At 69.2% G+C, this 55,461-nt stretch carries 53 protein-coding genes (2 of these 53 running past the window's edge); 15 read left to right on the top strand and 38 right to left on the bottom strand.

Features of this window, described 5'->3' with window-relative positions; all coding sequences use genetic code 11:
• From dnaA to ACFPMG_RS26360, 7 genes are all read right to left on the bottom strand, one after another.
• Positions 1 to 796, bottom strand: the 5' portion of a protein-coding gene (dnaA, locus tag ACFPMG_RS26390; RefSeq protein ID WP_376998204.1) for a chromosomal replication initiator protein DnaA. It extends 761 nt beyond the left edge of the window; the window shows 796 of its 1,557 coding nt (coding positions 1-796); it begins with the start codon at positions 794 to 796; its stop codon lies beyond the left edge, outside the window.
• A 619-nt stretch (positions 797 to 1,415) separates the two neighbouring features.
• A complete protein-coding gene (rpsT, locus tag ACFPMG_RS26385; protein WP_094301467.1) occupies positions 1,416 to 1,676 on the bottom strand; it encodes a 30S ribosomal protein S20 in 261 nt (86 codons plus the stop codon).
• A gap of 173 nt (positions 1,677 to 1,849) precedes the next feature.
• On the bottom strand, positions 1,850 to 2,626 hold the full coding sequence (locus ACFPMG_RS26380) for an enoyl-CoA hydratase (protein ID WP_114860347.1): 777 nt from the start codon (positions 2,624 to 2,626) through the stop codon (positions 1,850 to 1,852).
• 79 nt (positions 2,627 to 2,705) lie between these two features.
• Positions 2,706 to 3,149, bottom strand: a complete 444-nt coding sequence (locus ACFPMG_RS26375; RefSeq protein WP_376998203.1) for a hypothetical protein — start codon at positions 3,147 to 3,149, stop codon at positions 2,706 to 2,708.
• Positions 3,150 to 3,164: 15 nt separating this feature from the next.
• The gene (mutM, locus tag ACFPMG_RS26370; RefSeq protein ID WP_376998254.1) at positions 3,165 to 4,007 is read right to left on the bottom strand and encodes a bifunctional DNA-formamidopyrimidine glycosylase/DNA-(apurinic or apyrimidinic site) lyase; all 843 of its coding nucleotides are present in this window, start codon (positions 4,005 to 4,007) and stop codon (positions 3,165 to 3,167) included.
• A 164-nt stretch (positions 4,008 to 4,171) separates the two neighbouring features.
• Positions 4,172 to 6,193, bottom strand: a complete 2,022-nt coding sequence (locus ACFPMG_RS26365) for a tetratricopeptide repeat protein (RefSeq protein ID WP_376998202.1) — start codon at positions 6,191 to 6,193, stop codon at positions 4,172 to 4,174.
• Positions 6,194 to 6,253: 60 nt separating this feature from the next.
• The gene (locus ACFPMG_RS26360) at positions 6,254 to 8,146 is read right to left on the bottom strand and encodes a tetratricopeptide repeat protein (protein ID WP_376998201.1); all 1,893 of its coding nucleotides are present in this window, start codon (positions 8,144 to 8,146) and stop codon (positions 6,254 to 6,256) included.
• A 148-nt stretch (positions 8,147 to 8,294) separates the two neighbouring features.
• On the opposite strand from ACFPMG_RS26360, the gene ACFPMG_RS26355 reads away from it, so the two are divergent.
• The 3 genes from ACFPMG_RS26355 (at position 8,295) to ACFPMG_RS26345 (ending at position 11,518) form a co-directional block, all read left to right on the top strand.
• On the top strand, positions 8,295 to 9,104 hold the full coding sequence (locus tag ACFPMG_RS26355; protein ID WP_376998200.1) for a class I SAM-dependent methyltransferase: 810 nt from the start codon (positions 8,295 to 8,297) through the stop codon (positions 9,102 to 9,104).
• 4 nt (positions 9,105 to 9,108) lie between these two features.
• A complete protein-coding gene (gene ubiB, locus ACFPMG_RS26350; RefSeq protein ID WP_376998199.1) occupies positions 9,109 to 10,650 on the top strand; it encodes a 2-polyprenylphenol 6-hydroxylase in 1,542 nt (513 codons plus the stop codon).
• A 121-nt stretch (positions 10,651 to 10,771) separates the two neighbouring features.
• Positions 10,772 to 11,518, top strand: coding sequence for a cytidylate kinase-like family protein (locus ACFPMG_RS26345; protein WP_376998198.1), 747 nt, complete (start codon positions 10,772 to 10,774; stop codon positions 11,516 to 11,518).
• Here the strand turns inward: ACFPMG_RS26345 and ACFPMG_RS26340 are convergent.
• Positions 11,473 to 13,281, bottom strand: a complete 1,809-nt coding sequence (locus ACFPMG_RS26340) for an extracellular solute-binding protein (RefSeq protein WP_376998197.1) — start codon at positions 13,279 to 13,281, stop codon at positions 11,473 to 11,475. The two genes, ACFPMG_RS26345 and ACFPMG_RS26340, sit on opposite strands and share 46 nt — an antisense overlap.
• Positions 13,282 to 13,429: 148 nt before the next feature.
• Here ACFPMG_RS26340 and ppa point away from each other — a divergent pair, with 148 nt between their 5' ends.
• The gene (gene ppa / locus ACFPMG_RS26335; RefSeq protein WP_035670072.1) at positions 13,430 to 13,987 is read left to right on the top strand and encodes an inorganic diphosphatase; all 558 of its coding nucleotides are present in this window, start codon (positions 13,430 to 13,432) and stop codon (positions 13,985 to 13,987) included.
• Positions 13,988 to 14,080: 93 nt separating this feature from the next.
• Here ppa and ACFPMG_RS26330 read toward each other — a convergent pair whose 3' ends face one another.
• Entirely contained in the window at positions 14,081 to 15,022 is a 942-nt protein-coding gene (locus ACFPMG_RS26330) for an L-lactate dehydrogenase (protein ID WP_038530350.1), read from the bottom strand.
• 299 nt (positions 15,023 to 15,321) lie between these two features.
• On the opposite strand from ACFPMG_RS26330, the gene ACFPMG_RS26325 reads away from it, so the two are divergent.
• Positions 15,322 to 18,006 (top strand): bifunctional acetate--CoA ligase family protein/GNAT family N-acetyltransferase, encoded by a 2,685-nt coding sequence (locus ACFPMG_RS26325; protein WP_376998196.1) that lies wholly within the window; start codon positions 15,322 to 15,324, stop codon positions 18,004 to 18,006.
• A 58-nt stretch (positions 18,007 to 18,064) separates the two neighbouring features.
• Positions 18,065 to 18,622, top strand: a complete 558-nt coding sequence (locus ACFPMG_RS26320; protein WP_376998195.1) for a Uma2 family endonuclease — start codon at positions 18,065 to 18,067, stop codon at positions 18,620 to 18,622.
• A 22-nt stretch (positions 18,623 to 18,644) separates the two neighbouring features.
• Here ACFPMG_RS26320 and ACFPMG_RS26315 read toward each other — a convergent pair whose 3' ends face one another.
• Positions 18,645 to 19,634 (bottom strand): 2-hydroxyacid dehydrogenase, encoded by a 990-nt coding sequence (locus ACFPMG_RS26315; protein ID WP_376998194.1) that lies wholly within the window; start codon positions 19,632 to 19,634, stop codon positions 18,645 to 18,647.
• A 231-nt stretch (positions 19,635 to 19,865) separates the two neighbouring features.
• On the opposite strand from ACFPMG_RS26315, the gene ACFPMG_RS26310 reads away from it, so the two are divergent.
• Entirely contained in the window at positions 19,866 to 20,420 is a 555-nt protein-coding gene (locus ACFPMG_RS26310; RefSeq protein WP_376998193.1) for an SH3 domain-containing protein, read from the top strand.
• A gap of 125 nt (positions 20,421 to 20,545) precedes the next feature.
• Here ACFPMG_RS26310 and ACFPMG_RS26305 read toward each other — a convergent pair whose 3' ends face one another.
• The 5 genes from ACFPMG_RS26305 to ACFPMG_RS26285 all read right to left on the bottom strand — a co-directional run bounded on the left by ACFPMG_RS26305 (position 20,546) and on the right by ACFPMG_RS26285 (position 24,683).
• Entirely contained in the window at positions 20,546 to 21,139 is a 594-nt protein-coding gene (locus ACFPMG_RS26305; RefSeq protein ID WP_376998192.1) for a DUF3501 family protein, read from the bottom strand.
• The gene (locus ACFPMG_RS26300; RefSeq protein WP_014238831.1) at positions 21,136 to 21,555 is read right to left on the bottom strand and encodes a rubrerythrin family protein; all 420 of its coding nucleotides are present in this window, start codon (positions 21,553 to 21,555) and stop codon (positions 21,136 to 21,138) included. The genes ACFPMG_RS26305 and ACFPMG_RS26300 overlap by 4 nt, the downstream gene beginning before the upstream one ends.
• Before the next feature lie 183 nt (positions 21,556 to 21,738).
• Positions 21,739 to 22,170, bottom strand: coding sequence for an iron response transcriptional regulator IrrA (gene irrA / locus ACFPMG_RS26295; RefSeq protein ID WP_376998191.1), 432 nt, complete (start codon positions 22,168 to 22,170; stop codon positions 21,739 to 21,741).
• A 137-nt stretch (positions 22,171 to 22,307) separates the two neighbouring features.
• Positions 22,308 to 23,705 carry an NAD(P)H-dependent flavin oxidoreductase gene (locus tag ACFPMG_RS26290; RefSeq protein ID WP_376998190.1) on the bottom strand — a complete coding sequence of 466 codons (1,398 nt, stop codon included), beginning with the start codon at positions 23,703 to 23,705 and terminating at the stop codon, positions 22,308 to 22,310.
• 228 nt (positions 23,706 to 23,933) lie between these two features.
• Positions 23,934 to 24,683: a glycerophosphoryl diester phosphodiesterase gene (locus tag ACFPMG_RS26285; RefSeq protein WP_376998189.1), complete on the bottom strand. Its 750-nt coding sequence runs from the start codon at positions 24,681 to 24,683 to the stop codon at positions 23,934 to 23,936.
• 65 nt (positions 24,684 to 24,748) lie between these two features.
• Between ACFPMG_RS26285 and ACFPMG_RS26280 the strand changes: the two genes are divergently transcribed.
• Positions 24,749 to 25,783 (top strand): lysine-2,3-aminomutase-like protein, encoded by a 1,035-nt coding sequence (locus ACFPMG_RS26280; protein ID WP_376998188.1) that lies wholly within the window; start codon positions 24,749 to 24,751, stop codon positions 25,781 to 25,783.
• Here the strand turns inward: ACFPMG_RS26280 and ACFPMG_RS26275 are convergent, their stop codons facing one another.
• Entirely contained in the window at positions 25,784 to 26,338 is a 555-nt protein-coding gene (locus ACFPMG_RS26275) for a TspO/MBR family protein (protein WP_109072603.1), read from the bottom strand.
• Positions 26,339 to 26,463: 125 nt separating this feature from the next.
• On the opposite strand from ACFPMG_RS26275, the gene ypfJ reads away from it, so the two are divergent.
• Positions 26,464 to 27,357, top strand: a complete 894-nt coding sequence (ypfJ, locus tag ACFPMG_RS26270; protein WP_376998187.1) for a KPN_02809 family neutral zinc metallopeptidase — start codon at positions 26,464 to 26,466, stop codon at positions 27,355 to 27,357.
• A 113-nt stretch (positions 27,358 to 27,470) separates the two neighbouring features.
• Here ypfJ and pnp read toward each other — a convergent pair whose 3' ends face one another.
• The 8 genes from pnp to rimP all read right to left on the bottom strand — a co-directional run bounded on the left by pnp (position 27,471) and on the right by rimP (position 37,387).
• Entirely contained in the window at positions 27,471 to 29,591 is a 2,121-nt protein-coding gene (pnp, locus tag ACFPMG_RS26265; RefSeq protein WP_376998186.1) for a polyribonucleotide nucleotidyltransferase, read from the bottom strand.
• Between the two features lie 296 nt (positions 29,592 to 29,887).
• Positions 29,888 to 30,157 (bottom strand): 30S ribosomal protein S15, encoded by a 270-nt coding sequence (rpsO, locus tag ACFPMG_RS26260; protein WP_035670129.1) that lies wholly within the window; start codon positions 30,155 to 30,157, stop codon positions 29,888 to 29,890.
• Positions 30,158 to 30,172: 15 nt separating this feature from the next.
• The gene (truB, locus tag ACFPMG_RS26255; protein ID WP_376998185.1) at positions 30,173 to 31,111 is read right to left on the bottom strand and encodes a tRNA pseudouridine(55) synthase TruB; all 939 of its coding nucleotides are present in this window, start codon (positions 31,109 to 31,111) and stop codon (positions 30,173 to 30,175) included.
• A complete protein-coding gene (rbfA, locus tag ACFPMG_RS26250; RefSeq protein ID WP_376998184.1) occupies positions 31,101 to 31,685 on the bottom strand; it encodes a 30S ribosome-binding factor RbfA in 585 nt (194 codons plus the stop codon). Before rbfA ends, truB begins: the two co-directional genes overlap by 11 nt.
• Before the next feature lie 129 nt (positions 31,686 to 31,814).
• Positions 31,815 to 34,547 (bottom strand): translation initiation factor IF-2, encoded by a 2,733-nt coding sequence (infB, locus tag ACFPMG_RS26245; protein WP_137115329.1) that lies wholly within the window; start codon positions 34,545 to 34,547, stop codon positions 31,815 to 31,817.
• 14 nt (positions 34,548 to 34,561) lie between these two features.
• Entirely contained in the window at positions 34,562 to 35,281 is a 720-nt protein-coding gene (locus ACFPMG_RS26240; protein WP_376998183.1) for an RNA-binding protein, read from the bottom strand.
• A 30-nt stretch (positions 35,282 to 35,311) separates the two neighbouring features.
• Complete coding sequence (gene nusA / locus ACFPMG_RS26235; protein WP_376998182.1) at positions 35,312 to 36,847, bottom strand: transcription termination factor NusA; 1,536 nt, start codon at positions 36,845 to 36,847, stop codon at positions 35,312 to 35,314.
• Positions 36,848 to 36,901: 54 nt separating this feature from the next.
• A complete protein-coding gene (gene rimP, locus ACFPMG_RS26230) occupies positions 36,902 to 37,387 on the bottom strand; it encodes a ribosome maturation factor RimP (RefSeq protein ID WP_014238849.1) in 486 nt (161 codons plus the stop codon).
• 304 nt (positions 37,388 to 37,691) lie between these two features.
• Between rimP and ACFPMG_RS26225 the strand changes: the two genes are divergently transcribed.
• Complete coding sequence (locus ACFPMG_RS26225; protein WP_376998181.1) at positions 37,692 to 38,006, top strand: antibiotic biosynthesis monooxygenase family protein; 315 nt, start codon at positions 37,692 to 37,694, stop codon at positions 38,004 to 38,006.
• Here ACFPMG_RS26225 and trmB read toward each other — a convergent pair.
• From trmB to ACFPMG_RS26170, 11 genes are all read right to left on the bottom strand, one after another.
• Complete coding sequence (gene trmB / locus ACFPMG_RS26220; protein ID WP_376998180.1) at positions 37,984 to 38,694, bottom strand: tRNA (guanine(46)-N(7))-methyltransferase TrmB; 711 nt, start codon at positions 38,692 to 38,694, stop codon at positions 37,984 to 37,986. The two genes, ACFPMG_RS26225 and trmB, sit on opposite strands and share 23 nt — an antisense overlap.
• Before the next feature lie 88 nt (positions 38,695 to 38,782).
• Entirely contained in the window at positions 38,783 to 39,952 is a 1,170-nt protein-coding gene (gene metK / locus ACFPMG_RS26215) for a methionine adenosyltransferase (RefSeq protein WP_376998179.1), read from the bottom strand.
• A gap of 255 nt (positions 39,953 to 40,207) precedes the next feature.
• Positions 40,208 to 40,696: a helix-turn-helix domain-containing protein gene (locus ACFPMG_RS26210; protein WP_137139632.1), complete on the bottom strand. Its 489-nt coding sequence runs from the start codon at positions 40,694 to 40,696 to the stop codon at positions 40,208 to 40,210.
• 113 nt (positions 40,697 to 40,809) lie between these two features.
• Complete coding sequence (lnt, locus tag ACFPMG_RS26205; protein WP_376998178.1) at positions 40,810 to 42,414, bottom strand: apolipoprotein N-acyltransferase; 1,605 nt, start codon at positions 42,412 to 42,414, stop codon at positions 40,810 to 40,812.
• A 205-nt stretch (positions 42,415 to 42,619) separates the two neighbouring features.
• Positions 42,620 to 43,537, bottom strand: coding sequence for a hemolysin family protein (locus ACFPMG_RS26200; RefSeq protein WP_376998177.1), 918 nt, complete (start codon positions 43,535 to 43,537; stop codon positions 42,620 to 42,622).
• Complete coding sequence (gene ybeY, locus ACFPMG_RS26195) at positions 43,534 to 44,064, bottom strand: rRNA maturation RNase YbeY (protein WP_114859390.1); 531 nt, start codon at positions 44,062 to 44,064, stop codon at positions 43,534 to 43,536. The genes ACFPMG_RS26200 and ybeY overlap by 4 nt, the downstream gene beginning before the upstream one ends.
• Positions 44,064 to 45,161 carry a PhoH family protein gene (locus ACFPMG_RS26190; RefSeq protein WP_376998253.1) on the bottom strand — a complete coding sequence of 366 codons (1,098 nt, stop codon included), beginning with the start codon at positions 45,159 to 45,161 and terminating at the stop codon, positions 44,064 to 44,066. Before ACFPMG_RS26190 ends, ybeY begins: the two co-directional genes overlap by 1 nt.
• Before the next feature lie 5 nt (positions 45,162 to 45,166).
• A complete protein-coding gene (gene miaB / locus ACFPMG_RS26185; RefSeq protein WP_376998176.1) occupies positions 45,167 to 46,555 on the bottom strand; it encodes a tRNA (N6-isopentenyl adenosine(37)-C2)-methylthiotransferase MiaB in 1,389 nt (462 codons plus the stop codon).
• A gap of 228 nt (positions 46,556 to 46,783) precedes the next feature.
• Entirely contained in the window at positions 46,784 to 47,617 is an 834-nt protein-coding gene (locus ACFPMG_RS26180; RefSeq protein WP_376998175.1) for a lysophospholipid acyltransferase family protein, read from the bottom strand.
• A 28-nt stretch (positions 47,618 to 47,645) separates the two neighbouring features.
• The gene (locus tag ACFPMG_RS26175) at positions 47,646 to 48,470 is read right to left on the bottom strand and encodes a GNAT family N-acetyltransferase (protein ID WP_376998174.1); all 825 of its coding nucleotides are present in this window, start codon (positions 48,468 to 48,470) and stop codon (positions 47,646 to 47,648) included.
• 310 nt (positions 48,471 to 48,780) lie between these two features.
• A complete protein-coding gene (locus ACFPMG_RS26170; protein ID WP_014238866.1) occupies positions 48,781 to 49,197 on the bottom strand; it encodes a Ros/MucR family transcriptional regulator in 417 nt (138 codons plus the stop codon).
• Positions 49,198 to 49,252: 55 nt separating this feature from the next.
• On the opposite strand from ACFPMG_RS26170, the gene ACFPMG_RS26165 reads away from it, so the two are divergent.
• On the top strand, positions 49,253 to 49,543 hold the full coding sequence (locus ACFPMG_RS26165; RefSeq protein WP_372712339.1) for a sulfurtransferase TusA family protein: 291 nt from the start codon (positions 49,253 to 49,255) through the stop codon (positions 49,541 to 49,543).
• A gap of 3 nt (positions 49,544 to 49,546) precedes the next feature.
• Here ACFPMG_RS26165 and ACFPMG_RS26160 read toward each other — a convergent pair whose 3' ends face one another.
• Both ACFPMG_RS26160 and tsaB read right to left on the bottom strand, forming a co-directional pair.
• On the bottom strand, positions 49,547 to 50,059 hold the full coding sequence (locus tag ACFPMG_RS26160; RefSeq protein WP_376998173.1) for a GNAT family N-acetyltransferase: 513 nt from the start codon (positions 50,057 to 50,059) through the stop codon (positions 49,547 to 49,549).
• A complete protein-coding gene (tsaB, locus tag ACFPMG_RS26155; RefSeq protein ID WP_376998171.1) occupies positions 50,056 to 50,748 on the bottom strand; it encodes a tRNA (adenosine(37)-N6)-threonylcarbamoyltransferase complex dimerization subunit type 1 TsaB in 693 nt (230 codons plus the stop codon). The genes ACFPMG_RS26160 and tsaB overlap by 4 nt, the downstream gene beginning before the upstream one ends.
• A 101-nt stretch (positions 50,749 to 50,849) precedes the next feature.
• Here tsaB and ddpX point away from each other — a divergent pair, with 101 nt between their 5' ends.
• Both ddpX and ACFPMG_RS26145 read left to right on the top strand, forming a co-directional pair.
• A complete protein-coding gene (gene ddpX, locus ACFPMG_RS26150) occupies positions 50,850 to 51,401 on the top strand; it encodes a D-alanyl-D-alanine dipeptidase (protein ID WP_145701506.1) in 552 nt (183 codons plus the stop codon).
• A gap of 231 nt (positions 51,402 to 51,632) precedes the next feature.
• Entirely contained in the window at positions 51,633 to 52,673 is a 1,041-nt protein-coding gene (locus ACFPMG_RS26145) for a polysaccharide deacetylase family protein (protein WP_376998169.1), read from the top strand.
• A gap of 59 nt (positions 52,674 to 52,732) precedes the next feature.
• Here ACFPMG_RS26145 and ACFPMG_RS26140 read toward each other — a convergent pair whose 3' ends face one another.
• Positions 52,733 to 53,284: a NifU family protein gene (locus ACFPMG_RS26140; protein ID WP_376998167.1), complete on the bottom strand. Its 552-nt coding sequence runs from the start codon at positions 53,282 to 53,284 to the stop codon at positions 52,733 to 52,735.
• Positions 53,285 to 53,392: 108 nt separating this feature from the next.
• On the opposite strand from ACFPMG_RS26140, the gene ACFPMG_RS26135 reads away from it, so the two are divergent.
• On the top strand, positions 53,393 to 54,637 hold the full coding sequence (locus ACFPMG_RS26135) for an adenylate/guanylate cyclase domain-containing protein (protein ID WP_376998166.1): 1,245 nt from the start codon (positions 53,393 to 53,395) through the stop codon (positions 54,635 to 54,637).
• A 30-nt stretch (positions 54,638 to 54,667) separates the two neighbouring features.
• Positions 54,668 to 55,461: the 5' portion of a fused MFS/spermidine synthase gene (locus tag ACFPMG_RS26130; RefSeq protein WP_376998165.1), read on the top strand. Its footprint extends 673 nt past the window's final position; only the first 794 of its 1,467 coding nucleotides appear in the window; its start codon is at positions 54,668 to 54,670; its stop codon lies off the right edge, out of view.

Genomic DNA, 55,461 nt, shown 5'->3' with positions numbered 1-55,461 from the left:
GCAGCGCCCGGATGAACTGGTACATGAACTTTTCCGCCGACAGGTAGATCACCTTGCGGTTCGGATCGTTCCGCCGGATCTGCCAGGCGATGGCGTGCATCAGGTGGGTCTTGCCGAGCCCGACCCCGCCGTAGAGGAACAGCGGGTTGAAGGTGACCGAGGTGGCGTCGGCGACGCGCCGGGCGGCGGCGTGGGCCAGCTCGTTCGGCTTGCCCACCACGAAATTCTCGAAGGTGAAGCGGGGGTCCAGCGGCGCGGAGATGTCGGTCCGGTCCTCCAGCACCGAGGCGACCGCCGTGGGCGACTCGTCCGACGCGAAGGAGGGCGGCCCCGCCGAATAGGACGAGCCGATGTAGGAATTGGCGCCGTAGGAGGCGGCCCCATAGGAAGCGGCCCCATAGGAAGCGGATTGGCCGAGCGCCGCGGCCCGCGGGGCGGGCGCCGGGGGAACCGGGCCGCCGACGGCGCCGTCGGCCGGATCGGAGTCGCGCGGCGCCTCGCCCGCATCCTCGTCCGCCGTCAGCATGGACGGGGCGTTGGCGGAGGCGACCACGACGTCGATGGACAGGACGTCCGGATTCTCGCCGGCCCACAGGTTGCGGATGCGGTCGGCGTAGTGGGTCAGCACCCAGTCGCGCATGAAGCGGGTGGGCACGACGATGCGCACCTCCCCGCCGCGGATTCCGGCGAAGGAAAGCGGCTGCAGCCAGCTGCGGTAGGCGATCTCGCCCACCTCGTCCTTGAGGCGGCCCCGGATGCGGGCCCACTGCTGATCCAACGACGCGCCGACCGACATGCTTTCCCTACCCCGCTCCTTTCCCCCCGGACGGCCCCGCGCCGCAGGGGGCACCGTCCCGCCCGACCGAACCCAGACCCTTTAACTTAGGCCCCGCGCCGTCAAAACGTTCCTCTCCTGAAGACTCCAACGGTGGATGCCTCCCAACTGGACGGCAGCACTATCCCTTCGGCGAAGTTGGACTCCGCCTTTGCCACGTCGAGTTTTAAGAAAAGCATCGCTCCAGGAGCAACGGGTCGAGTCGAGCTTCTTGAGCGTCCCGCAACCTTGCCCGCGGCTTTGAACGTCTCCGTCCCTCAGCGAATGGCGCGTGACGTCACAGACGACATCGGTGCGTCATTCCCAACGGAAGGAAAGTCTAATCAGCCGCCCTCGCCGTGGCAATAGGACAGAAAGCGAACGGTCCGGACTGCGGCAAAAATCACGCAGCGTATCCGAAACCCGCTCCTGTCTTTGCCAAAGACCAGGACCACCGGAGGCGACTCGCCGTCCAACAGCCGCGATCCCCTGCCCCACCGGAGTATTGCCGGAGGATTCGGAAAGAACGGAGACTGTACTTATCAAAAACGCAAAAAGCCGCGCCCAGACCTGGTGCGCGGCTTTATAACGCCGAGTAAACTCAGAGAGCCTTGATGCGGGCCGACAGGCGCGACAGCTTGCGCGACACGGTGTTCTTGTGGAGAACGCCCTTGGAGGCCCCACGCATCAGTTCCGGCTGCGCGGCCTTGAAAGCCTCAGCGGCTTCAGCCTTGTTGCCGGACGAGATCGCCGTCTCGACCTTCTTCACGAAGGTGCGGATACGGCTGACGCGGTTACGGTTGATCTCCGTACGACGCGCGGTTTGACGAATGCGCTTTTCAGCAGACTTATGATTGGCCATGAAAACCCTACTCCGGACGACACGCCTGTCCCAGTGCGAGGGGGCCTTATACGCTCCAGCCGAATGGGAGTCAAGGCGCCGTCCAACACTGTTTTTCGGCAAAGGAAAGATTACGAGATCTTGACGGATTTCTGCCCCTCCCCCGCTAGATACGGGGGAGGTGTCGGGGGATGTCAGCGATGCTTCCAATCGGGCTGACGCTTTTCGGCGAAGGCGGCCATGCCTTCCTTCTGGTCTTCGGTGGCGAAAGTCGAGTGGAAGATTCGGCGCTCGACCCGGATGCCCTCGGACATGGTCGTCTCGTAGGCGGCGTTGACGGCGTCCTTGGCCATCATGACGACCGGGCGCGAGAGCTTGGCGATCTTCTCGGCGACCTTCACCGCCTCGTCCACCAGCTCCGCCGCCGGCACGACGCGGCTGACGAGGCCGGCGCGCTCGGCCTCGGCGGCGTCCATCAGGCGGCCGGTCAGGCACATCTCCATGGCCTTGGACTTGCCGACGAAGCGGGTCAGGCGCTGCGTGCCGCCGGCGCCGGGGATGGTGCCGATGGTGATCTCCGGCTGGCCGAACTTGGCGGTGTCGGCGGCCAGGATGAAGTCGGCCATCATCGCCAGCTCGCAGCCGCCGCCCAGCGCGTAGCCGGCGACCGCGGCGATGGTCGGCTTGCGGCACTTGGCCAGCCGCTCCCACTTGGCGGTGATGAAGTTGGCCTTGTAGACGTCCATGTAGGAGAAGTTCTGCATCTCCTTGATGTCGGCGCCGGCGGCGAAGGCCTTCTCCGACCCCGTGACCACGATGGCGCCGACGGAGTCGTCGGCCTCCAGCGCGTCCAGCGCCTGGCCCAGTTCGGTCACCAGCAGGTCGGACAGTGCGTTCAGCGCCTTGGGCCGGTTCAGCGTGACGAGCCCGACCGGTCCGCGGGTTTCGACGAGAATGGTTTCGTACGGCATGATGCAGCAGGCTCCCGTGGTTTGCCCCCTCGCTCCGGGCGGGGGGCTTCTGGTTTGCTCTTGGTCTCTTCCGGAGGAATCAGCGCGGAATCAGCGAGAAGCGGACGACCGTGGCCGCCGCCTTCGGGGCGGCGCGGGCCGGCTCGACGAATTCCAGGCGCAGCTCCTCGCCCTCCCGCAGGAAACTGGCGCTCCCGCCCGCCCGTTGCGGGGCGCGGCTCCAGCCGAGCTGCGGCATGGTCTGGTTGTAGAAGGACAGGACCGCGTTGCGGTCCATGGCACCCGCCATGACGGACTGCGCGATGCGTCCGGCGGGCTTGTCGAAGACCAGCGGCGCCTCCTCGGCGGGGGCGAGGCCCGGCATGACCGGCACGTCCCCCATGCCTTCGACGTAACGGGCGGAGTCGGCCGCCCAGGCGGACGAGGTTGCGGGCAATGGAACCCCGGCCAGACCCGCAAGGGCGGGGCCGGCGAGGAGGAGGGCGGCGAGCGTCGCCCTCGCGGTGGCCGATGGAGCCGTCATAACCCTCCACCTATATCAACGCTGGCGTTGCGGACAATAGAAAGTCGAACGGCCCGCCTGGACGATCCGGCGGACGCCTCCGGTCTTCGCCACGTCGCAGCTGCAGCCCGGACAGGGCGCCCCCTCACGGTCGTAGACCGAGAACTGGTGCTGGAAGTAGCCGAGTTCCCCCGACGCCTGCCGGTAGTCGCGCAAGGACGACCCACCCGCGGCGATGGCCCGCTCCAGCACCGCGCGGATCTCCGTGGCCAGCCGCTCCGCCTTGGCGCCGGTCACCGTGGCGGCGATGCGCGTGGGGCTGAGGCGGGCGAGGAACAGCGCCTCCGACACGTAGATGTTGCCGAGCCCGGCGACCACGCTTTGGTCCAGCAGGGCGGCCTTGATGCTGGTCATCCGCCCGGCCAGCCTTGCGGCCAGCACCGGTCCCGAGAAGGCGTTGCCCAGCGGCTCCGGCCCGAGGACCCGCAGCAGCGGGTGCTCGGCGAGCGTCTCCGCCATGGCGAGGTCCATCAGGCCGAAGCGGCGGGCGTCGTTGAAGGTGACCACCGTCCCGGCGTCGGTCTCCAGCACGACATGGTCGTGGGCGCCCCAGGCGGCGGGCCGTTCCGGCGTGATGATCATGCGGCCCGACATGCCGAGATGGGCGATCAGCACCGTCCCGTCGTCGAGATGGACAAGGATGTATTTGGCGCGACGGCGCACCGACTCGACGCGGCGCCCGGTCAGCCGCTCACAGAAGCCGGCCGGAAAGGGAATGCGCAGGTTGGCGCGGCGCTGGAGCACCTGGACCAGGGTCCGCCCCTCCAGATGCGGGGCGAGGCCACGGCAGACGGTTTCGACTTCGGGAAGCTCGGGCATGATGGCAAGGAGGATGGTGGGAAGCGCCGGTTGACGCAAGGGGCACCTGCGGATGCCCGTCGGGACGCGGACGGGAACCACGCAGGCACGGAAGGATGCGCGCTCGGCTTTCTCCGTGTCCTTGTGATGAACGAACCCCGCGCTTGGCCGAAAGGACGGCGCCCTCAGTCCTCCGAATCGTCCACCAGGGTCCGCAGGGCGCGGGCCGCCGCCGCCGCCGGACCGGACCAGTCGCCGCTCCGGGTCTGGCGGAACAGGCGGGCGGTGGGGTACCAGGGGCTGTCGTCCCGCCCCAGCAGCCAGCGCCAGTCCGGCAAGCGCGCAAGCAACACCCAGACCGGCACCCCCAGCGCCCCGGCCAGATGGGCCGGTCCGGTGCAGGAGGAAATGACGAGGTCGAGGTTGGCCATGATCGCCGCGGTGTCGGCGACATCGGCGATGTCCGGCCCAAGGTCGGTGAAGGAGGGCGGCATGTCCACCCCCTCCAGATCCTCGCGCCCCGGTCCCTTCTGAAGACCGAAGAAGCGCACGCCCGGCACGTCCAGAACGGGCATCATCCCGGCCAGCCGGGGCGAGCGCAGCGCATCGCCGGAAAAGCGCGGGTTTCCCGCCCAGACCAGCCCGACCCGCAGCCCCCGTCCGTCCGCCAGCCGTTCGCGCCAGTCGGCGGCGCGCCGTGGATCGGGACGCAGATAGGGCACGCCGGCGGGGATCGCCTCCGGGCTTGGACAAAACAGGCCGGCCAAGCTCATCAGCGGGATCTGGACGTCTGCGTCGGGCAGGCCGCTCACCCCCGGAAAATCGGACGCCCGCGGGATCACCGTCACCCGCGCCGGGTCTGTGTTGCGCTCCAGCAGGGACAACAGCGGTCCGTGGGCCTCGAGGTAGACGCGCGCCGGTCCGCTCCGCAGAACCGCGTCGAGGAAGCGGACGAACTGGATGGTGTCGCCCAGCCCCTGTTCCGCGTGGATCAGGATGGTCCGCCCCGCCAGATCGGTGCCGTCCCAGAGCGGTTGACGGAAGGGCCGGCACTGTCCGGCCAGGGCCTCGCTTCGCCAGCGCCACTCGTATTCCGCCCAGCCGGCGGGGTAATCGCCCAGGCGCAGCAGCAGGTGGGCCAGATTCCAATGGGCGACGGCCAGTTGCGGCGCCACGCGCAGGGCGTCGCGGAAAGCCGCCTCAGCGTCGCGCGGGCGATCGAGCTGCACCAGCGCATCGCCACGGACGACATGGGCTTCGGCGAGGCCCGGGGCCAGCCGCAGCGCCCGGTCGGCCAGTTGCAGCGCCCGCGCGTCCTCCCCGACCTGGGCCGTCAGCGCGCCGAGGTTGGAAAAGGACGGCGCGTGTGCCGGATTGCAGGCCAGCGCCGCGCGGCCGGCCGCCATCGCCTCCGCCCGCCGCCCCTGGGCGGCCAGCGCCAGCGCCAGCTTGGCATGGGCCTCCGCCTCCTGCGGGTCCAGGGCGCACGCCCGGCGGGCCAGCCGTTCCGCCGCCGCCGCGTCACCCGCATCGAGCCTGCCCAGCGACAGGTTCCACAGCGCCAGCGTCTCGGCCGGCAGGACGGCGAGAAGCCCGCGCAGCAGCCGGGCGGCCTCCCCCGTCCGCCCGTCGCGGTAGAGGGTGGCGGCGTGGGCGGAGAGGATCGGCAGGCCCACAACCTCCGCCACCGGGCGGGTGAGTCGCGCCACCGCCCGCCCCACCGCCCCCCGCTCCAGAAGCGCCCGCCCCTCCCGCGCCACCGCCCGGTCGGCGAGGTAGCGCGCCTCCAGGCTGTCGGGCTGGAGCGTCAGGAGGCGTTCCAGCGTGAGCAGAGACTCGTCGTGCCGCCCGACGCCGCGGCAGGCCAGAGCGAACTGGAACAGCGCCGCCGCATGGTCGGGCTGGAGCGCCAGCGTCCGCCGCAGGGCGGCCACCGCACCCTCCCCGTCCCCCAGGATCAGACGGACGCGAGCGAGGTCGTAGCGCAGGGCCGGGTTGTCGGGGACGAGTTCGATCGCCCCCACGAACAGCGCCGCCGCCAATTTCGGCCGGTCCGTCTGGCCGTAGAGCACGCCCAGCAGATGCAGCGCGGTCGCCTGATGAGGATCGACGTCGAGGATGCGGCCATAGAGGATCTCGGCCTCGGCCAGGCGGCCGGACTCGTGATGGTCGAAGGCGATGGCCAGGGCTTCCGCGATTGTCGCCATGTTTCCGTGCCGGGCCGTGGGAGGGAGCGTAAGAGTCGGAGGGAGCGAAGGGTAGCAGACCTACGGGAAAAGGGCGCGAAGCCGGTCGGTCACGGCGTCCAGCGGCCCCCGCCAGTCCCCCGCCGTCCCCTGCCGGAACAGGCGGGCCGAGGGGTACCAGGGCGAGTCGTCCCGGCCGACCAGCCAGCGCCAGTCCGGCGCGTGGGACAGCAGCAGCCAGACCGGATGCCCCAGCGCGCCGGCCAGATGGGCGGTGGCGTTGTCGATGGTGACGACGAGATCGGTGGCGGCGATCTGCGCGGCCAGCCCGTCGAGGTCGTCCTTGCGGTCCAGCCCGGGGGGCAGTGCGATGGCGATGCCCTCCGCCGCCAGCGCGGCCACCTCCGCCGCCCAGTCGCCGTATTGCAGGACGACCATGTCGGCGCCCGCGGCATGCAGCGCGCGCGCCAGATCGGCCGGCGGCACGTTGCGCAGGCGCCCCCATTTCGGGTTGGTAGTGTGCCAGGCGATGCCGACCAGGGGACGCCGGCCGGTCCGTCGAAGCGGCGGCACCCGCACCGGATCGACACTCAGGATCGGACGGAGCCGGCGGAAATCCTCCTCGGCGCGCAGCAGCAGGCGCGGCAGGCTGCCCGAGGGAATCTGCGCGGCGATGTCCGGGGCCGACAGGCGCGGGTCCGGCTGCGGGCCGCGCGGCACCACCTCCACCCCCGGCAGTGCACGGGCGAACAGCGGCGCCAGCCGGGCGTCGCATTCCAGCAAAAAGCCGGCCGAAGCCGCAGTTGATGATTGCGTCTCGTTCATTGACGATTGCGTCAACAATGGAAGCAGCGTGGCGAACATCAGCTCGTCGCCCACCCCCTGCTCCCCCCAGACGAGCAGCCGCCCGCCGCCCAGCGGCCGACCGGTCCACGGCGGCTGCGGAAAGCGCCCGGCGGTGCGGCACCAGGGTTCGGCGGACCAGCGGCTCTCCCAGGCGTCCCAGCCCTCGGCGAAGCGCCCGAGCGCCAGCAGCCCCGAGGCCCGCGCCAACCGCGCGTCGGCCAGCACGGGGTCGCGGGCGAGCGCCGCTTCCGCCTCGGCCAGCGCCGCCTCCGGGTCGCCGCAGAGCGCGTGGGCGTCGGAGAGGTTGTTGCGGATCGGCGCCGAGTCCGGCTGGAGCGCCGCCGCCCGCCGCAGGACGTCCCGCGCGCCGTCCGGATCGCCTTGCCCCTTCAGAACATTGGCCCGGTTGTTCCACAGCGCGGCGTCGGCGGGGTCCAGCGCCAGACCGCGCTCGTAGGCGTGGCGGGCCGCGGGCAGCGCGCCAAGGTCCTTCCGCCGCGCGCCCAGCCGGTTCCACAGCACCGCCCGCGCCGGATCGAGCCACAGGGCGCGGCGCAAGGCCGCCTCCCCCGCGTCGGGCCGCAGGGCCAGCGCCCCCAGTAGGGCGGCGTCGTCCGGGGCCAGCAGCGCGGCGATCCGCCGCTGGGCCAGCGCCTCCTCCGCGCGGCCCAGTGCGTCCAGCGCCTCGGCGCGGTTGATGCGCGGATCGGCCAGCCCCGGCCGGAGGACCACCGCCGCGCGCAGGGCCTGTTCCGCCGAGGCCGGATCACCGGCGGCGAGCCGGCGCACCGCGAAATTGTTGAGAAGCGCCACGCGTTCCGGATCGAGGACCGCGGCGCTGGCCAGCGCCTCCGCCGCCGCGCCGAAGCGGCCCAGCGCCTCCAGCAGGCTGGCGTGGTTGGTGTGCATATCGGGCTGGCTTCCGTCACCGGCCACGGCCTGCCCGACCAGGGTGCAGCCCTCCTCCAGCCGCCCGCATTGGGCAAGGAGGAGGCCGCGCAGATGCAGGGCCGGCGGGTGGCCGGGAACGGCGTCGAGAATCTGCCCGTAGACCGAGTCGGCCTCGGCGAAGCGCCCCTCCCGCTGAAGGTCGAAGGCGATCAGCAGGGCTTCCTGCAGCGTGGCCATGGTCCCCCCGTCCGTCCCCCATCGTCCGCCCGCGGCACGGTGGCGAAGCCGGGACGCAGGGTCAAGCCCGCAAAAACCGCGCGCCGGGGGTGCGTCACGGCAACGCCCCGGCTGGCGCAAGCCCAGGTCGCGCGCTATGTTGCGCGCCATGACCGATCCGCGCACCCCCTCCGCCCCGTCCCAGCCCGCAGCTCCGGCCCAGGCCACCGGCGTGTCCGCCGGGGCCGAAGGGAACTGGTTCGGCTACCGCCCCGTCGACCCCGACGCCAAGTCCGGCCTCGTCCGCGCCGTCTTCGACAGCGTGGCCGGGCGCTACGACCTGATGAACGACCTGATGTCGGGCGGGATCCACCGGCTGTGGAAGGACACGCTGATGGAGATGGTGGCGCCCAAGGCCGACATGACGCTGCTCGACGTGGCGGGCGGCACCGGCGACATCGCCTTCCGCTTCCTGGAGCGCGGCGGCGGGCGGGCCGTGGTCTGCGACATCACCGAGTCGATGGTCCGCGTCGGGCGCGACCGGTCCTACGACCGCAACCTGCTGACCGGCGTGAACTGGACGGTCGGCGACGCCGAAAGGCTGCCCATCGCCTCCCGTTCGGTGGACGCCTATACGATTGCGTTCGGCCTGCGCAACGTCACGCGCATCGACGCCGCGCTTTCCGAGGCGCGCCGCGTGTTGAAGCCCGGCGGAAAGTTCTTCTGCCTGGAGTTCAGCCACGTGGTCCTTCCGGTCCTGCGCGAGATCTACGACGTCTATTCCTTCCAGGTCCTGCCGCGGCTCGGCCGCATGGTGGCCGGGGACGAGGACAGCTACCGCTATCTGGCGGAGAGCATCCGCCGCTTCCCCGAGCAGCAGGCGCTGGTCAAGCGCATCGAGGCCGCGGGATTCGGCGCGGTGCGCGTGCGCAACCTGACGGGCGGCATCGCCGCCATCCATTCCGGCTGGCGGATCTGACCGGATGCTGTTCCGGACCGCCCGAAACATCGGCCGCCTCTTCGTGATCGGCCGCACGTTGGCGCGCTACAACGCGCTGCCGGAAACGCTGCCGCAGACCGCCCCCGGCTTCGCGCTGTTCTGGCGCTGGGTCGGCAACGCCAAGGAGCCGGGCCGCGTCGGCCAGCGGCTGGCCCGCGCGCTGGCCGACCTGGGGCCGACCTACATCAAGCTGGGCCAGCTGCTCTCCACCCGCTCCGACCTCGTCGGCGAACGGATGGCGCTGGATCTGGCCGAGCTCCAGGACAAGCTGCCGCCCTTCCCAGGATCGCAGGCCCGCGCCATCGTCGAGGAGGAGCTGGGCGCCCCGATCGGCAAGCTGTTCCGCAGCTTCGACGAGGTGCCGGTCGCCGCCGCCTCCATCGCGCAGGTGCATTTCGCCGTCACCGCCGACGGGCGGGAGGTCGCAGTGAAGGTGCTGCGGCCGGGCATCGAGAACGCCTTCGAGCGGGACATCGACCTGTTCTATTGGCTGGCCGAGCTGGCCGTCGTGGTCATGCCCAAGCTGAAGCGGCTGCGCCCGCGCGAGGTGGTGGACACCTTCGCCCGCACCTCCCGCCTGGAGATGGAGCTGCGGATGGAAGCCGCGGCGGCGTCGGAGCTGGGCGACAATTTCAGGGACGACCCCACCTTCAACGTCCCGGCCATCGACTGGGACCGCACGGCGCGCCGCGTCCTGACGCTGGAGCGCATCCGCGGCTTCAAGGTCGACGAGTCGGAAAGGCTCGACGCCGCCGGCTACGACCGCGACGAGATCCTGGCGAAGGCCTCGGCCAGCTTCTTCAACCAGGTGTTCCGCGACGGCTTCTTCCACGCCGACCTGCATCCCGGCAACCTGTTCGTCACCCAGGACGGCAACATCACCGCCGTCGATTTCGGCATCATGGGCCGGCTGGACCGGGCGACGCGGACCTACCTCGCCGACATGCTCATCGGCTTCCTGACCGGCGACTACCGCCGCGTCGCCGTGGTCCATTTCGAGGCGGGGTACGTCCCCCGCCACCAGTCGATCGAGGTCTTCACCCAGGCCTGCCGCGCCATTGGCGAGCCGCTGCAGAACAAGCCGCTGAGCGAGATCTCCGTCGGCCGGCTGCTTGCCCAGCTCTTCGCGGTGACCGAGCAGTTCGAGATGGAGACCCAGCCGCAGCTCCTCCTGCTCCAGAAGAGCATGCTGACGGCGGAAGGGGTGGGCCGCATCCTGAACCCCGACATCAACATGTGGGAGCTGGCGCGCCCGTTGATCGAGGACTGGATGCGCGAGAACCGCGGGCCGGAAGCCCAGATCCTCGACGATCTGGAGGCCGTGGTGTCGACGGTGCGCCGCCTGCCCCGGCTGGTGAACCAGGCCGAACGCGCCGCCGCCGAACTGGCCGACGGCGGCCTGCGCCTGCACCCCCATTCGATCAAGCACATGCTCGACCGCTGGGTGGAGCGCCGGATCAGCGAGCGCGTCGCCCTGTGGATCATCGTCGTCCTGCTGACGGTGATCGCGGTCCGGGTGCTGTAGGGTCCTTTTCGGCGGCGCGCGGAAGGGGTGCGGCGGCGTGCCCCTCCCCCTTGGGCGTCGTTGACCCCGCCGCCCCCCGGCCGGACACTGAAGGCGTCGCAACCGTTCGCGGAGGGAAGCCATGGCCCGCGACGAATTCCAGGCGCTTCTGACCTACATCCGAACCGACCAGCTCCAGCCGCATCGGCCCCGCTCCGGCCCGCTGGAGTCGCCGCCCCCCGTCGTCACCATCGCCCGCGAGCACGGCACCGGCGGCGAGGCGATCGCGGCGAAGCTCGCCAAGTCGCTGGGGGTGTCCTGCTTCGACAAGGAAATCCTCGACGCCGTGGTGGCGACGGCCACCTCCGATCCCGCGCTGATGCGCCAGCTCGACGAGAAGCTGCCGGGGCGGACGGGGATGTTCCTCTACGCCAGCCTGATGGGGCTGCACGATCCGCTGACCGAGTATCAGCGGCTGCTGACCCGCGTGGTCAACGGCATCGCCTTCCGCGGCGGGGTGATCGTCGGGCGCGGGGCGCATCTGCTGCTGCGCGGGGCGCCGCGCTTCCGCGTCCGCATCGTCGGCTCGGACGAGGTCTGCGCCGCGCGGCTGGCCGGCGGCGATCCCGCCAAGGTCGCCGACGCGCTGCACGAGGTGCAGCGGGTCAACGCCGCCCGCGCCAAGTATTTCAAGGAGTTCTTCAAGGTCTCCAACGGCGATCCGCTGCAGTACGACCTGATCGTCAACACCGACCGCTTCACCGACCTGGACGCCGTGGTCGATGTGATCCTGCACGCCTACCGGGTCCATGATGGGCAAATCCATGGTGAACATGGCGAGGCTCAGCCGCCCTCCTCGATCCACCAGGATTCGACCAGCGGGCCGTAGAGGGGCGTCGCCTCCGGGTGCTTCAGCCGCGACCAGCGGGCCATGCGGTCCGCCGGGCTGTGGAACAGCGGCACCATGTAATGGCCCCACAGAAGCACCCGGTCGAGCGCGCGGACGCGGGCCACGAGGTCGGCGCGCGTCCGCGCCGCGGCGATGGAGGCGGCGATGGCGTCCACCGCCGGGTCGCGGATGCCGGGGTAGTTGCGGCTGCCCGGCTGGCCCGCCGCCTCGGACCCGTAATAATAAAGCTGCTCATTGCCCGGCGAGAGGCTGGAAACCCACCAGCCCAGGGTCATGTCGAAATCGAAACGATCAAGCCGCCCCTGATACTGCGCGTTGTCCACCGTGCGCACCGTGGCGGCGATGCCCAGCCGATCCAGCGAGCGGGCGTACTCCAGCGCCACCCGCTCGTCCGCCGGGTTGCCCAGCAGGATTTCGAAAGCGAAGGGACGCCCCGCCCCGTCGGTCAGTCGCCCGCCGCTCACCCGCCAGCCGGCCTCGGCCAGCAGGCGCAGCGCCTCGCGCAGGTTCCCCCGCCCGCCCGCCGGGCCGCTGCCGTCGGTGTGCGGCAGGGTGAAGGGTGTACTGAACAGCGCCGGCGGCAGGCGGTCGCGGAAGGGCTCCAGCACCGCCAATTCCTCCGGTCCCGGCAGGCCCTCCGCCGCCAGCTCTGAATTCGGGTAGTAACTCGCGGTGCGGACCAGCGCGCCGTGGAACAGGGTCTTGCCGATCCAGGCGAAATCCGTGGCGAGGCCCAGCGCCCGCCGCACCCGGATGTCCTGGAACGGTGGACGCCGGGTGTTGAAGATCAGCCCGCGGGCGAATTCCGGACGGCGGTGCGGTAATTCCTCCAGCACGATCCGCCCGTCTCGGAGCGCCGGGCCGTCGTAGCCGGTGGCCCATTTGGCGGGATCGGATTCACGCCGCACGTCGCCCTGCCCGGCCAGGAAAGCCTCCAGCGCCACCGAGTCGTCGCGGTAATAGGTGAAATCCAGCGTGTCGGCGTTGAACAGCCCGCGCCGAGACGGTAGGTCCCGCCCCCAGTAGTCGGCCACCCGCTCGTAGACGATGCGCCGCCCGGCCTCCGCCTGTTTGACCCGGTAGGGGCCGCTGCCCAGCGGCGGGTCGAGCGTCGTGGCGGCGAAGTCCCGCCCCGCCCACCACGCCTTGGCGTGGATCGGCATCAGCCCCATCAGCAGCGGCATCTCGCGGTCGAAGCGCCCGTCCGGGCCGGGGGCGAAGGCGAAGCGGACGGTGCGCTCGTCCAGCGCCGCGGCGCTCGCCACCTTGGCGTAGAACTGGCGGCGGTTCGGCGTGCCGTGGGCGCGCTGGACCTCCAGCGAGAACAGCACGTCGGCGGCGGTCACCGGCGTCCCGTCGTGCCAGCGCGCGGCGGGGTTCAGGTGGAAGGTGGCGGTGCTCCGGTCCTCCGGCACCTCTAGGCCCTCGGCCAGCAAGCCGTAGAGCGAGAAGGGCTCGTCCCACGAGCGGGACAGCATCGTTTCGAAGACGAAACCAAGCCCCAGCGCCGCCACGCCCTTGACCACATGGGGGTTCAGCGTGTCGAAGCCGCCGGTCACCGCCTGGCGCAGCGTGCCGCCCTTCGGCGCGTCGGGATTGACGTAGGCGAAATGCGCGAAATCCGGCGGATAGGCGGGGTCGCCATGCATGGCGATGGCGTGGACAGCCTTCGCGGGGGGATCGGCCCGTGCCGCAAGGGGAAAAAAGGCGAGACAGAGCAGCGCAAAGAGGATGCAGGGCATGGCGAAGGCTCGTCCCTTTGCCGCACCTGCGCAAGTGGCTTTGACTTATGCCCGCTTCTGCCTAAACTCCGCGCGCGCGGCGCCGGGAGCTTTGGCCCGCGTCCACAACCAAGCGCAACCCGCTTTTGCAGTCGAAGGATGGTTTTCCATGGATCTCAGCAAGGTTCCGGTCGGCAAGAACGCCCCGTGGGACGTGAACGTGGTCATCGAGATCCCGTTGCGCGGCGAGCCGGTGAAGTACGAGATCGACAAGGAGTCGGGCGCGATGTTCGTCGACCGCTTCCTGCACACCGCCATGTACTACCCCTGCAACTACGGCTTCATCCCGCACACCCTGTCGGGTGACGGCGACCCGGTGGACGTCTGCGTGGTCGGCCGCCATTCGGTCATCCCGGGCGCCGTCCTGCGCTCGCGCCCGATCGGCGTGCTGTTCATGGAGGACGAGGGCGGCGAGGACGAGAAGCTGCTGGCCGTTCCGGTCGACAAGCTGCACCCGTTCTACAGCAGCGTGAAGTCCTACAAGGACCTGCCGGAGATCACCACCGAGCAGATCGCCCACTTCTTCCAGCACTACAAGGATCTGGAAAAGGGCAAGTGGGTGAAGATCCTGCGCTGGGGCGACGAGCAGGAAGCCGCCAAGAAGATCCAGGAAGGCATGGAGCGCGCCGCCGCCGCCACCAAGGGCCAGCTCGGCCCGGTGGTCTGACGCGCCTGTCGACTGGACGGGTTGCAAGGGCCGGCTCCGCAGCGCGGGGCCGGTCCTGCAACGCGGACCGGCCGCGCTTTTTCCCTCATCCGGTCAGGGCAGCGACTTCTCCACCGAGGTCACCGCCTCCTTCAGGATGTCCGCGCTGCGCTTCAGCGCCGCCGCCTCCTCCTCCGACAGGTCGGGCATCACCGTCTCCAGGACGCCGCCCGCCCCGATCACCCGCGGCAGCGACAGCGCCACGTCCGGCACCCCCAGAACCTCGTCGTTGAGGATGGAACAGGTCAGCACCGCCCGCTCGTCCCCGGCGATGGCCGCCACGATGCGCGACAGGCCGCCGGCGATGCCGAAGGCGGTGTGGCCCTTGCCGTCGATGATGTGATAGGCGGCGCGGCGCACGCCCTCGTCGATAGCGGCGCGGTCCTCCGCCGTCAGGGGGCGCTTCAGCCGCTCGGCGCCGCGGTCCACCGGCAGGCAGGCCACGGTGGCGCCGGACCACAGCAGGACTTCCGAATCGCCATGCTCGCCCACCACATGGGCGTGCACCGACTTCGGCGTCACCCCCAGCCGGTCGGCGAGCAGCGCGCGGAACCGCGCGGTGTCGAGGATCGTGCCGGAGCCGATCACCCGCGACGGCGGCAGGCCGGAGATGCGGGTGGCGATCTGCGTCATCACGTCCAGCGGGTTGGTCGCCACCAGCAGGATGGCGTCGGGCGCCGCCGCAAGGACCGCCGGGATGATGGCGCCGAAGACCGCCGCGTTGCGCTCCAGCAGTTGCAGGCGCGTCTCGCCGGGCCGCTGCGCCACGCCGGCGGCCAGCACCACCACGCCGGCCCCGGCCAGCGCCGCGTAGCCGCCGTGGCGCACCTGGGCGGCGCGGGCGAAGGGCACGGCGTGGGCGATGTCCTGCGCCTGGGCCGCGGCCAGCTTCTCGTTCATGTCGACCAGCACGACCTCGCTGGCCGCACCGCTCATCACCATGGCGAATCCGGCGGTGGCGCCCACCGCGCCGGCCCCGACGATCCCGACCTTCATGGCTCCCGCTCCCTGATTTTTTCCGTTGAAGGTCAACAGGGTGGAGCATCGCGCCCGCCCGCTCAAGCCCCGATGCGCGACGGGGATATCCGCTCCGGGAGGGGGCGCGACAAAGGGCGCCTGTACAAAGGTATGACCAATGTGTATGTTGCACCGCAACATGAGCGGCGATCGGTCGCGTTCCCGTCCTGCGATTGCCTCCTTACCGCTGATTGCAAGTCGACGGCCCTGGTCCGATCTTTAGCGGAATGGCGGCTGTTCGAGCCTTGCTGTGTGAGACGAACCCCCGGAACCCGGCCATGACCGTTCGCAACCTCGACCGCCTGTTCAAGCCCGCCTCCATCGCCCTGATCGGGGCGACCCGAAAGCCGAACACCATCGGCGCCGTGGTGGCCCGCAACCTGTTCAACGCCGGGTTCGACGGCCCGATCATGCCGGTGACCGGCGAGCGCGCGGTCGAGGGGGTGCTGACCTACAAGTCGGTGGACGATCTGCCGGTCACGCCGGATCTGGCGGTGATCTGCACCCCGGCCGCCACGGTGCCCGCCACCGTCGAGGCGCTGGGCAAGCGCGGGACCAAGGCGGCCATCGTCATCTCCAGCGGCTTTTCCAAGGAGCAGACCCAGACCCTGCGCGAGGCGGCGAAGCCCCACCTGATGCGCGTCCTGGGTCCCAACAGCCTGGGCATCATGGTGCCGGGCCGCGGGCTGAACGCGAGCTTCGGCCATGTCACGCCGAGGAAGGGCGACGTGGCGCTGGTGGCGCAGTCGTCCATGGTGGTGACCTCGATCGCCGACTGGGCGACGGCGCGGGGGATCGGCTTCTCGCACCTGATCTCAATGGGCGACAAGGCGGACGTCGATTTCGGCGACCTGCTGGACTATCTGGCCGGCGACGCCACCGTGCGCGCCATCCTGCTCTACATCGAGAGCATCAGCGACGCCCGGAAGTTCATGTCGGCGGCGCGCTCCGCCGCCCGCCAGAAGCCGGTGATCGTCATCAAGTCCGGCCGCACCGACGAGGCGCTGGAGGCCTCGACCTCCCACACCGGGGCGCTGGCGGTGTCCGACGCCGTCTATGACGCCGCCTTCCGCCGCGCCGGCATCCTGCGCGTCACCGGGCTGGACGAGCTGTTCGACGCGGTGGGCACGCTGGGCACCGGGGCGCCGATCACCGGCGACCGGCTGGCCATCCTGACCAACGGCGGCGGCATGGGCGTGATGGCGACCGACAGCCTGATCCTGTCCGGCGGGCGTCTGGCCCAGTTCGCGCCGGAGACGATGGACGCGCTGGAGAAGGCGCTGGGCGCCGGCAGCGCCCGCAACCCGCTGCGCATCGGCGGCGACGCCCCGCCCAAGCGCTACGCCGACGCGCTGAACGCGCTGATGGCCGACCCCAACAACGACGCCGTTCTGGTGCTGAACTGCCCGACCGCGGTGACCGACGGGCTGGCCGCCGCGCAGGCCGTGGTCGACACCATGATCGCCAACAAGACGCGCAAGCACCCGGTGCTGACGAGCTGGCTGGGCGACAACACGGCGGCGGAAGCGCGCAAGCTGTTCGCCGCCAACCGCGTCCCGACCTACGACACGCCCAGCCACGCGGTGCGCGCCTTCCTGCATCTGGTGGAATACCGCCGGAACCAGGAGCTGCTGATGGAGACGCCGCCGTCGGTGCCGGAGGATTTCCAGCCCGACGGCATCACGGTGCGCAAGATCATCTCCCGCGCCATCGCCGAGAAGCGCGACTGGCTGAGCGAGTATGAGGCCAAGCGCGTGCTCGCCGCCTACGGCGTCCCGGTGGTCGACACCCGCCGCGCCGACACGCCGGAGGAGGCCGCCCACTGCGCCGAGATGATCGGCGGGCCGCTGGCGCTGAAGATCCTGTCGCCGGACATCACCCACAAGTCGGACGTCGGCGGCGTCGCCCTGCACCTGACCGAGCCGGCGGAGGTCAAGGCCGAGGCCGAAGCGATGCTGGCCCGCGTGCGCGAGGCGGTGCCCGATGCCCGCATCGAGGGCTTCACCGTCCAGGAGATGGCGGTGCGCCCCGACGCCTACGAGCTGATCGTCGGCATGACCGAGAACGAGCTGTTCGGCCCCGTCCTGCTGTTCGGCGAGGGCGGCATCGGGGTGGAGGTGGTGGAGGACTATGCGCTGGCATTGCCGCCGCTGAACATGAAGCTGGCGACCGAGCTGATGGGCCGCACCCGCATCTGGCGGCAGCTGCAGGGCTACCGTTCGCGCGCCGCGGTCGATCTGGAGGCGGTGGCGCTGACGCTGAACAAGATCTCGCAGCTCATCGTCGATTTCCCGGAGATCGCCGAGCTGGACGTCAACCCGCTGCTCGCCGACGCGGAGGGCGTGCTGGCGCTCGACGCCCGCATCAAGGTCGGCGTCCCGGCCCTGCCCGGCGCCAAGCGTCTGGCCATCCGCCCCTACCCCAAGGGGCTGGAGGACCGGATCACCATCAAGGACGGCCGCCAGTTCCTTGTCCGCCCCATCCTGCCGGAGGACGAGCCGCTGGTGCACCACATGGTGGCCAACCAGACGCAGGAGGACTTGCGGCTGCGCTTCTTCGCGCCGCTGAAGCGGCTGTCGCACCAGGCCGCCGCCCGTTTGACCCAGATGGACTACGACCGCGAGATGGGTCTGGTCGCCGTCGGGCCGGACCCGGAGACCGGCGACACCATCATGTACGGCGTGGTGCGCATCACCGCCGACCCCGACAACCTGCGCGCCGAATACGCCGTGATGGTGCGGTCGGACATGAAGGGCCAGGGGCTGGGCTACCAGCTGATGAACAAGATCCTGGACTACGCCCGCTCCCGCGGAATCAAGGAGGTCTACGGCGAGGTCCTGCGCGAGAACACCAGCATGCTCGGCATGTGCCGCGCCCTGGGATTCATCCGCAAGGAGAACTTGGACGAGCCCGGCGTGGTCGAGGTCCGGATCGAGCTGGGCGGCGGGCTGGCCGCGGAATAACCGCGGCGGCCCCTTGGACGGCGCCCACTTGGAAGCGACGAGGGAGAGGGCCATACTCATGGGCATGAGCGATCCGGCACCCAGCCCGATGACCGTGGAAGAGTTCCTCGTCTGGAACGACGGAACGGACACCCGCTATGAGCTGGACGGCGGTCAACCCGTCGCCATGGCGCCGCCCGCTGCGACCCATGGCGCCTTGGCGATGGCCATCGGCATTCAGATCGGAACCCGGCTCCGGCCTCCATGCCGTGTCGTTTCCGAAGCGGGCATTCGGCTTTCCGACCACGAGGACACCTATTTCCAGGCGGACATCGCGGTGACTTGCCAGCCCTTGAAGCCCGGCATGGTTCCGGTGCCGGACCCGACGATCATCGTCGAGATCCTGTCGCCCTCCACCGCCCAGTTCGACCGTGGCCGGAAGCTGGCGGTCTATCGGGAAATCCCGTCGGTGCAGGAAATTCTGCTGCTCGACTCGACGAAGCGCTGCGCCGAGCTGTGGCACCGCGAGGATGAACAAAGCTGGGTTGTCCGCGACGTCATCGGGGGCGGGTTGCTGCGCTTCCCCTCGGTCGGGATCGAGATCCCCATGGCCAGCCTGTATGAGGGCGTCCTCTAGACGCCCTCTCCAGCACTCAGCCTTACAGCAGCGTTTCCAGGACGCGGTCGGGCGGGGCGTGGCCGTCCGCGAAGGTCTTGATGTTGATGATGACCTTCTCGCCCATGTCGATCCGGCCCTCGATGGTGGCGGAGCCCATGTGCGGCAGCAGGACCACGTTGTCGAGCCTCAGCAGCTTCGGGTTCACCGCCGGCTCGTGCTCGAACACGTCCAGGCCGGCGCCGGCGATCTCGCCCTTCGACAGCATGCGGGTCAGCGCCGTCTCGTCGATGACCTCGCCGCGCGAGGTGTTGACGATGAAGCAGTGCGGGCGCAGCAGCTTCAGCCGGCGCTCCGACAGCAGGTGGTAGGTGGCCGGGGTGTGCGGGCAGTTGATGGACACCACGTCCATGCGCGCCAGCATCTGGTCCAGGCTGTCCCAATAGGTCGCCTCGAGTTCCTGCTCGACATCCGGATAGACGCGGCGGCGGTTGTGGTAGTGGATCGACATGCCGAAGGCGCGCGCCCGGCGCGCCAGCGCCTGCCCGATGCGGCCCATGCCGAGGATGCCCAGCCGCTTGCCCTGGATGCGGTGACCGAGCATCGTCGTCGGCCCCCAACCCTTCCACTGGCCGGAGCGCACCAGCCGCTCGCCTTCCGCCAGCCGGCGGCCGACCGCCAGCAGCAGGGCCATGGTCATGTCCGCCGTATCCTCGGTCAGGACGCCCGGCGTGTTGGTGACGCTGATGCCGCGCTCCCGCGCCGCCTTCAGGTCGATGTGGTCGACGCCCGTCCCGAAGGAGGCGATGAGGCGGAGCTGCGGCCCGGCCTTCTCGATCACCTCGCGGTCGATCCGGTCGGTGACGGTGGGAACCAGCACGTCAGCCGTCTGCACCACGTCGATGAGCTGCGCGTGGGTCAGGGGTTCGTCGTCGGAGTTCAGCCGTGCGTCGAACAGCTCCATCATCCGCGTCTCGATGACGTCGGGCAACTTCCGGGTGACGACGACGAGCGGCTTCTTCTTTTCGGTCATTGGACGGTGCCTCCCCCATTCCGGGCCGACGCTTGTCCTATCAAGCGGTTGGGAAGCTGTCCAGATGGCAGTGACGATTCGGCGCGGCGGTCAGCCTCATGAGCCGCCCCGCGATGTGACAAGAACCGATGCCGTGCGCCCACCCGCGCCTTGCGCTTGCTCCCGGCGGCTACCCCTAATTATAGTGCGTCCGACTCAAATCCTTCCGATCTCCACAGCACGGGGCTGCCGGTGTTGCCGTTGCCGACGACGTCTGCCATCCGCCGCGCTCTCGCCGTTCTGGCGCTGGCCATCGCAGCCTTGGCGCCGGTCACGCCGTCCACCGCAGACGCATCGGAAGGCGGGCGGCGCGAGAAGGACCCGACCCACGCCTCGGGTCTGCCGATCCCCCGCTTCGTGTCGCTGCGCTCGGGCGAGGTGAACGCGCGCACCGGCCCCAACGTGCGCTACCCCATCGAATGGGTGTTCACCCGCAAGGAAATGCCGGTGGAGATCACCCAGGAGTTCGATACCTGGCGCCGCATCCGCGACTGGGAGGGCAGCGAGGGCTGGGTGCACCAGAGCATGCTGTCGGGCAAGCGCAGCATCGTCATCACCGGCGACATCCGCACCGTCCGCAAGGAACCGAGCGGCGACGCCGCCGTCGTGGCCCGCGCCCAGCCGGGCGTGATCGGCTGGCTGCGCAAGTGCAAGGGCGAGTGGTGCGAGGTGGACCTGAAGGGCTATCGCGGCTGGATGAGCCGTGGGGAGTTCTGGGGCGCCTACAAGGACGAGACGTTCGAGTAACGGAGGCGGCTTGCCCCCACCTTCCCGCTTCGCGGGTCCCTCCCTCCCCCGCTTCGCAGGGGAGGGCCGATTTCCCCTCCCTTGCCGAAGGCGGGGGAGGGTCAGGGAGGGGGCAAGGGTCTCCCCTATCCGAAATCCCCCGCAAGCTCCGCCCGCACCGCTTCCGGCACCACCGCCATGTGGCCGTAGCGGGGATGTGCGATGCCGAGGACCACCTCCGTCCCCGGCGTGCGGAAGGCGGCGATCTGCTCCGGCGTGAAGCCGAAATGCAGGAAATGGACGGCGGACGTCTTGCCGGCCTCGTTCGTGCGCGCCACATCCTCCTCCGGCCGGCCAGTCACCGTGTGGCCGGCGAAGCGCAGCGTCACCGTCCGCTCCACCCCGCCCAGCCGGCCGAGCGCCGCGGCGCGGCGCTCCGGGTCGGCGATCTCGAACATCACCGTGGCGACCAGTTCCGTCCCTTGCGGAATCAGGCCGTTGTAGGCGCGAAGCTCACCGTCGATCTGGTCCTCCCCGCCCCGCTCGATGAACAGCATCTCGTGGACCTGCTGCCACATCGTCTCGTAATTCTCGAAATGGACGAGGGCGTAGGGGCCGACCGCAACGCGGCGCCTCTTCTTCACGGCGACCAGCCCGCTGCGGCGGGCGGCCCGTTCGAGGGCGTAGCGGTCCAGGGGAAGGATATCGGCGCGGGTGATCGCGGTCCGGCGCGCCGTCATGACGACAGTTGGTCCAGCATCCTCTGGAACCGCCCGGCGTGGCTCCGCTCGGCCTTGGCCAGCGTCTCGAACCAGTCCGCGACCTCCTCGAAGCCTTCCTCGCGGGCGGTGCGGGCCATGCCCGGATACATGTCGGTGTATTCGTGGGTTTCGCCGGCGATGGCGGCCTTCAGGTTGCTCACCGTGTCGCCGATGGGCAGGCCGGTGATCGGGTCGCCGGCCTCCTCCAGAAATTCCAGATGGCCGTGGGCGTGACCGGTCTCGCCCTCCGCGGTGGAGCGGAAGACGGCGGCGACCTCGTTGTGGCCCTCCACATCGGCCTTCTGGGCGAAATAGAGATAGCGGCGGTTGGCCTGGCTCTCACCCGCGAAAGCCGCCTTGAGGTTCTGCTCGGTCTTCGTGCCCTTCAGCGACATGGCGGCGTTCTCCAGACGGGGTTCTGTCCGGCCCGGCCGCGCGCGGGCGTGGGGCCTCCGGCGGCCGAGCCTCGGCTACGGCTTATGCCATTGCTCCCAAAACGCGTCAATGTTCCGGAAATTCCCCGAGGACCCGGTTGGGAGACGGATTTTTTCCGGAGACGGCCATCGACCACCCGTCCTTCAGCGGTCCTCGCCCGGCTCCGCGCTCAACCGGACGATCACGTCCACCCGCGCGATGCGCGTGCCCGGCGGGGCCGGCGGCAGATGCTGGACCACCACGTCGTCGCCGGGGATGTCCTCCAGCCGGCCCGTCCCTTCCAGGAAGAAATGGTGATGGTCGCTGGTGTTGGTGTCGAAATAGGACTTGCCCGCCTCCACCACCACCTCGCGCAGCAGGCCGGCGGCGGTGAACTGGTTCAGCGTGTTGTAGACCGTGGCCAGCGAGACGCGCAGGTCCGCCCCCATGGCTTCGGTGTGGAGCTGCTCGGCGGTGACGTGGCGGTGCTCCCCTTCGAACAGCAGGCGGGCCAGCCCCAGACGCTGGCGCGTCGGGCGGAAGCCTGCCGTCTGCAGGCGGTCGAGGGCGCGCTTGAAGGGTCGGGTGCCGGTCATCGTCGTCTGTTCGCCGTGGTTCAGGTCACAAAGTCGGAACGCGAAACGGACCGCGGCGATCTGCCGCAGCCCGCTCACTTTAGAACGATTTCAGGTCAGGGGGCAAGAGCCCCCCGCAAATCCACGGGCCGCCGGCGTCAGTAGCCGGTGGCGATCCGCTCGACCAGCTGCTTCACGGTCGGGATGAACCCGTCCTTGTAGTAGGGGTCCGACGCGAAGCGGAAGGCGTTGTGACCGGCGAACATGAGCTGGTTTTCGCAGTCGTCGGTGTGGCTGACCGCCTGCAGGGTCTTCTGGATGCAGTAGGAGCGCGGATCGGCGCGCTTGCCGTTCGTGCCTTCCTCGTTCTGCGCCCAGTTGGAGAAGTTGCAGGCCGACAGGCAGCCCATGCAGTCCACCTGATCGCGGTGGATGCGCTCCGCCTGCTCCGGCGTGACGAAGATGACCGTGCTGTCCGGCGTCTTCAGGCCGCTGGTGAAGCCCTGGGACAGCCAGCCCTCGGCGCGGGCCTTGTCCGTCTCGGTCACATAGACCGGGCGGCCGCGCGGACCCAGCGGCAGTTCGGCGGAATGCTCGCCCACCGGCTTGGGCAGATAGGCCACCTGACGTTCCGAGCGGGCCATCAGGTCCATCAGGAACGGGTTCTTGACGGCGGAGGAGTAGAAGCCCGTCGGCGAGAAGCGGTTCAGGAAGACGTCGCCTTCCTTCAGCGTCAGCAGGCGGTGCTTCCAGGCGTTGGAGATCGGGCTTTCCTGGGTCAGCAGCGGGCGCGTGCCGAACTGGAAGGCCACCGGGCCGAGGTCGGGGTTGTCGATCCAGTCCTCCCAGTCCGACAGCCACCAGACGCCGCCCGCCATGACGATGGGGGTGTCGTTCAGGCCGAAGCTGTTCATCATCTGGCGCAGCGCCAGGACGCGGGGAAACGGATCCTCCGGCTTCAGCGGGTCCTCGGAGTTGGACAGGCCGTTGTGACCACCGGCCAGCCACGGGTCCTCATAGACCACGCCGCCCAGATTCTCACGGAACTTGTGGTAGGCCCGCAGCCACAGGGCGCGGAAGGCGCGGGCCGAGGAGACGATGGGGTAGTAGTGCACGCCGTAGTGCACGGCGATCTCCGCCACGCGGTAGGGCATGCCGGCGCCGCAGGTGACGCCGTGAATCAGGCCCTGGGAGCCTTCCAGCACGCCGTGCAGAATGTGCTCGGCGCCGCCCATCTCCCACAGGACGTTCATGTGGATGCGGCCCTGGCCGTTCGACGTCTCGTGCGCGATGCGCGCCTGCGCGATGCCGCCCTGGATGCCGAACTTGATCAGCTCGTCATGGCGTTCGCGGCGGGTTTTGCCGTGATAGACCTGCGGCAGGAGATTGCCGTTCTCGTCGTAGCTGTCGGCGTTCACGCCCGAGAATGTGCCGATCCCCCCGGCCGCCGCCCAGGCGCCCGAGCTTTCCCCGTTGGAGACGGCAATTCCCTTGCCACCCTCGACGAGCGGCAGAACCTCCCGGCCAGACATCAGCAACGGCTTAAGCGCCTTCAACGAAACCTCCAAGACCATGAGAGCGCCCGCGCGTGGGCGCCCGGACAGCGCGACCCGAAAGACGACGAAAAACTCCGCCGGGAGTCCTGCCCCCGACGGCCCAGCCGCCATGAGCGATCTATATATGAGGAAATTTCCGTGCGGACGAGCGGATTCGCGGTGCTAGAAAAAAATCTGTCACAGCGCCATGTCCCCAAGCGTCAACCTGTGGTCCCTGAAAGAACCGCCTCACGGGGTCGTCGCGGCGGCCAGCTCCGCCGCCAGCCGGCCGGGCGCGTCGGTGAAGACACCGGCCACCCCCCAGCCGAACAATGTCCGCGCCCGCGCCGCGTCGTTGACCGTGTAGGCCAGCACCGGGCGCCCCGTGGCGCGGTAGGCGGCGACGCTCTCCGCCGTCTGGCGATCCTGATGGACGTTCAGCGTGGCAGCACCGATGCGGTCGGCGATGGCCGACCAGTCGGCGGGCGGGTCCCACAGCAGGTAGCCGCGCGGAATCTCTGGCGCCCGGTCGCGCGCCACCTCCAGGCAGGGCACCTCGAAGCTGGACACCAGCAGGGGCAGTCCGCCGGGCCACAGCCGCGTCAGCAGATCCAGCGCAACGTCCGCCGTCGGCACCTCCTGGCCGGGATAGGGTTTGATCTCCAGATTCAGGCCCAGGCCCAACTTGCGGATCAGGCCCAGCGCCTCCTCCAGGGTCGGCACCGTTTCGCCAGCGAAACGGGTATCGAACCAGGAACCGGCGTCCAACGCCTTCAGCTCCGCCAAGGTCAGCTCCGGCACCGGCCCGGCGCCGTTGGTGGTGCGCTCCAGCGTGTCGTCGTGGATCAGCACCGGCACGCGGTCGCGGGTGAGCATCACGTCCACCTCGACCCAGGCGGCGCCCTGGCGGGCGGCTTCGCGCAGGCTGGCGAGCGTGTTTTCCGGCGCGCTTTCCTTGGCGCCGCGGTGGCCGATCAGGCGGGGAAGAGTCGACAGCATGGGTCCTGCGGGAGTAAGAGCGGGCCTCTCATACTAGGCGCAAAGCGGCGGATCGGGAACGAGCGATGAAGGCAGCCCACAGCGTGACCGATCTGGTGGCCGCCGGGCTGATGACGCCCGCGGCGGGCGAGGCCGTGGCCGCCGTGGCCGACCGCTACGCCATCGCCCTGACCCCGTACCTGCTGGAAACGCTGGCGGACGCCGCGCCCGGCGATCCCCTGTACGCGCAGTACGTTCCCTCTCCGGAGGAGGCGTACACCGCGCCGGAGGAGCGCGAGGACCCCATCGGCGACGTGGTGCGCAGCCCGGTGAAGGGCATCGTCCACCGCTACCCCGACCGCGTCTTGCTGAAACCGCTGCACGCCTGCGCGGTCTATTGCCGTTTCTGCTTCCGGCGGGAAATGGTCGGCCCGGGCGGCGAGGCCCTGTCGCCCGACGAGTTGGACGCCGCCCTGGCGTATGTGCGTACGCATCCCGAGGTGTGGGAGGTGGTGGTGACCGGCGGCGATCCCCTGCTGCTGTCGCCGCGACGCCTCTCCCACATCGTCCGCAGCCTGTCGGACATCCCCCATGTCGGGGTGGTCCGGCTGCACACCCGCATCCCCGTCGCCGATCCGACGCGCGTCACGGCGGAGCTGGTCGAGGCGCTGAAAGCGCCGGAGCTGGCGACCTGGATGGCCGTCCATGTCAATCACGCCGACGAATTGACGGGCGAGGCGCGCGGCGCCATCGCCCGGCTGGCCGACGCCGGCGTCCCGCTGCTGGGCCAGACCGTGCTGCTGAAGGGCGTCAACGACGACGCGGCGGTTCTTGAGGCGCTGTTCCGGGGATTGGTGCGCAACCGGATCAAACCCTATTACCTGCACCATCCCGACCTTGCCGCCGGCACCAGCCATTTCCGCCCGACCCTGGCCGAGGGACAGGCGCTGGTGAAGGGGCTGCGCGGGCGCGTCTCCGGCCTCTGCCAGCCGACCTATGTTCTGGACATCCCCGGCGGGCATGGCAAGGCGCCCGCCGCGCCGGGCTGGGTCCGGCCCGACGGCGAGGGGGGCTATCTCGCTGAAGACTTCACCGGGGCGACCCACCGCTACCGCGGCTGATCAGCGCGTCCCCAGCCCCGGCCCCAGCCCGAACAGCGGGTCCGGGTTCAGGACGACGCCATGGACGGCGACGATGGAGGCGAAGCCGGTCCACAGCACCAGCGGCAGCCAGCTCGCCGCGATGGCGCGGTCGTCCGGCCAGACCAGCAGCACGCAGGTCGAGGCGATGATGAAGTAGGCGATGGTCCAGGCCGCCGCCAGGATCGGGCTGCCCATCGTGAAATAGGCGAATCCGAAGCTGGCGTAGAGCAGCCACAGCGCCCCCTGCATGCCGATCAGCGCCGGGCGCCAGCGGATCGTCCAGGGCGCGTTCAGCAGCCGCACGCAGCCCCAGAGCTGGATCAGGCTGATGCTGAACCAGACGACCGGAAAGGCCCAGCCCGGCGGCTGCAGCGGCGAGGGCTGATAGCCGGGAAACGGCTCCCCGCCCCGCTCGAACACGCCATAGGTGTTGGTGAGCAGCCAGAAGACCAGCGCCTGCCACCAGTACACGCGGAAAGGCAGCGGGCCGGTGTCGGTTGCGGGTTCCGTCGGGACGAAGGAGCGGTGGTTCATGCTTTAGGAAATGGCACGGCCCCGCTTGCGGTCAAGCGCGTGGTTGACGCATCCGGCGGAGCGCCGGAACAGCCGCGCCCCCTCGCTGGTTTTCCTTTGGCAATGCGTCGGGGGAGGATCGGGCGATGCGGTGGCAGGACGGTCGCGAGAGTGAGAATGTCGAGGACCGGCGCGGCACGCCCGGAAGCGGCGGGTTCCGCACCGGCGGGATCGGCATCCCCATCGGGCGCGGCGGGATCGGCATCGGCGGGCTGGCGGTGATCGTCGTGGTCTCGCTCCTGCTCGGCATCAACCCGCTGGATCTTCTGCAGGGCACGGCGCCGCAGGATCAGGCCCGTTACGAGCAATCCGACGCTCCGCGCGGCGGTGGGGATGACGAGCTGAAACGCTTCGTCTCGGTCGTGCTCGCTGACACGGAGGACACCTGGGCGGCGCAGTTCCAGCAGATCGGCCGGACCTACCAGGACCCGGCGCTGGTGCTGTTCTCCGGAACGGTGGATTCCGGCTGTGGCTTCGCCCAGGCGGCGATGGGTCCCTTCTACTGCCCGCAGGACCTCAAGGTGTACATCGACCTCAGCTTCTACCGCGACCTGCGCGACCGCTTCCGCGCGCCGGGCGACTTCGCCCAGGCCTATGTGATCGCCCACGAGGTCGGCCACCATGTGCAGAACCTGCTTGGCATCTCCGACCGCGTGCAGCAGGCCCAGCGGCAGGCCGGATCGCAGGCCGAGGCCAACGGGCTGTCGGTGCGGCTGGAGCTTCAGGCCGACTGCTTCGCTGGGCTGTGGGCCAACCACGCCAACCGCGAGCGCCAGATCATTGAGCCCGGCGATGTGGAGGAAGCCCTGATGGCGGCCAGCGCCATCGGCGACGACCGCCTGCAGCGCCAGTCCCGCGGCGCCGTGACGCCGGACAGTTTCACCCACGGAAGCTCCGCCCAACGGGTGCAGTGGTTCCGGACCGGTCTGGAGCGTGGCGAGCTGAACGCTTGCGACACGTTCCGGGCGGAGCGGCTGTAGGGGGCCAGACAAAGAAAAAGGCGCCTTTCGGCGCCTCGCCCCCTCCCCGACCCTCCCCCGCTTTCGCAGGGGAGGGAGAGAAGAACCATTCCCGCTTATGCGGAGAGGAAGGATCAGGCGGCGGGGCCGTCCTTCTTGGTCAGGTCTTCGCCAGTGGCCTGGTCGACCTGCTTCATCGACAGCTTCACCTTGCCGCGATCGTCGAAGCCGATGACCTTCACCTTCACCGAGTCACCCTGCGACACCACGTCCGACACCTTGCCAACGCGCTGCTGCGCCAGCTCGGAAATGTGGACGAGGCCGTCGCGGGAGCCCAGGAAGTTCACGAAGGCGCCGAAATCGACGACCTTCACGACCTTGCCGGTGTAGACGACATTCATTTCCGGCTCGGCGACGATGCCCTTGATCCAGTCGATGGCGGCCTGGGCGGCCTTGGTGTCCACCGCGGCGACTTTGACCGTGCCGTCGTCCTCGATGTCGATCTTGGCGCCGGTCTGCTCCACGATCTCGCGGATCACCTTGCCGCCGGAGCCGATCACGTCGCGGATCTTCTCCTTCGGAATGTTGATCACGGTGATGCGCGGGGCGTTCTCGTTCACCGCCTCGCGGGCGCCGGTCAGGGCCTTGGACATCTCGCCCAGGATGTGCAGGCGGCCGTCCTTGGCCTGGCCCAGGGCGATCTTCATGATCTCCTCGGTGATCGAGGTGATCTTGATGTCCATCTGGAGCGCGGTGATGCCCGCGTCGGTGCCGGCCACCTTGAAGTCCATGTCGCCCAGGTGATCCTCGTCACCCAGGATGTCCGACAGGACCGCGAAGCCGTCGTCTTCCTTGATCAGGCCCATGGCGATGCCGGCCACCGGACGCGCCAGCGGAGCGCCGGCGTCCATCAGCGACAGCGAGGTGCCGCAGACCGTCGCCATCGACGACGAGCCGTTGGACTCGGTCACTTCCGACACCACGCGGAGCGTGTAGGGGAAGTCCTCCTTCTTCGGCAGCAGCGGGTGGATGGCGCGCCACGCCAGCTTGCCGTGGCCGATCTCGCGGCGGCCCGGCGAGCCCATGCGGCCGGCCTCGCCCACCGAGTACGGAGGGAAGTTGTAGTGGAGCATGAAGTGCTCCCGGTACTCGCCCTGCAGCGCGTCGATGATCTGCTCGTCCTGGCTGGTGCCCAGCGTGGTGACGACCAGCGCCTGGGTCTCGCCGCGGGTGAACAGCGCCGACCCGTGGGCGCGCGGCAGCACGCCGACCTCCGACACGATCGGGCGGACCGTCTTGGTGTCGCGGCCGTCGATGCGGCGGCCGGTCTTCAGGACGGCGCCGCGCAGGATGTCGGCCTCCAGCTCCTTGAACTCGGTCACGATGGCCTGGGTCTCATGGGCCTCGGCCAGAGCCTCCAGCGCCTTCGCCTTGGCGGCGCCGATCTTCTCATAGCGGACCTGCTTCACCGTCTCGGTGTAGGCGGCCTCCACGTCGGCGCCGACGGTCGCGCGCAGCTTCGCCTTCAGGGCGGCGCGGTCGTAGGCCGGCTCCGGCAGGTCCCACGGCTCCTTGGCGCACTCTTCGGCCAGATCGATGATGGCGTCGATGACCGGCTGGAAACCGCTGTGACCGAACATCACGGCGCCCAGCATGATCTCCTCGGACAGCTCCTTGGCTTCCGATTCGACCATCAGCACGCCTTCCTGGGTGCCGGCGACCACGAGGTCGAGCGCGGAACCATCAACGGCGTCCATGGTCGGGTTCAGCACATACTGGCCGTCGACGTAGCCGACGCGGGCGGCGCCGATCGGACCGAGGAACGGGATGCCGGAGATCGTCAGCGCGGCCGAGGTGCCGACCATCGCGACGATGTCCGGATCGTTCTCCAGATCGTGGCTCAGCACGGTGCAGATGACCTGCGTCTCGTTGCGGAAGCCATCGGCGAACAGCGGACGGATGGGACGGTCGATCAGGCGGCTGACCAGCGTCTCCTTCTCCGTCGGGCGGCCTTCACGCTTGAAGAAGCCGCCGGGAATCTTGCCGGCTGCGAAGGACTTTTCCTGGTAATTGACCGTCAGCGGAAAGAAATCGACGCCCGGCTTCGGCGACTTGGCGCCGACGACCGTGCAGAGGACCGTGGTCTCACCGTAGGTGACCAGCACCGCGCCGTCGGCCTGACGGGCGATCTTGCCCGTCTCGAACGTCAGCTTGCGTCCACCCCATTCGATTTCTTTACGGAAAACTTTGAACATGGATTCTTCCTTCCATCCGACACCTAGGCCCGCCGGATTGCTGGCCTAAGCCGGGGTCATCGGTCGTCGGACCCCGCATGTGAAAACCCAACAAAGGGCAAAACCCGAAAAGGGCTAAAAAAATCAAACGGCCGGTCCCGGAAGGTCCGGGCCGGCCGTCTGACTAGAACATACCTTCGCGAACAACCGAACGTCCCGACCGGCGCGACGCTCCCCAGTGCACCGGAACGCGGTGCGGCGGGTCGAGCGCTGATCGGGACGGATGTTCGGTCACCGGCACGGACGCCTTTTGGAAATCAGCGACGCAGACCCAGACGCTCGATGAGCGTGGCGTAGCGGCTGTTGTCCTTCTTCTTGAGATAGTCGAGAAGACGGCGACGCTGGCCGACCATCACCAGCAGACCACGGCGGGAGTGGAAATCCTTCTTGTGGCCCTGCAGGTGCTCGGTCAGGTTCCGGATGCGCTCGGACAGGATCGCGACCTGGACCTCGGGCGAACCGGTGTCGTTGGTGCCGCGCGAATAGTCCTTAATGAGTTCCTGCTTGCGATCGGGCGTGATCGACATCGGGGTCTCCATCGTTCATAGGTTGAGAACGCGCACCGGACGGACCTCCGCCCCCTCCACGCGCGCCAGCGCCACCGGCTTGCCGCCGAAAAGCGCAATGACGGTGCCATCCCCACCAACATCGCCGCGTAGCGCCGTGAGGCGTTCGCGGTCCTGCCGGGTGAGGAGTGCCACCGTCTGGCCGTGCTTCAGTCGGTGCGCTTCCGCGTCCGTCAGGGCCAGCGCCGGGATGTCGTCCAGCGCGGTCTCGATCGGCAGCAGAAGTCTTTCGACCGCGGCACCTTGCTCCATCGCGGTCAGATCGTCCAGGGAAATCGCCCCGTCCAGCGTGAAGGACCCCACGCGCAGGCGTCGCAGATCGCGGATGTGCCCCACCGTCCCCAACCGTTCGGCGAGGTCGCGGGCAATGGAGCGGACATAGGTGCCCTTGCCGCAATCCACCTCGAGCACCGCGTGGTCGGCGTCCGGAATCTCGATCAGCTCCAGCCGGTCGATGCGGACGGTGCGCGGGGCGATGTCCACCACCTCGCCCTCGCGGGCGATGTCGTAGGCGCGCTCGCCGTTGATCTTGAGCGCGCAGTATTGCGGCGGGATCTGCTCGACGAAACCGAGGAAGCCGGGCAGAGCGGCGCGGATCGCCTCGGCGTCGGGACGCACCGCGGACGTCTCCACCGCCGTTCCCTCGCGGTCGTCGGTGGTCGTGCGGGCGCCCCAGGCCACCGTGAAGCGGTAGGTCTTCTCGCCGTCCATGGCGTAGGAGACGGTCTTGGTCGCCTCGCCCAGCGCGATGGGAAGGATGCCCGTGGCGATGGGGTCCAGCGTGCCGCCGTGCCCGGCCTTCTCCGCGTTCAGATGGCGCCGCACCTTGGACAGCGCCTGCGTCGAGGTCATCCCCGCCGGCTTGTCCAGCACGATCCAGCCGTGGATCGGCTCGCCCTTGCGCTTACGAGCCACGGCGCCCCTCGCCCTCGCCGCCGTTGCCCTCGTCCTCGTCCTCGTCCTCGTCGTCGTCGATGTCCTCATCGTCGTCGAGGTCGTCCGTCCCGTTCTCGTCCTCCTCCTCGTCCCAGCCGTCGTCCTCGTCGTCATGGTCGTCATGGTCGTCGTCGCCGTTCACGCGGTCGGCGAGCGTGCGGTAGCCGACGTCGCGGGCGACCGCCGGGCTGTGCAGGATGTCGTCGATGCGACCGGCATAGTCGAAGGAGGTGTCGGCCTCGAAACTCAGCGTCGGGGCGTGGCGCAGGTTGATGGCGCGGGCGACTTGGCCGCGCAGGAAGGGGGCGGCGCGGCGCAGGGCCGACAGGGTCTCGTCCATCGGGCCGCCGCCGAGCGGGGTGACGAAGGCGGTGGCGTTGCGCAGGTCCGGGCTGATCCGGACCTCGGTCACCGTGACGTTCAGTTCCGCCAGTTCGGGGTCGTGGAAGTCACCGCGCCGGAACAGCTCCGCCAGGGCGTGGCGAATCTCCTCGCCGACGCGGAGCTGGCGCTGGGACGGCGGCTTTCCGGCCAGATCGTGTTTCTTTCTCATGCTGTCGATCCCGAATGCGGTGCGAGAGGGATCTGTCCCTCCGCGAAAACACGACAAGGGCGCATGGGCGCCCTTGTCATCTGTAACGTCACCTGTAACCGGTCCGTGAGCCGGGATGCGGCGGCGGGCTTACAGCTCGCGCGCCACCTCCTCGATCTCGAAGGCCTCGATGATGTCGCCGGCCAGGATGTTGTCGTAGTTCTCGAAGGCCATGCCGCACTCGTAACCCTCGCGCACTTCCTTGACCTCGTCCTTGAAGCGCTTGAGCGTCTTGAGCGTGCCCTCGTGGATGACGACGTTGTCGCGCAGCAGGCGGCAGCCGGCGCCGCGCTTGACGGTGCCCTGCGTGACCATACAACCGGCGACCTTGCCGACCTTGGTGATGTTGAACACCTCGCGGATCTCGGCGTAGCCAATGAAACGCTCGCGCAGGGTCGGCGACAGCATGCCGGTGAGGGCCGCCTTCACGTCGTCGATCACGTTGTAGATGATCGAGTAGTAGCGGATCTCGACGCCGTCGCGCTTGGCCATGTCGCGGGCCTGCGGGTTGGCGCGGACGTTGAAGCCGATGACCATCGCGTTGGAGGCGTTCGCCAGCGTGATGTCGGACTCGTTGATCGCACCCACCGACGCGTGCAGCACGCGGACCTTGACCTCGGTGTTCTCCGCCGTGAGCTTCTCCAGGGCGTTGGAGATCGCTTCGATGGAGCCCTGCACGTCGCCCTTGATGACGACCGGCAGTTCCTTGGCCTCGCCGGCCTGGATGCGGCTGAACATGTCCTGCAGCGAGCCGCGGGCCGACGCCGCGTTGGCGGCTTCGCGCTTCTTGCGCTGGCGGAACTCGGCGATCTCACGGGCCCGGGCTTCCGACTCGACGACGGTGAAGTCGTCGCCGGCAAGCGGCGTGCCGTTGAGACCGAGCACCTCGACCGGGCTGGCCGGGGCGGCCTGCTCGACGCTCTGGCCGCGGTCGTTGACCAGGGCGCGGACGCGGCCCCACTCCGACCCGGTGACGAACACGTCGCCGACCTTCAGCGTGCCGCGCTGGACCAGCACGGTGGCGACCGAACCGCGGCCGCGCTCCAGCTTGGCCTCGACCACGACGCCCTCGGCGGTGCGCTCCGGGTTGGCCTTCAGCTCGAGGATTTCCGCCTGCAGGAGGATGGCCTCCTCCAGCTTGTCCAGGTTGCGCTTGGCCTTGGCCGACACTTCCACGGTCTGGATGTCGCCGCCCAGCTCTTCCACGACCAGCTCGTGCTGGAGCAGTTCCTGGCGGACGCGGTCCGGCTTGGCGTCGGGCAGGTCGATCTTGTTGATGGCGACGATGATCGGAACCTTCGCGGCCTTGGCGTGATGGATCGCCTCGATCGTCTGCGGCATGACGCCGTCGTTCGCCGCGACGACCAGCACCACCACGTCCGTGACGTTGGCGCCGCGGGCGCGCATCTCGGTGAAGGCGGCGTGGCCCGGCGTGTCGATGAAGGTGATCTTCGCACCCGACTCCAGCTGCACCTGATAGGCGCCGATGTGCTGGGTGATGCCGCCGGCCTCGCGGCTGACCACGTCGGTCTGGCGCAGGGCGTCGAGCAGCGAGGTCTTGCCGTGGTCGACGTGGCCCATGATCGTGACGACCGGGGGACGCGGCACCAGCGCCGTTTCCGCATCGTCGTTGAGGCGCAGGCCGACCTCGACGTCCGCCTCCGACACGCGGCGCACGCGGTGGCCGAACTCGGCGATGATCAGCTCCGCCGTGTCGGCGTCGATCGTCTGGTTGATGGTGGCCATCACGCCCATGCGCATGAGCTGCTTGATCACGTCGGCGCCGCGTTCCGCCATGCGGTTCGCCAGCTCCTGAACGGTGATGACCTCGGGCAGCACGACGTCGCGGGTCACTTTCTGCGTCTCCTGACGGCTCATCTGACGGAGCCGCTCGCGCTCACGGGCACGGCGGACGGCGGCCAGCGAGCGCGTACGCTCACCACCCTCGTCGCTGAGCGCCTGCGAGACGGTCATCTTGGAGCCCTTGCGGCGATCGGCACCCGGAGCGGCCTTGCGAACCGGAGCCGGCGCCGGGGCCTTCTTGTTCCCGGGCTTGCCGCGGCGGTCGTCCTCTTCCTCGCCGAAGCGCGGAGCGGCCGGAGCCCCCGGACCACGGGCGGCCGGAGCCTCCGTGGTGGCCGCGGTGCGCGCACCGGCGCCACCGGCGGCGGGACGGGCGCCAGCGCCCTGCGGGCGGGTCTGCTCGGTGTCCTTGCGCTTGGCCTCGTCGGCCTCCTTGCGCTTGGCTTCCTCTTCCTGGCGGCGGCGCTCGGCCTCCTGGGCCTTGGCGCGCTCCGCCTCCTCGATGCCGCGCAGCTCGGCCAGCTCGCGCTGGCGCAGAGTCTCGGCGTCGAGAATCTCCGGCTCCTCCTCGACCACCTGGGCCGGCTGGGACGCCGCCTCCTCGGCGGCGCGGGCGGCGGCCTCGGCGGCCAGGACGGCGGCCTCGGCCTCCTCCTCGGCGCGGCGGCGGTTGTCTTCGGCCGCCCCCTGCAGGGCGCGGATGCGCGCCTCGCGTTCCTGGTTGGTCAGTTGACGGACGGCGCCGCCACCACCGCCGCGCTGGCGCTGGCCCGGCACACCCCGGACGGGGATCCCCTGGGCGGCCTGACGCGCGGCGGCGCCGCCGTCGGCCACGCCCGGCAGGGCGCCCTTCTCCACGGCCCGCTTACGCTTGACCTCCACGGTCACGGGCTTCGACCGGCCATGGGAGAAGCTCTGCCGGACCTGGGTCTCGACCGGCTTCTTCAGCTCCAGCTTCCCTTTGCCGGAGCCGGAGAGGTGCAAGACTTTCTTTTGGTCCTGGTCGTTGCTGTCGGTCATCGGTTCCCGAATGGTCAGACGTTGCTTACGTGGCCGGCCGGCGGAGAGCCGGCGACAAAGCCTTTGATACCCTTGAGACGCGCGGAGTCGCGTGCCAATCCCTTGGCCAGCTTCCCGCGCGCCACCACCGCATGCACGGCGTTTTCCCGTCCCAGGGCCGCGGCCATCGCCGCGGCGTCGAACAGGTCCACGACCGGCATGTCCGGCGCCAGCGCTGTGATCTTGCCCCGCTGGTCGGGCGAACCATCGCTGGCCTCGACCAGCAGATAGGGCGGTCCGGCGCGTCCGACCTGGTTGGTCTTCAGCGCCTCGCGCACCTTTTCGTATCCGGCCAGAGCCTGCCCGGCCCGGCGCGCCAGCCCGAAGGCATCCAGGCACCGCCGCTCCAGCAGCTTCTCCAGCCGCTCCGCCAGATCGGGCGGGACGCGCACCGCGCGCCGCGCCGCCTTGGCGAACATGTTCTTGGCCAATGCCTTCGCAAAGGCCGCCTTGTCCCCCGACAGCCAGAGGCCGCGGCCCGGAAGCCGTTCCTCCAGATCGGGCACGATCTCGCCGTCGGGTGATACCACGAAACGGATCATGCCGTCCTTCGGCTGCACGGTTCCGGTGGCGATGCAGCGGCGCAGCGGGCCCTTTTCCAGGTCCGCCGGCAGCAACGCCTCCCCTTCGGCCACGAGGCCGTCCGGTTCACCGTCCGCCGGAGTCTGTTCGTTCCTGTCGCTCAGCCCAACCATCCGTACCGTTTGTGCGTCCTAAGTCCCGGCTCAGCTCTGCGCCGCCTGGTCGTCGGCGGGGGGTTGCGCCGCGGCGGGCGCGCCTTCCTCGCCGTCGAACCAGTGGGCACGGGCGGCCATGATGATCTCGTTGGCCTCGTCTTCCGTCGGGGCCTCCTTGCCGAGAATGTCGCGCAACTCGTCCGCGGCGAGGTCGGCGAGGTCGTCCATCGTCTTCACGCCGTTCTCACCCAGCTTCACCAGCAGGGTCGGGCTGAAGCCGGTGACGTCCGCCACCGCGTCCTCGACGCCGAGCGCTTGGCGCTTCTCGGTCATGCGGACATCCTGCTCATCAAGGAAGTTGAGGGCGCGCTGCTTCAGCTCCTCCGCCACGTCCTCGTCGAAGCCTTCGATCTCGGCCAGTTCCTCGGTCTCGACGTAGGCGATCTCCTCCACGGAGGTGAAGCCTTCCGCGACCAGGAGATGGGCGATCACGTCGTCCACGTCCAGCGCTTCCATGAAGAGCTGCGAGCGGGTGCGGAATTCGTCCGAACGGCGCTCCGACTCCTCCTGCTCGGTCAGGATGTCGATGTCCCAGCCGGTGAGCTGGGTGGCGAGGCGCACGTTCTGGCCGCGGCGGCCGATGGCCAGCGACAGCTGGTCGTCGGGCACCACCACCTCGATGCGGCTGTTGTCCTCGTCCATCACGACCTTGGCGACCTCGGCCGGGGCCAGGGCGTTGACGATGAAGGTCGCCGGCTCCTGGTTCCACTGGATGATGTCGATCTTCTCGCCCTGCAGCTCGCCGACGACCGCCTGGACGCGGCTGCCGCGCATGCCGACGCAGGCGCCGACCGGGTCGATGGAGCTGTCGTTGCTGATCACCGCAATCTTGGCGCGCGAGCCCGGGTCGCGGGCGACCGCCTTGATCTCGATGATGCCGTCGTAGATCTCCGGCACTTCCTGCGCGAACAGCTTCGCCATGAACATCGGATGGGTGCGCGACAGGAAGATCTGCGGGCCGCGCGCTTCCTCGCGCACGTCGAAGATGTAGGCGCGCACGCGGTCGCCGTTCTTGAAGTGCTCGCGCGGCAGCAGCTCGTCGCGGCGCAGGATCGCTTCGGCGCGGCCCAGGTCGACGGTGACGTTGCCGTACTCGACGCGCTTGACCAGACCGTTGACGATCTCGCCGGTGCGGTCCTTGTATTCGTTGAACTGGCGCTTGCGCTCCGCGTCGCGGACCTTCTGGACGATGACCTGCTTGGCCGTCTGGGCGGCGATGCGGCCGAAGTCGATGGGCGGCAGCGGATCGACCAGGAAATCGCCGACCTGGGCGCCGGGCTTGCGGCGCTGGGCGTAGGCGAGGGTCACCTGGGTCGCCTCGTTTTCCACCGCCTCGACCACCTCCAGGTGGCGGGTCAGGTGGATGTCGCCCGTCTTGCGGTCGATGCGGGCGCGGATGTCGTGCTCATGGCCGTACTTGGAGCGCCCGGCCTTCTGAATCGCCTGCTCCATCGCCTCCAGGACCTCGTCCCGGTCGATGTTCTTTTCGCGGGCAACCGCGTCAGCGACTTGCAGCAGTTCCATCCGTCACACTTCCTGGACTGGCGTTTGTTCTTCGAGTGAAGCCCGGAGCGGCCGTCAACCCTGGCCCTGGCTGGCGCGGATCAGTTCATCCGTCAAGACCAGCTTGGCGCGCAGGATGTTGTCGAACTCCAGCCGGGCGGCTCCCTGTTCCGATTCGATGCACACGAGGCCGTCATCGACGCCCTTCAGCATGCCCTTGAAGCGCTTGCGGCCATCGACGGCGAGCCGGGTCTCCAGCTTGGCCTCGAAACCGGCGAAACGCTCGAAATCCTTCAGACGGGTCAGCGGCCGGTCGATGCCGGGCGAACTGACCTCCAGCGTGTAGGCGCTCTTGATCGGATCTTCAACGTCGAGCACCGCGGAGATCGCGCGGCTGATGTCGGCGCAGTCTTCGACCGTCATGGGCGCGCCGTCGGCGCGTTCCGCCATGACCTGCAGAACCATGCGCTGCCCACCGGTCAACTGCACACGCACGAGTTCGTAGCCCATGGCCTCGACCGACGGCGTGATGATCTGCTCGATACGACCGGTTGCTTCCATTCCACCTGACCCGCCCCCGCGGTCTCCCCTGGCACAGCGCCCTGGGACCAACACGGGGATTCCATACGCTGATAAAAAAATAAGTGGGCCAAGGCCCACCCGCAAAGCGTCCCGCCGGCCCGGTTTCCCGAGCCGCCGATCCGTATGGGTTCATGCGGTGAATATAGACATTCCGGAGCAGGCCGCAAGCGCTTTTCCGCAAGGTCCTATGCCAAGCGCTTGGCGGGCGGGTTCGGCCGGGGTAACGTCAAGCCTTCGGCGGCCTTTGCACCGCACGGAAAACACCCTGCGGAGGCCGCTCACCGTGATCCTCGAAACGGCCCTTCTGGCGGTCAAGCCCGGCGAAGCCCCGGCCTTCGAACGGGCGATGGCCGAAGCACAGCCCCTGATCGCCGCCACTCCCGGCTTCCTTGGGCTGGAACTGCGGCCCTGTTTCACGGCGCCGGACCGCTACCTTCTGCTCGTCCGCTGGGAGCGGCTGGAGGACCACACCGAAGGTTTCCGGGGGTCCGATCGCTACGCCCGCTGGAAGGCCCTGCTCCACCACTTCTACGACCCGCTCCCGGTGGTGGAGCATTACGGCGAGCCGGTGGTGTCTACCCCCGCGCCTTCCGTATGAAGCGCATGAAGACCGGCTTGCGCCCGGCCTCGATGGCCTTTTCCTCGTAGCGGGTGGGCGGCCAGTCCGCCGTGCGGTGGCGCCAGTCGGACGGGCCGCGTGCGGTCCATTCGAAGTCGGGGTGGCGGACCGTGTGCTCCAGCATCCAGCGCACCAGCCCCATGTCGTCGCTGGCCAGCCGCAGTTCCGCCCCGTCCTTCAGCACGCGCGCGAGGCGCGGCAGGTTGTCCGGGCCGATGAAGCGGCGTTCCCAGTGGCGCTTCTTCGGCCAGGGATCGGCAAACAGCACGAAGGCGCGCCCGATGGACGCGTCCGGCAGGGCGTCGAGCAGCGGACGGGCGTCGTCCGGAAGGACGCGGACGTTGTCCTGAACCTTCTCGTCGTCCACCAGCTTGAGCAGGCCGGCCACGCCGTTGATGAAGGGTTCGGCGCCGATCACGCCCACGTCGCGGTTGTTCGCCGCCTGCCACGCCATGTGGTGGCCGCTGCCGAAGCCGACCTCCAGCCAGATGTCGCGCATGGGGGCGGCGAACAGGGCGTGGGGGTCGATGCGGTCGCCCGGCTGCGGCACCGGGATTTCCAGCGACGGCAGGAGCCCGTCGAGCAGTTCGGTCTTGCGCTTGCGGAGCGGACGCCCCTTGCGCCGCCCGTAGAGCCGTTTGGACGAGTCCAGGAAGGAGTCGGTCATCGTGACAGCAGGGTCCCAAAACGAACGCAGGGGCCGTTTGGCCCCTGCATCCCGGACGAACGGGTCCGGTCTTGGAAGAAACCGCTTCTTAGAAGAATGCGGTGCGCAGATCGTTGACGAGGTCGGTCTTCTCCCAGGAGAAGCCGCCGTCGGCCTCCGCCTCGCGGCCGAAATGGCCGTAGGCGGCGGTGCGCGCGTAGACCGGCTTGTTCAGGCCCAGATGCGTGCGGATGCCGCGCGGGCTGAGGTCCACCAGCTTCTGCAGCACCTCCGACAGCTTGTCCTCGTCCACCGTGCCGGTGCCGTGGGTGTCGACATAGACCGACAGCGGCTTCGACACGCCGATGGCGTAGGAGAGCTGGATCGTGCAGCGCTCGGCCAGGCCGGCGGCGACCACGTTCTTGGCGAGGTAACGCGCGGCGTAGGCGGCCGAGCGGTCGACCTTGGTCGGGTCCTTGCCGGAGAAGGCGCCGCCGCCGTGCGGGGCGGCACCGCCGTAGGTGTCGACGATGATCTTGCGGCCGGTCAGCCCGGCGTCGCCGTCCGGGCCGCCGATGACGAAGCGGCCGGTCGGGTTGACGTAGAAGTTCGCCTCGTCGCACATCCAGCCCGCCGGCAGGCAGTTGAGGACGTGCGGACGGACGATCTCGCGCACCTCCTCCTGGGTCAGGCCGTCGGCGTGCTGGGTGGAGACGACCACCGCGGTGGCGCGCACCGGCTTGCCGTTCTCGTACTGCAGCGTCACCTGGCTCTTGGCGTCGGGGCCGAGCTGCGGGGCGGCGCCGGAGTGGCGGGCCTCGGCCAGCGACTTGAGGATGGCGTGGCTGTAGTAGATCGGCGCCGGCATCAGGGCCGGGGTCTCGTTGCAGGCGTAGCCGAACATGATGCCCTGGTCGCCGGCCCCCTCGTCCTTCTCACCGGCGGCGTCGACGCCGACCGCGATGTCGGCGGACTGGGAATGGACGAAGCACTTGACGTCCATCTTCTCCCAATGGAAGCCGTCCTGCTCGTAGCCGATGTCCTTCACCGCGGCGCGGGCGACCTGCACCAGCATGTCGGGGGTGATGCTTTCCGGCCCACGTACCTCACCGGCCAGAACGATCTGGTTGGTGGTCGCCAGGGTCTCCACCGCCACGCGGGCGTAGGGGTCGTGCGACAGGTACAGATCGACAATGGCGTCGGAAATGCGGTCGCACACCTTGTCCGGATGGCCTTCGGACACGGACTCGCTGGTGAACACGTAGTTGAGCTTGGCCACGGCGAACCTCGGCAATGGACGGGGGCTATTTTACAGAATATTTGGGGATGACCGGCGCAGCACCCACGGAAAGCCAGTCGTTTGCCGTATGTGACAAGGTTTGCGTTCCAGGTCAAGCGATCTCCCCGGGGTTGGGAGAGAGCCACGGAAATTCGCCTTAAAAAAACTTTGGGGAACGGGCCGGAGGGCCGCGTTCCCCAATCTTCCTGCCGTCCGGATTGCTTCCGGTTGCTCGGCTCGGGTCTCTGAACCGTATTACTCGGCCGCTTCGACAATGCCGGAATTGGCAACGGCCTTGGTCAGCTCGAACAGGCGCTTGCGCACCGACGGGTCGTTGATGCGGTAATAGGCGCGCACCAGTTCCAGCGTCTCGCGCTTGGCCATCGGGTCGGGCTCGTAACCGCCCGAACGCTCCTCGAAGCCGGCAGCGGCGCCCTCGTCGTCGTCAACCGGGGCCGCGGCGGCTTCCGCAGGCATGTCGTCGAAGAAGAAGGACACCGGCACGTCCAGGACGCGGCTGAGGTCGAACAGGCGCGACGCGCCGATGCGGTTGGCGCCGCGCTCGTACTTCTGCACCTGCTGGAAGGTCAGGCCGATGGCCTCGCCCAGCTTCTCCTGGCTCATTCCGAGAAGGGTCCGGCGCAACCGGACGCGGGAGCCGACGTGAACGTCGATCGGGTTCGGCTTGCCCGTCTTGGGGCGACCGGCAGCGGCCCGGCGGCCCCGCGTTTCTGTTGCTGGCATTGCTCTAATTCCCTGAAACAGTTGTGCAACCTTGATACGACATATCCATGTATGCAGTCAAGGGCGCCCGAGCGCTCCTGATGCGCGTGATTGAAAAAAGAGTCTCGGTTGCGCTAACTGCGATGTCGTGCGCGCAGGCCCATCGCGAAACAGGTCAAAAGAAGCAACCCAAACGCGCCGTCACCCACCCGTCCGTAGAGAGTGGGGGTGGGCAGCGCTTCCGGCAAGGCCGCATCGACCACACCCCTGTAACCGAGCGGAAGCATGGCTGTGATGCGGCCATGGGAGTCCACCACGCCCGAGATGCCGGTGTTGGCGACGCGGACCAGCGGCATCCCCTCTTCGACCGCGCGGGTCCGGGCGATGGCGAAATGCTGGTAAGGGCCGGCGGTGTTGCCGTACCAAGCGTCGTTGGTCAGGTTCAGCATCCAGCGCGGCCGGGTGGCGCCGTCGTGCGAAGCGGGCAGCACGGCGCCGGGAAAGATCACCTCGTAGCAGATCAGCGGACTGACCGGCGGCAAGCCTTGGAGATCCAGCGACACCGGCCCCGGTCCAGCGGAAAACTCCGCTCCATTCCCGGCGATCGCCCCGACCGGCAGCCAACGGCGCAGCGGCATGTACTCGCCGAAGGGCACGAGATGGAACTTGTCGAAGCGACCCGTCACCGCCCCGCTGCCGTCCACCGCCGCCAAGCTGTTGTAGTAAAGCGGCTCGCCCTCCGGCCCGGCCTCCATGCGCGGCACCCCGGTGATGAGCAGCCCGCCGGGCGGAGTGACCGACCCCAGCGCCTGGCGCAGGCGGGCGTCCTGGTCGAGGAACAGGGGCACCGCGGTTTCCGCCCAGATCACATGGGTGACGGGCTCGGCGGGTGCCGAGTCCGTGGCGGGAGCGACGGAGAGTTCCATCTGTTGCTGGACGTTGCGCACCCGCTCCCCCGCCGCCCATTTCAACCGCTGGTCGATGGCCGGCTGGACGAGCCGCAGCCGCACGTCCGAAACCGTCGCGTCCGACGCCCCGGCCAGCCGCAGCCCGCCCCAGGCGCCCAGCGCCGCGAACAGCGCCAGCCCGGCGGCCAAGATGCCCCAGGCTCGGCGGCGCGGCACCGCCGCGTCGGCCAGCGACGCCGGCAGGGACGCCACCAGAACGGTCAGCAGGCTGAGGCCGTAGATGCCGATCAGCGAGACGCCCTGCAGAACCGGCAGGACTCCCGTCCAGCCATAGCCGATGAGGTTCCATGGGAAGCCGGTGAACACATGGCCGCGCAGCCATTCGAACAGCGCCCAGGAGGCGGCAAACAGGAAGATCCGCCCCACTCCCCTTCCCTTCAGCGTCCAGGCCAGCAGCGTGGCGAAGCCGGTGAACATCGCCAGCAGGATCGGCAGCCCCGCCGCCGACAGCGGCAGCGCCCACCAGAAGCGTTCGATGTCGGTGAACAGCGCCGCGCTGATCCAGTAGAGGCCGAGCAGGTGATGGCCGAAGCCGAAGAACCAACCCACGGCGAAGGCCTGCCGCTTGGTCCGCGCCCCGTCGAGCAGCCAGAGCAGCCCCGGAAAGGCGATCAGCAGCAGCGGCACCGCGTCGGCCGGCGGCAGCGCCAGCGTTGCCAGCCCGCCGAATCCCGCCGCCGCCAGCAGCCGCCGCCAGCCGGTCAGTCCGGCCAAACCCGTGGACAGGCGGCCCAGCCGGGCCGGGGTGGTCGTCATCTCGGTGGCGGTCAAGGGGTGACACTCCGGAAGCGGGTGGGCCGGTAACGGCTGTCGAGGCAAGCGCCGGTCTGGAAACCGATTCACCACGAAGGCACGAAGACACGAAGAGCGTCACGAAGAAGCCCCCCGCTCCGCCCCTGATTTCAGGGATGCGGTAGAGCCTCTTTGTGCCGTCTTTGTGTCCTTCGTGCCTTCGTGGTGAAAATCCCTGCGGGGCTTACCCGACCTCGGCCAAGGCGGAATTCTCGGCGGGGGCGGTGCGGACGCGCAGCCGCTTGATGCGGCGGGGGTCGGCCTCGACGATCTCGAACTCCAGCCCGGAGGGGTGGATCAGCGTCTCCCCCTTGCCCGGCACCCGACCGGCCAGCGACACGACGAGACCGCCGAGCGTGTCGACCTCTTCGCGTTCCTCCTCGGTCAGGAAGGCGCCGACGCGGTCCTCGAAATCCTCGATGGAGACGCGGGCGTCGGCGAGGATCGTGCCGTCGGGACGTTCGACGAAATGGGGAGTCGCCTCCTCGTCGTGCTCGTCCTCGATCTCGCCAACGATCTCCTCAACCAAGTCCTCGATGGTGACGAGGCCGTCGATGCCGCCGAACTCGTCGACCACCAGCGCCATGTGCTGGCGCTTCTGGCGCATCTGCACCAGCAGGTCGACCACCGGCATGCTGGGCGCGACGATGCTCAGATCGCGCACGATGTCCTTGAGTTCGACCGGCGTCCGGCTGGCCATCGCCACGAGCACGTCCTTGATGTGGACCATGCCCACGACGTCGTCGAGCGTTTCACGGAACACCGGCAGGCGGGAATGGGCTTCCTCCGCCATGCGCTGGACCAGGGCGGGGAACGGCGTGTCCACCTCCACCGCCACGATGTCCGCGCGGGGCACCATCACGTCGTCGACGGCGCGGTCGCGCAGCTTCAGGATGTTGGCAAGCAGGGCGCGCTCGCCCGCCCCCAGCGATCCCTCGCCGCTGTCCTGATCCTCGATCAGGTCTTCGATCGTGGCGCGCAGGGTGGCGTCGTCGCGCCCCCCCAGGACGGTCCTCATCCACCCGCGAAACAGGTGGCCCAAGGATTGTTGATCTTCGGCCCCGTCTTCACGGGGCGTTCGACTGTCGGAAATCTCGCTCATCGGTCCGGTGGTTGTTCGTCCAAATTCGGCTCTCCGGGCGGAGAGCGCGTGGCGGCGTACGGATCGGCGATTCCGAGGGTCGCGAGCACGTCGGTTTCGAGCTGCTCCATCTCCTCGGCCTCGTCATCCGTCTCGTGATCATACCCGAGCAAATGAAGAACGCCATGCACCACAAGGTGGGTCATATGGTCCGAAGGTGTTTTACCCTGCTCGGCGGCTTCGCGGGCGACGGTCTCCCAGGCCAGGATCACGTCGCCCAGCATGACCGGCGCGTCCTCGCCCAGTTCGGGCTCCTCCGCTTCGGTCAGGGCGAAGGACAGCACGTTGGTCGGCTTGTCCTTGCCGCGGTATTCGCGGTTCAGGCGGTGCACCAGCGCGTCGTCGGCCAGCACGACGGACAGCTCCGCCGGCCCCTCATCCTCGTCGTAGGTGACCGACAGGGCGGCGAGCGCGGCACGCTCGCACAGCCACTCGGCGTTGTCCGCCCACTCGCCCGCTTCACGTGAAACGACGACGTCGACGGCCATCACGGTGTTCCCTCCGCATCCGCAGCCGGTCCGCCATCGTCCGCGGCGGCCCGCCGGGAGGCGGGCTTGCGCCGGCCATCGGTTCGGTCGCTTTCGGTACGGGCGCCCTCGGCACGGTCATAGGCGCGGATGATGCGGGCGACCAGCGGATGGCGCACCACGTCGGCGGCGGTGAAATGGACGAAGCGGATGCCCTCCACCCCCTCCAGGATGTCCAGCGCCTCGCGCAGGCCGGACTTGGTGCCGGCCGGCAGGTCGGTCTGGGAGATGTCGCCGGTGACCGCCATGCGGCCCCCTTCGCCCAGACGGGTGAGGAACATCTTCATCTGCATGGGCGTGGTGTTCTGCGCCTCGTCCAGGATGACGAAGGCGTTGGCGAGCGTGCGGCCGCGCATGAAGGCGAGCGGCGCGATCTCGATCTCGCCGGACTCCAGCCGCTTCTTCACCTGCTCCGCCGGCAGCATGTCGTGCAGCGCGTCGTAGAGCGGGCGCAAGTAGGGGTCCACCTTCTCCTTGAGGTCGCCGGGCAGGAAGCCCAGCCGCTCCCCCGCCTCCACGGCGGGACGCGACAGGATGATGCGGTCCACTTGGCCGGTGGTCAGCAACGCCACCGCCTGGGCGACGGCGAGGTAGGTCTTGCCGGTGCCGGCCGGGCCGAGCCCGAAGACCATCTCGCTTTCCGCCAAGGCCTGGAGATAGGCCGCCTGCATGGGGGAACGCGGGGTGATGGCGCCCTTGCGGCGGGTGCGCACCGCAACCTCGCCCCGGCTGAGCGTCGCCAGATTCTGGTCGCGCACGGCACCGCCGACGCCGGTCGCCATGCGGACGGCGGCGTCCACCTCGCCGGTGCCGACGGTCATGCCGCGCTTCAGCCGCTCATAGAGGGCGTCGATCGCCGAGCGGGCGGCTTCCGACGACTCCGCCGGACCGGCGATGGTCAGCGTGTTGCCGCGGGAGATCAGGGAGACGCCCAGCTGGTTCTCGATGCGGGCGAGGTGGCGGTCATGCTCCCCGTACAACATCGGCAGCAGCCGGTTGTCGTCGAAATTCAGGTCAATGCGTTGATCTGGGCGTTGATCGGGACGCTGATCGGGCAAGCCGTTCAAACGGTCGCCTCCACGGTTTGCGTGCCGGTGGCGGAGCTGCGGTATTCACCGGTCGCCACGCTGCCGGCAAGGCTGTTCGGATGGGCGGCGTCGACGCGCACTTCGACGATGCGGCCGAGCAGCCGCTCGTTGGCGTCGGCGTGCACCGATTGGAGATAAGGGCTCTTGCCCAGGAGCTGGCCGGCGCGCTTGCCGACCCGGTCGAACAGGACCGGCACGGTGCGCCCGACGAAGCTCTCGTTGAAGGCCTGCTGCTGCGCGTTCAGCAACTGCTGGAGCGCGGCGAGACGGGCGTCCTTGACATCCTCCGGAAGCTGGGCGTGCTCCAGCGCCGCCGGGGTGCCGGGACGCGCGCTGTACTTGAACGAATAGGCCTGGGCGTAGCCGACGTCGGTGACCAGGCGCAGGGTCGCCGCGAAGTCGGCGTCGCTCTCGCCGGGGAAGCCGACGATGAAGTCGCCCGACAGCGCCAGATCCGGCTTGGCGGCGCGCAGCCGCTCGACGATGCGGCGGTAGTCGTCCGCCGTGTGCTTGCGGTTCATCGCCGCCAGCACGCGGTCCGACCCGGCCTGCACCGGAAGATGCAGGTAGGGCATGAGCTGCGGCACCTCGGCGTGGGCGCGGATGAGGTCGTCCTCCATGTCGCGCGGGTGCGAGGTGGTGTAGCGGATGCGCTCCAGCCCGTCGATGTCCGCCAGTTCGCGGACCAGCCGCCCGAGGCCCCAGGTGGTGCCGTCCAGCCCCTCCCCGTGCCAGGCGTTGACGTTCTGGCCAAGCAGGTTGATCTCGCGCGTGCCGCCGGCGACGAGGCGCCGGGCCTCCGCCAGGATCTGGGCGCCGGGGCGCGAGAACTCGGCGCCGCGGGTGTAGGGCACCACGCAGAAGGTGCAGAACTTGTCGCAACCCTCCTGCACCGCCAGGAAGGCGGAGACGCCCTGGCTGGCGCTCTCGTCCGGCAGGAAGTCGAACTTGGACTCCACGGGGAAGTCGGTGTTCAGCACGCTGCCTGCCTTGCGGCTGGCCTTGGCCACCATTTCCGGCAGGGTGTGATAGGTCTGCGGCCCGAACACCATGTCCACGAAGGGGGCGCGGGCGACGATCTCCTCGCCCTCGGCCTGGGCGACGCAGCCGGCCACGGCGACGATCATCCGGCCGTCGCCGACCTCGGCCTTGACGTCCTTGAGCTGGCGCAGGCGGCCCAGTTCCGAGAACACCTTCTCGGACGCCTTTTCGCGGATGTGGCAGGTGTTGAGGATCACCATGTCGGCACCGTCCGGCTCGTCCACCGGCCGGTAGCCCAGGGGTGCCAGGACATCCGCCATGCGGGCGGAGTCGTAGACGTTCATCTGGCAACCCCAGGTCTTGATGAAGAGCTTCTTACTCAACGATCCCTTCCACAGCGCTGAACGATCCGGACCAAACGAGAATTCGGCCAATACAAAAACGCGCGCCTGAATGGCACCGGTCCGAGCGGCGCAATCCGGCGCGCGACCCGCCGCATTGCGGCATCGCACCCTGTCGATATGGTAGCACGAGTGCAGGAAAACGAGTCAATCGTGCCCGCGGGCCGACCATTCATTTCGCGGCCCATTTCGCGGAGTGGAAAGTTTCCGTCATGGGACGACAGAGGGCATCGGCCGTCCGGACACCGCGCGCTCCACGCCCCGGGCGACGGCGCGCTGGCAATGGTCGGCCAGGGCCTTGCGGCTGGAGAAGCCGTCGATGGTCACCGGAGGGTGGAACTCCACCTCCACCGTCATGCGGCCCAGCGTGAAGACGGTCCACAGATGGGGGGCGAGATCCATGTCGCCGTACCACGCGTAACAGGGACGGAAGGCGATCCCCATCGGGATGCCGTCCAGCCGCGTCGGCGCGATGCTGACCGGCTGCACGGTCAGCGGCCGGTCCCCGATGCGCCGGGCGGCCACCGCGAACAGCGCCGTCTTGAAGGGGAGCGTGCGGTTGCCGTCGCTGGAGGTGCCCTCGGGGAACAGGATCAGGCTGTCGCCGGCGTCCAGCCGGGCGCCCAGCTCGTCCCGCTGCTTCTCCACCCCGGAGCGGGCCTTGCGCTCCACGAAGACGGTCTGCTGCAGCTTCGCCAGCGCCCCGAAGAAGGGCCAGCCGGCGACCTCGCTCTTCGCCACGAAAGAGCCTGGAATGACCGCCCCCAGCACCGTGATGTCGAGGTAGGAGGAATGGTTGGAGACGAACAGCACCGGCCCGTCCGTGGCGCGCTCGCCGCGCACCACGACGCCGATGCCCAGGATGGCGGCGCAGACCCGGTGGTAGAACCGCGGTATCCGGAAGCGCAGCGGCGAGCGCACGGCGACGGCCAGCGCCTGCACCGGGACCAGCAGGAGCGTCCACAGCAGATAGACCGCCAGACGCACGCCGCCGCGCACCGGCGATCCCAGGGGGCGCGCACCGGTTGCATCCACCGCCGTCATACCACCCGTCTCCTGATGCAGTCGCGGATCACGCGATCTGGGCGTCGCGGCTGCGCCGCTCGTAATGCTTGGAATACTTGTTGGTGATCAGGTCCGTCTTCACCACGATCGACACGTCGGTGGTGTTGAACTGGTGATCGATCACCGCACCGTCGCCGATGAAGCCGCCCAGCCGCAGATAGCCCTTGATCAGCGGCGGCAGAACGGTCAGCGCACGCTTCGGGTCGATCCGGTCGCGCGGCATCAGATCCATGCCGATATAGCGTTCCGGCAGCGCCACGGGGCGCAGCTCCTCCGGGGCCAGATGGAAATGATGCAGGTAGGCGAGCGGCTCGGCCATCGCCACCGGGTCGGTGCCCGGCAGGCTGGCGCAGCCGAACATCACCGCGATGTCGTGGTGGAAAACATAGGCCGCGATGCCGCGCCACAGGAGCTGCATGCTGCTGCCGCGCGTGCGGTAGGCCGCATCGACGCAGGACCGCCCCAGCTCCAGGATCTCGCCCGGATAGCTGAGCAGCCGCCCGATGTCGTATTCGTCGCTGGAATAGAAGCGCCCGGCCTTGGCCGCCGCCGGGCGGCGGATCAGCCGGTAGGTGCCGACCACGGACTCCGGGCCGTCGCCGCGGGCGTGGTCGATGACCAGCAGATGGTCGCAGATGGTGTCGAAATCGTCGAAGTCGCGGTGGCGCGCGGCCATATCCGGCGACGGCACCGCCGACATCTCCTCGTAGAAGACGCGGTAGCGCAACGCCTGCGCCCAATCGATTTCGGCGGCGCTCTCGGCCAGCCGCACTTCGAGGGAGCCCATGCGCAGATCCGAAGAGCTGCCCTGGTCCGTGCCTGTATCAGCCATACTCGACGCTTCGCTGGCGTTGTTCGGGTCGCGGCAACCGCCGGTTCTCCTTCCGGAGCCCGGTCGGGCACGGAACAGGGATAACACGAATGGCCGGTTGCCGGTCAACCGCGACGTGACGAACCCGTCCCCGGCAAGCCCGGACTCCGGGCAAGCCACAAGGTCCGGCCCCGGCGAACGGGGACGGCGGCAAGGCGGGACGGCAATGATCACGCGGGAAGGAAGAAACGATCACATGCGGGCGATGGGGTTCCGGGGCGGACCGAACAGCGGCGGTCCGCCGGACACCAACGCACAAGCCCGATGGATCTTAGGCCGCGCCGCGGCGGGCGCGGGTGCCGAGACCGATCTGCTTGGCCAGCGAGCTGCGCTGGCGGGCGTAGTTCGGGGCGACCATCGGATAGTCGGCCGGCAGGCCCCAGCGGTCGCGGTATTCCTCCGGCGACATGTCGTAGGCCGTCTTCAGATGGCGCTTCAGCATCTTCAGCTTCTTGCCATCCTCCAGGCATACAATGTAGTCGGGAGTGACGGACTTCTTGATGGGCACCGCGGGCTGCGGACGCTCCTCAGTCGCAACCGGCTCGGTCCCGACATTCGCGAGTGACTTGTACACCTGCTCAATCAGCGTCGGAAGATCGCCGAGAGCGACTGTATTGTTCGAGACATGCGCCGCCACGATCTCCGTGGTCAGAGACAACAGCGCGTTGGAAGGGTTACCATTGCTCATGTAAGCTTGCTCCGCAGCTTGGCGTTCCTCTCCATATAAAGAGGTTTGTGGCCGCGTGCAATATCCATCCTTTGCTCTTAAAGAGGAAGCAGTGTACGAAAAAAAATCTCCGGATTTGTTTTTGGACATCACCAGCGAGGTGTGCCCGTTAACCTTCGTCAAGACCAAGTTGTCGGTGGAGCGCATGGCGGCCGGGCAGACGCTTGAAGTCCGGCTGAACGCTGGCGAACCCTTGGAGAATGTACCCCGATCCTTAGCCGAACTGGGTCACTCCATTCTCGCCGTGACGCCCGAAAATCCGGGTGAGCCGGACGGGGTGCACCGTTTGTGGATTCAGAAAGGTTAAGGTTTAATTGTCGGTGTACGAATACCGCAACACCAGGGCGGCAACCCTTCCGTCCGCCCTGCGGTAATAGCCGGGACGACGGCCAACGGCAAAGAAGCCACAAGATTTATACAGGGATTGCGCCATACCATTGTCTTCGGCGACTTCAAGGAACAGCGCCGTGGCGCCCAGCGTCCGGGCGCCGTCCAGCGCCGCCGCGACCAGCCGCCGCCCGGTGCCCTGCCCCCGCGCGTCGGCCCGGACGCCGACGGCGATGATCTCGCCATCCTCCGCGGCCACCCGCGCCAGCAGGAAGCCGACCGGATCGTCGCCCTCCGCGCCCTCCCGCAAGGCCAGCGCGGCGAAGAAGCCGGGCTGGCCGATCAGGCTGGCGACCGCCTCGCCGCTCCAGGGATCGTCGGGAAAGCAAACCTGCTGCAAGGCTGCGATCACCGCGGCGTCGGCGAGGCCGGCGGCCTGAAGCCGCACCGGATGGGACGTCCGGGGGCTGGACAGCTCGGGCGGGGCCGCCGTCATGCCGTCTTCCGCGGCAGGGAGACGTCGGGCGGGCGCAGATAGAAGGGCTGGGCCGGCAGACCGACCTCCCGCCGGGCGCCCAGGGCGGCCACCACGGCGGCGTCGGGCGTGCCCGGCCCGGCGGCGAAAGCGGTATCGGCACGCCCTTCCAGACGCGGGCGCAGCGCCGCCGCCCCGTCCCCGGCCACCAGCAATGGCGCGGTCCCGGTCCCGGCATCGTCGGCGAGCAGCCCCCCGAGCCAGCCCGGCACCGCGGCGGGCTCCAGCATCGTCGGTTCGCCGAACGGCGTCAGGTCCGGGTGGAAGAGTTGCAGGAACGGCTCGGTGCGGCGGGAGTCCACGGCGACCAGCACGGCGCGGCCGTCCCGCTCCGCCTCCGGCAATCCATGAACAATCGCGTCGAAGCTGGTGATTCCGACCACCGGCAGCCCGGCGGCCAGGGCGAAGCCGCGCGCCGCGGCCAGCGCGATGCGCAGCCCCGTGAAGGCGCCCGGCCCGACGGTCACGGCGATGCGGTCGAGCGAGTCAAAGGCGCAGCCAGCCTCCGCCAGGGCGGCCTGCGCCAGGGGCACCAGCGCCTCCGCCTGCCCGCGGGCCATCGGCTCGCGCCGCAGCACGGTGACGGCGCCGTCATCCCACAGCGCGGCGGAACAGCCGGAGGTCGCCGTGTCCAGTCCCAGAACTCTCATCGCCTCACACGCGTCGTCGGATCCGCCATCTTCAAAGCCCCACTTCAAGCCTGGGTCAAGAGCGTGATAGACAGCCCCGACCTTCCCTGACGGCATGGATCATGCTCACACCCATCGCACCACCGGACTTCGACGTCGACATCGAACTGCTGTACGCCACGCCGGACAACCTGACCGGGGTGCCCATCTACCGGCACCCGCATTGCCTGCTGCACCCCGACGCGGCGGCGGCGCTGCGCGCGGCGATCCGGCTGGCCCGCGGCATCGGCTGCCGGTTGCGGCTGTACGATGCCTTCCGCCCGGTCGAGGCGCAATGGGCCTTGTGGCGGGCGCTGCCCGATCCCTCCTACATCGCCGATCCGGCGGGCGGCTCCACCCACTCCCGCGGCATCGCGGTGGACCTGACGCTGGCCGACGGGTCCGGGCGCCCGCTCGACATGGGCACGGGCTTCGACGACATGACCGAACAGTCCCACCATGGCCGCACCGACCTGACCACGGAGCAGCAGCGCAACCGCGCCGCCCTTCTCGGCGTCATGACGGCGGCGGGCTGGCGGCATTACGCCTGCGAGTGGTGGCACTATCAATTGCCGGACGAGCAGCGCTACCCTCTGCTGACCGACGCGGCCCTGGGCGGCCTGATGATGGGCTGATCCCTGACGATCCGGCCCCTGGCGATCCGGCCGCAGGCGCCGGGTCCGCGACCGGACGCCATAGGGCCTAGTGTCACAGGGGTTGTTGCAAGGCTGCATCACGAAAGCACGCGAAGCACAGAGTATGTGTTGCGGACTTGTTCCCGGCGGCGTGCCTGTGCCACACCAGCCGAGGCGCAGCCCGGACCCTCGTCCGGCCGCGCGACTGTTTCGGACCCACGACAGGCCGCCATGCCGTTCCGCCGCGCCGCCGCCCTCTTCGCCGTGGCCGCCGCCTGGGCCTTCCAGGCCCTGGCGGGAAGCCCAGGCGTTGCGGCGGACGGAACCACGAACACCGCCGTCGTCTTCGCCTACGACCGGTTCGGCGAGGACCAGACACCGTCCATCAGCATCCGGATCGACCAGTTCGAAGCCCATCTGGACGAGCTGCAGGACGGCGACTATCAGGTCCTGCCCCTGCCCCGCATCCTGGAGGCGCTGCGCAGCGGCGCGCCGCTGCCCGACCGGACGGTGGCGATCACCATCGACGAGGCCAGCCGCTCCGCCTTCCGCGAGGCGTGGCCGCGGCTGAAGGCGGCGGGGCTTCCCTTCACCCTGTTCGTGGCGACCGACGCCATCGACCGCGGGTCGCCCGCCCATATGAGCTGGGCGGAGGTGCGGCAGCTCGCCGCCGCCGGGGTCACGCTCGGCGGGCTCGGCGCCTCCACCCAGTCGCTGGTGTCCCGCCCCGCCGAGGAGGTGAAGGCGGAGTTGCGCCGCATGGCCGACCGGCTGCAGGCGGAAACCGGCCAGCGCCCCACCCTGTTCGCCTACCCGCAGGGCGAGGTGTCGTCGGCGCTGCGGACCATCGTGACGGAGCAAGGCATTGCCGCCGCCTTCGGCCAACAGTCGGGCGTCCTGCACCCGCAGGCCGACCGGGCGGCCCTGCCCCGCTTCGTGATGAACGAGAGTTTCGGCAGCGTGGACCGCTTCCGGCTGGCCGCCAGCGCGCTGCCGCTGCCGGTGAGCGACCTGACGCCCGACGATCCGCTTCTGACCGTCAATCCGCCGTCGATCGGCTTCACCGTGTCGGACGAGGTCGGCGACATCGCCCGGCTGGCCTGCTTCGCCGCCGGCCAGGGCCGCACCACGCTGGAGCGCGTGACGGAGGACCGGGTGGAGGTGCGCATCCGCGACCCCTTCCCGCCGGGCCGCACGCGCGTGAACTGCACCCTGCCCGGCCCCGAGGGGCGCTGGCGCTGGCTCGGCATGCAGTTCGTGGTTCCGGAATAGGTGGAAAGCAACACCGTTGGGCACGGCCGCCACAGGCCGCGCCCATCCGGTGGATGCCGTCAGCGGACGGCGCGAACCTCGACCACCTCGGGGATGTAGTGGCGCAGCATGTTCTCGATGCCGGCCTTCAGCGTGGCGGTGGAGCTGGGACAGCCGGAGCAGGCCCCCTTCATCTCCAGATACACCACGCCCTCCTCGAAGCCGTAGAAGGTGATGTCGCCGCCGTCCTGGGCCACCGCCGGGCGCACGCGGGTGTCCAGCAGCTCCTTGATCTGGGTGACGATCTCGTCGTCGTCCGCGCTGGCGGCGTGGCCGTCGCCGGTCTCTTCCAGCAGCACCGGCCGGTTGGCGGTGAAATGCTCCATGATGACGCCGAGGATCGACGGCTTCAGCAGGAACCACTCCTTGTCGCCGGCCTTGGTGATGGTCACGAAGTCGGCGCCCAGGAACACACCCTGGACCCCGTCGATCTCGAACAGCCGCTGAGCCAGGGGCGAAGCGGCGGCCGCATCGCGGGACGGGAAGTCCGCGGTGCCGCGTCCGAGCACGTCACGCCCCGGCAGGAACTTGAGAGTCGCCGGGTTGGGCGTCTGCTCGGTCTGAATGAACATGGTGATATCCTCCATCGGCGCCGAACAACACTGGCGGCGTAGGCGAAACTTGGGCAGAATCCGCCGACAGATCAAGCATCGCATCTTTATGGTTATCGATCCGTGAGCATGGCACCGCCCGCGGCCACCGCACCGGCCCCATCCGTCGACGACGCCGCGCGGGAGGTCGTCGAATGGCTGCTTCTGGAAGGCCGGCACGCGCCCGGCTTCGAGCAGATGATGGACCGCTTCTGCCGGCGCCTGATGGCGTCCGGCGTCCCGCTGCTGCGCGCGGTCTGCGCCCTGCCCCTGCTGCATCCGCAGATCCGCACCATCGCCTTCTTCTGGCGCCGCAACGCCGAGCAGGTGGAGATCGCCACCCGCGCCCACGGCACCGAGACCAGCGACGAATACCTGACCAGCCCCTTCGCCACCCTGATCGAGGACGGTGCCGACGGCCTGCGCTACCGGCTGGAGCAGATGGAGCCGCCCTACCCATACCCGGTCTTCGCCGAGCTGAAAGCGCAGGGGGCGACGGACTACGTCGCCATGACCGTGCTGTTCGCCGGAGGGCGGCGCAACGTGCTGAGCTTCACCACCGACCGGCCCGGTGGCTTTTCCACCGCCGATCTGGCGCTGGTCGACGCGGTGCTTCCGGCGCTGGGCGCGGTGCTGGAGACGCTGGCGCTGCGGCGGCTGGCGACGACGGTGCTGGACACCTATGTCGGCCACCGCACCGGCGCGCGCATCCTGTCCGGCGACATCCGCCGCGGCACCGGCGCCAACGTCCGCGCCGTGCTGTGGTACTGCGACCTGCGCGGCTTCACCTCGCTGGCCGACCGGCTGCCGCGCGAGGAGCTGATCGCCCTGCTGAACGGCTATTTCGAGATCATGGGCGGCGCCGTGGAAAGCCGCGGCGGCGAGATCATGAAGTTCATCGGCGACGCCATGCTGGCCATCTTCCCGCTGGAGGAGAGCGACCCGACCGGGGCCGCCGCCTGCACCAAGGCGCTGGACGCCGCGCAGGAGGCGCTGACCGACATGGCCGCCCGCAACGCCGAGCGCGCCGCCTGGGGCCAGCCGACCCTACGCTGCGGCATCGCGCTGCACATGGGCGAGGTCATGTATGGCAACATCGGCTCCGCCAACCGGCTGGACTTCACCGTCATCGGCCCGGCGGTCAATCTGGTCAGCCGGATCGAGGGGCTGTGCAGCCGCCTGGAGCGTAACGTCCTGACCTCCGCCGAGGTGGCCGAGGCCTGCGCCAGCCGCCTCGTCTCGGTGGGCTGGCATCCGGTGAAGGGGCTGAACGACCCAATCGAGGTCTATGGGCTGAAGGAGAAGACAGGGACCAATGAAGGGACCGATGAATAGGGCGCTGCAACGAACCCCCGGTCGCCGGCCTTGAGCGGTCGCGATCCCTCCCCCTCCCGCCCGTCCCTCCATTCCTTCGCGCTGGCCGCCGCCGCCTTCTCCGCGGGCTGGTCGCTGATGATGATGGAGATCCTCGGCGGACGGCTGATGGCGCCGCATTTCGGCTATTCGGTCTATCAGTGGGGCGCCGTCATCGGCGTGGTGATGACCTTCATGGCCGCCGGCTACTGGACCGGCGGGCAGCTCGGCGACGGGCCGAAGGCGGTGCCGGCGCTGCGCGCCGCCCTGCTGGCCGGGGTCGCCGCGGCGGCGCTGACGCCCTGGCTGGGCAAGCCGATGCTGGCCGACGCCGCCGGCCGCTTCAACGCGGTGGAGGGGTCGGTCATCGGGGCGGCGCTGATCCTCGGGCTGCCGTCCTTCGCACTGGCCATGGTGTCGCCGATCTGCGCGGGCTTGAGCAGCCTGACGGGTGCGGCGGCGGCGGGGCGCATCTACGCGGTCGGCACGCTGGGCAGCATCGGCGGCACTTTCTTCGCCTCCTTCTACGCGATCCCGCAGGTCGGGGTGTCGGCGGGCTACGCCCTGGCGGCGGTGCTGCCGGCGCTCGCCTGCCTGTTCGTTCCGGGTGGGAAACGGGTGGCCGCCGCCGCGGCCCTGGCGGTTCCCCTGGCCTGGGCCGCCGGCCACGGCGAGGGGCAGGGCTTCGCCCTCTACCGCGAGACGCCACACAACACGATCATGGTGCAGGAGGACGCCGAGCAGATCCGCCTGCATCTGAACGTGGCCTGGGCCACCCAGTCGCGGCTGCGCAAGGACGGCGGCCC

Source organism: Azospirillum himalayense, assembly GCF_042657465.1.
Lineage (GTDB): Bacteria > Pseudomonadota > Alphaproteobacteria > Azospirillales > Azospirillaceae > Azospirillum > Azospirillum himalayense.
Note: the sequence above shows the minus strand (reverse complement) of the source record. Positions and strands in the feature narration are given on the sequence as shown.

Bases quoted from the DNA above. Each gene is read 5' to 3' on its own strand.
- ACFPMG_RS26200 (WP_376998177.1), bottom strand. From the start codon at position 43,537: ATGAGCGAGATTTCCGACAGTCGAACGCCCCGTGAAGACGGGGCCGAA.
- ACFPMG_RS26280 (WP_376998188.1), top strand. From the start codon at position 24,749: ATGAAGGCAGCCCACAGCGTGACCGATCTGGTGGCCGCCGGGCTGATG.
- ACFPMG_RS26140 (WP_376998167.1), bottom strand. From the start codon at position 53,284: ATGTTCATTCAGACCGAGCAGACGCCCAACCCGGCGACTCTCAAGTTC.
- ddpX (WP_145701506.1), top strand. From the start codon at position 50,850: ATGCTCACACCCATCGCACCACCGGACTTCGACGTCGACATCGAACTG.
- ACFPMG_RS26240 (WP_376998183.1), bottom strand. From the start codon at position 35,281: ATGGTTGGGCTGAGCGACAGGAACGAACAGACTCCGGCGGACGGTGAA.
- ACFPMG_RS26340 (WP_376998197.1), bottom strand. From the start codon at position 13,281: ATGCCCTGCATCCTCTTTGCGCTGCTCTGTCTCGCCTTTTTTCCCCTT.
- ACFPMG_RS26320 (WP_376998195.1), top strand. From the start codon at position 18,065: ATGGGCATGAGCGATCCGGCACCCAGCCCGATGACCGTGGAAGAGTTC.
- pnp (WP_376998186.1), bottom strand. From the start codon at position 29,591: ATGTTCAAAGTTTTCCGTAAAGAAATCGAATGGGGTGGACGCAAGCTG.
- ACFPMG_RS26300 (WP_014238831.1), bottom strand. From the start codon at position 21,555: ATGTCGCTGAAGGGCACGAAGACCGAGCAGAACCTCAAGGCGGCTTTC.
- ACFPMG_RS26275 (WP_109072603.1), bottom strand. From the start codon at position 26,338: ATGAACCACCGCTCCTTCGTCCCGACGGAACCCGCAACCGACACCGGC.
- ACFPMG_RS26315 (WP_376998194.1), bottom strand. From the start codon at position 19,634: ATGACCGAAAAGAAGAAGCCGCTCGTCGTCGTCACCCGGAAGTTGCCC.
- ACFPMG_RS26210 (WP_137139632.1), bottom strand. From the start codon at position 40,696: ATGCCAGCAACAGAAACGCGGGGCCGCCGGGCCGCTGCCGGTCGCCCC.
- rimP (WP_014238849.1), bottom strand. From the start codon at position 37,387: ATGGAAGCAACCGGTCGTATCGAGCAGATCATCACGCCGTCGGTCGAG.
- trmB (WP_376998180.1), bottom strand. From the start codon at position 38,694: ATGACCGACTCCTTCCTGGACTCGTCCAAACGGCTCTACGGGCGGCGC.
- ACFPMG_RS26135 (WP_376998166.1), top strand. From the start codon at position 53,393: ATGGCACCGCCCGCGGCCACCGCACCGGCCCCATCCGTCGACGACGCC.
- ACFPMG_RS26160 (WP_376998173.1), bottom strand. From the start codon at position 50,059: ATGACGGCGGCCCCGCCCGAGCTGTCCAGCCCCCGGACGTCCCATCCG.
- ACFPMG_RS26175 (WP_376998174.1), bottom strand. From the start codon at position 48,470: ATGGCTGATACAGGCACGGACCAGGGCAGCTCTTCGGATCTGCGCATG.
- rpsT (WP_094301467.1), bottom strand. From the start codon at position 1,676: ATGGCCAATCATAAGTCTGCTGAAAAGCGCATTCGTCAAACCGCGCGT.
- nusA (WP_376998182.1), bottom strand. From the start codon at position 36,847: ATGGAACTGCTGCAAGTCGCTGACGCGGTTGCCCGCGAAAAGAACATC.
- ACFPMG_RS26180 (WP_376998175.1), bottom strand. From the start codon at position 47,617: ATGACGGCGGTGGATGCAACCGGTGCGCGCCCCCTGGGATCGCCGGTG.
- rbfA (WP_376998184.1), bottom strand. From the start codon at position 31,685: ATGAGAAAGAAACACGATCTGGCCGGAAAGCCGCCGTCCCAGCGCCAG.
- ACFPMG_RS26285 (WP_376998189.1), bottom strand. From the start codon at position 24,683: ATGCTGTCGACTCTTCCCCGCCTGATCGGCCACCGCGGCGCCAAGGAA.
- ACFPMG_RS26365 (WP_376998202.1), bottom strand. From the start codon at position 6,193: ATGGCGACAATCGCGGAAGCCCTGGCCATCGCCTTCGACCATCACGAG.
- ACFPMG_RS26145 (WP_376998169.1), top strand. From the start codon at position 51,633: ATGCCGTTCCGCCGCGCCGCCGCCCTCTTCGCCGTGGCCGCCGCCTGG.
- ACFPMG_RS26305 (WP_376998192.1), bottom strand. From the start codon at position 21,139: ATGACGGCGCGCCGGACCGCGATCACCCGCGCCGATATCCTTCCCCTG.
- ACFPMG_RS26325 (WP_376998196.1), top strand. From the start codon at position 15,322: ATGACCGTTCGCAACCTCGACCGCCTGTTCAAGCCCGCCTCCATCGCC.
- ACFPMG_RS26170 (WP_014238866.1), bottom strand. From the start codon at position 49,197: ATGAGCAATGGTAACCCTTCCAACGCGCTGTTGTCTCTGACCACGGAG.
- ACFPMG_RS26360 (WP_376998201.1), bottom strand. From the start codon at position 8,146: ATGGCCACGCTGCAGGAAGCCCTGCTGATCGCCTTCGACCTTCAGCGG.
- rpsO (WP_035670129.1), bottom strand. From the start codon at position 30,157: ATGTCGATCACGCCCGATCGCAAGCAGGAACTCATTAAGGACTATTCG.
- ubiB (WP_376998199.1), top strand. From the start codon at position 9,109: ATGCTGTTCCGGACCGCCCGAAACATCGGCCGCCTCTTCGTGATCGGC.
- ybeY (WP_114859390.1), bottom strand. From the start codon at position 44,064: ATGGCCGTCGACGTCGTCGTTTCACGTGAAGCGGGCGAGTGGGCGGAC.
- ypfJ (WP_376998187.1), top strand. From the start codon at position 26,464: ATGCGGTGGCAGGACGGTCGCGAGAGTGAGAATGTCGAGGACCGGCGC.
- infB (WP_137115329.1), bottom strand. From the start codon at position 34,547: ATGACCGACAGCAACGACCAGGACCAAAAGAAAGTCTTGCACCTCTCC.
- ACFPMG_RS26375 (WP_376998203.1), bottom strand. From the start codon at position 3,149: ATGACGGCTCCATCGGCCACCGCGAGGGCGACGCTCGCCGCCCTCCTC.
- ppa (WP_035670072.1), top strand. From the start codon at position 13,430: ATGGATCTCAGCAAGGTTCCGGTCGGCAAGAACGCCCCGTGGGACGTG.
- ACFPMG_RS26380 (WP_114860347.1), bottom strand. From the start codon at position 2,626: ATGCCGTACGAAACCATTCTCGTCGAAACCCGCGGACCGGTCGGGCTC.
- tsaB (WP_376998171.1), bottom strand. From the start codon at position 50,748: ATGAGAGTTCTGGGACTGGACACGGCGACCTCCGGCTGTTCCGCCGCG.
- mutM (WP_376998254.1), bottom strand. From the start codon at position 4,007: ATGCCCGAGCTTCCCGAAGTCGAAACCGTCTGCCGTGGCCTCGCCCCG.
- ACFPMG_RS26330 (WP_038530350.1), bottom strand. From the start codon at position 15,022: ATGAAGGTCGGGATCGTCGGGGCCGGCGCGGTGGGCGCCACCGCCGGA.
- irrA (WP_376998191.1), bottom strand. From the start codon at position 22,170: ATGACCGGCACCCGACCCTTCAAGCGCGCCCTCGACCGCCTGCAGACG.
- ACFPMG_RS26345 (WP_376998198.1), top strand. From the start codon at position 10,772: ATGGCCCGCGACGAATTCCAGGCGCTTCTGACCTACATCCGAACCGAC.
- ACFPMG_RS26355 (WP_376998200.1), top strand. From the start codon at position 8,295: ATGACCGATCCGCGCACCCCCTCCGCCCCGTCCCAGCCCGCAGCTCCG.